Origin of the sequence: Streptomyces sp. NPDC102462 (assembly GCF_044765425.1) — a bacterium.
Lineage (GTDB): Bacteria > Actinomycetota > Actinomycetes > Streptomycetales > Streptomycetaceae > Streptomyces.
Genome location: NZ_JBIWKB010000008.1, coordinates 171479 through 227337 on the forward strand (window position 1 = coordinate 171479; position 55859 = coordinate 227337).

The window sequence follows — 55859 nt, forward strand, 5'->3', positions numbered from 1 at the left end:
TCGCCTCGGTGTTCTTCAGCAGGAACCCGGCGGCCCCGGCCCGCAGCGCCCCGAACACATACTCGTCGAGGTCGAACGTGGTCAGCACCAGCACATCGGCCAGCCGCTCCCCGACGACCTCGCGGGTCGCCGATACCCCGTCCTTGCGGGGCATCTGAACGTCCATCAGTACCAGGTCCGGCCGCAGCTCCCGGGCCAGCTCCACCGCCCGCTCGCCGTCCGCCGCCTCGCCCACCACCTCGATGTCGGGCGCGCTGCGCAGGATGAGCACCAGCCCGGCGCGGACGGCGGACTGGTCCTCGGCGACCAGAACACGGATCATTCGGGGTCTCCTTCGGTCACGGGAAGGGTGGCGCGCACGGTCCACACGGCGCCCTCGGGGCCGGCCTCGAAGCCGCCGCCCAGCAGCACGGCCCGTTCCCGCATCCCGATCAGGCCGGCGCCGGAGCCGGGCGCCCGCGGGCCCTGCGGACGGCCGTACGGGCTGCTCACCCGCACGTCCAGGACGCCGCCCTGCTGGACGAGGCGGACGGTGACCCGGCCGGGACCCGCGTGCTTGAGCGCGTTGGTCAGGGACTCCTGCACGATCCGGTAGGCGGCCAGCTCCACGGGGGCCGGGACCCGGCCGTGGCCGCTGTCGAGCGTGACGTCGAGGCCGTTGGCGCGGGCCCCGTCGACCAGGGTGCCCAGGCCGTCCAGTGTGGGGGTGGCGAACGGCTCGCCGTCGTCGTGGTCCCGCAGGATCCGGATCAGCCGGCGCATCTCGGCCAGCCCCTCGACGCTGTTCTCCCGGATCACCCCCAGCGCCTCCCGGGAGGTGCCGGGATCGTCGATCGACAGCGCGGCGGTGGAGTGGATGGCGATGGCGGACAGATGGTTGGCCACCAGGTCGTGCAACTCGCGTGCCATCCGCGCCCGTTCCGCGGTGACGGCCTGGGCGCGGTCCATCTCGGCGAGCAGCGCGGTCTGTTCCGCGCGCAGCCGCGCCGCCTCGGCCGCGTCCCGGTGGTTGCGCACCACCCAGCCGGTCGCGGCCGGCGCGAAGGCGACGACGCCCACGCCGACTCCGATGAGCATCCCCTGCGGATCGCGCCAGAGCGCCGCCGGCACCACCCCGCCGAGCACCGTGAGCAGCCCGGTGATCCAGGGGATGCGGCGGGCGGCGGCGGGCGTGCCGTACAGGACCGCCGCGTACACCAGGTCCGTGTAGAGCACGATCGTGGCGATGCTGCCCCGGGTCAGCAGGTCCGCGACCACCGCGGCCGTGCCGATCAGCAGGCCCAGGCTGGGCCGGGTGCGGCGCAGCGGCTCGCAGGCCGCCGTCACGGCCAGCGGCACCAGGGGCGCCCAGTACCCGGGCCACACCACCAGGTCGTCCGAGACGGTCCTGGGGAAGATGCCGACCGCCCACAGCAGCAGCCCGCCCAGCCAACCGCCCACCGCGATGCGCAGGTCGTCGCGGTGCGGCAGGGGCGGGGTCGGGGCCATGGCTCCATCCAACACGGCCCGCGGGCGGCCCGCCTGCCTCCGGGGGAGGGTCCGTGACTGCATCTTTCGATGTACCGCGAGTTCGTCGCCGGCGACGAGGAAACGGGCGGTCCCGGAGGAGAGCCTGGAGGGGTGAGCGAGGGGAGCGAACCATGATCGTCGGGTTGATCATCGCCTGTGAGGTGGCGTTCTGGGTGCTGCTGGCGGCCGGGCTGGCCTTCCGGTACCTGCTGCGGATGCCGCGCACCGGCCTGGCACTGCTGCTGTGCGAGCCGCTGCTGGAGGTCGTGCTGTTCACCGTCACGGCGATCGACCTCAAGAACGGGGCGGAACCGGACTGGCGGCACGGTCTCGCGGCCGTCTACATCGGCTTCACGGTGGGCCTCGGGCACGCCACGATCAAGTGGGCCGACGCCCGGGTCGCCCATCGCTTCGCGGGCGGGCCGCCGCCGGTGAAGCCGCCCAGGTACGGCATGGCCCGCGCCGTCCACGAGTGGCGGACCGCGGGCCGCTGGATCCTCGCCTCCGCGGTCGCCATCGCGCTGTTGCAGGCCGCGATCTGGTACGTCGGCTCCGACGGCGGGACGGGATCACTGCGGGACTGGCAGCTGAGGATGGTGTGGCTGATCGGCATCAACGTGGTGATCGCCGCCAGCTACACCCTGTTCCCCAAGCGGGCACCCGCCGAGCCGCGCTGAATCAGCGCCCCGAAGGGGCGCGGGGAACTGCGCGACCAGCCACAACGGCGCCGCAGACGACCGACGGCGTATCGCGGCATGCCCAGCGGAGCGCTCAGCGTTCCCCGCCCGGCACCCACAGCACGTCGCCGGTCTCCTGGTTCGCCGTGCGGGCCAGGATGAACAGCAGGTCGGACAGCCGGTTGAGATAGGTCGCGGTGAGCGGGTTCATGGTGTCGCCGTGCACCTCAAGGGCCGCCCAGGTCGAGCGTTCCGCGCGGCGGACGACCGTGCAGGCGTGGTGGAGCAGGGCGGCGCCGGGGGTGCCGCCCGGCAGGATGAAGGAGCGCAGTTTCGTCAGCCGCTCGTTGAAGCGGTCGCAGTCGGCCTCCAGCCGGTCGACGTAGAACTGCTCGATCCGCAGCGGCGGGAACTCGGGGTTCTCCACCACCGGGGTCGACAGGTCGGCGCCCACGTCGAACAGGTCGTTCTGCACCCGGGTCAGGACCTCGACGACCTCAGCGTCGAGACCGCCCAGCGCGATCGCCGTGCCCAGCACCGCGTTCGCCTCGTTGGCGTCGGCGTACGCGGCGATCCTCAGGTCGGTCTTGGCGACCCGGCTCATGTCACCGAGGTTCGTGGTGCCCTGGTCGCCGGTCCTGGTGTAGATGCGCGTCAGATTGACCATGTGGCCAATCTAGACGCTGCCTCCCCGCGTGCCGAGGGCGTGGCCGGCGCGCGGCGGCCGGCCCCGGGCCCGCCGGCATCGCTCCGGCACGGAGGTGCGGGAGGCGCGGGGAGCCGGAATCGTCCCGTTCCGGACTGTGAGGAGGATCGCCGATCACCGGCCGCACAGCCCCGTACGGGCACTGCTAGGGTCCGCCGAAGAGGCAATCCGAACAGTGCGTAAGGGGAGTCGGAGTGGCACGGAAGCTCGCCGTCATCGGGGCCGGTCTCATGGGGTCCGGCATCGCCCAGGTCTCCGCGCAGGCGGGCTGGGACGTGGTCCTGCGCGACGTCACCGACGAGGCGGTGCGGCGTGGCACCGACGCGATCAGGGCCTCGTACGACAAGTTCGTGGGCAAGGGCAGGATGGAGGCGCACGACGCCGACGCCGCACTCGCCCGCATCACCGCCACCACCGATCTGGACGCCGCGGCCGACGCCGACGTCGTCGTCGAGGCCGTCTTCGAGAAGCTGGATGTCAAGCACGAGATCTTCCGTGCGCTCGACAAACTGGTGCGCCCGGAGACCGTGCTCGCCTCCAACACCTCCGCCATCCCCATCACCAAGATCGCGGCGGTGACCGAGCGCCCGGAACGGGTCGTCGGCGTGCACTTCTTCTCGCCGGTGCCGATGATGCAGCTGGTCGAACTCGTCCGCGGCTACAAGACCAGCGACGAAACCCTCGCCACCGCACGGGAGTTCGCCGAGTCCGTGGGCAAGACCTGCATCGTCGTCAACCGGGACGTGGCCGGCTTTGTCACCACCCGGCTGATCTCGGCGCTCGTCGTCGAGGCGACCAAGCTCTACGAGTCGGGCGTCGCCACCGCCGAAGACATCGACCTGGCCTGCAAACTGGGCTTCGGGCACGCCATGGGCCCGCTCGCCACGGCGGACCTCACCGGCGTCGACATCCTGCTGCACGCCACCAGCAACATCTACACCGAGTCGCAGGACGAGAAGTTCGCGCCGCCGGAGCTGATGCGCCGGATGGTTGACGCCGGTGACATCGGACGCAAGAGCGGGCAGGGCTTCTACACCTACTGACCTTCCGGCCGACCTCGGATCGGGCAGCCCCGCCGAGACCGCACCGACCCCCGAGGTATCACCCTCAGGGGTGAATTCGGTCTCGGTTCGCTGACAGACGGCAACCTGGTCGCCGCTGAAGCAGTCAGACGGTGCACAGCACCGTCACGGAGTACGCCGCCGCACTCACGGGGAGCGCATTATGCACATCAGGGGCGACCACGCCGAGCTGGTCGTCGGGGGCCGCCTCGACGTCCGCAGCGCGGCGGACGCCCGTACGGTCCTGCACTCGGCCGTCGACGACGGCGTCGGCGACCTGGTCCTCGACCTGTCCGAACTCGACTCCTGGGACGCCACCGGGCTCGGCGTGATCATGGGGGTGCACCGGCGGGCCGGCCGCTGCGGTCGCCGCCTGGTGCTGCGCGGCGTACCGCCCCAGATGCAGCGGCTGCTCGTCGCCACCCGGCTGCACCGGATCCTGGCCATCGAGGGCGGCCTCGGCGTCGAGTCCCCGCCCCGGGTGTGACACCGCGACGGGGCATGCACCGGGCGGGGGGAAAGACCCGGGCGCAGCCCCTGGAACCGCACGTCGTGCGCAATCCTCACTGGACCGTGACGTCTCGGGCCCACCGGTACCCCGGCCTGTCGTAGATACTGTGCCAAGGTTTAAGGTTCGGTCGCCCGCTGCCATACGACCCTCAAGCGGGCCCGGACCAGAGGCGACAGCGCGGTGTGCAGCAGGCCGGCAGGGGCCGGACAGGGGCACACGACGCTTTTGGGGGGCTTGAACCCATGGACCCGATCAACCCGGGACCCGAGGACCACGGCCACGAAGGCACCGGCCACCCGCCGCGCCCGCGTCCGCCCCGGGAATCCCTCACACCGGACTTCGGCCAGAGCACACCCGCACTCGCCCGCACGGTGCGGCTCGTCTGCGGTGACCTGATGCTCACGGTCAATCCCGTCGACGGCAGCGAGATAGAGCCCTGCCCGCCCGGGGAGCGGCCCGGCCGGCCCGTGAAGTTCACCGCGGCCGAGCGCGCCGAGTCCGAGCGCGCCGCACGGCCGCCCGTGCCGCCGGGACCCGCCGGGCCCGCGCTGCCGCTGCTGGAACGGCAGGACGAGCGCGACCGCCTGGTGCGGCTGCTCGCCCGCGGCCGCTCCGTACGCCTCACCGGGCCCTCCGGGTCCGGCCGCACCGCTCTGCTCGATCTCGTCGCCGAGGACTGCGCGGACCTCGCCCCCGACGGCGTGGTCCGGCTGAGCGGCTTCCACCGCACGGCGGGCGAGGTGCTGCACGACCTCTTCCACGCCGTGTACGACGCGCCCGGGTACCGGCCCGAGCGGGACGAACTGCTCGGCCTGGTCGCCGAGATCGGCGCCGTCGTCGTCCTCGACGACATCGAGTTCGGCGGTGCCGCCCTCGACGAGCTGATCGGCGCCACCCCCGAGTGCGCGTTCCTGATCGGCGCCACCCCCGAGGTGCCCGCACCGTCCGCCGACTCCACCGTCGAGGAGGTCTTCCTCGGCGGCCTCGACCGGGCCGGCGGCGTCCAGTTGCTGGAGCGCGCCGCGGGCCGGGTCCTCACCGAGGAGGAGGCCAACTGGGCGGGCGACCTCTGGTTCGAGTCCGAAGGGCTGCCCCTGCGCTTCGTCCAGGCCGGCGCCCTGCTGCGCCAGCGCGACCGGCTGCGGGCCAGCGCGGGCGCCGTGGACGAGTTCGGGGTCTTCGAGGACGTACGGCCCGCCTCCTCGCTGCCGGCGTCCGCCGAACCGGGCGGCGGCCCCGCGTCCTTCGACGCGGACGCCGAGGACGGCGAGGAAGTGCCCCTGCCGTCGCTCGGCGAGGCGGCGGCGCCCGCGCCGCTGCTCGCCTCCCGGCTGAGCGCATCGGCACGCGCCACCCTGAGGCTCGCCGTCGCCCTCGGCGGCGAGGTGCCGCACCAGGCGCATCTGCCCGCCCTGGTCGGCGACACCCACGCGGACGCCGCGCTCGGCGAACTCGCGACCTGCGGACTGGTCTCCCCGGTCGGCTCCCGCTACCGCCTCGCGGCGGGCGTACAGACCCAGTTGGAGGCCGCCGGGTACGCCGACGACCTGGCCGCCGAGGCCCTGACGGCCGCCCGGCACTACACGTGGTGGGCCGGTCACCCCTCCGTCACGCCCGAGCGGGTGTGCGCCGAGGCCGACGCCGTGCTCGCCGCGCTGGCCGTTCTCGTGCCGCGGACCCCGCCGGGCGCCGAGGACGAGGAGAGCCCGGCCGTCGGGCTCGCCCGCACGGCCGCGCCCGCCTTCGCCTCGGGGCTGCACTGGGGCGCCTGGGAACGGGCGCTGCGATCCGGTGCCGAGGCCGCCAGGATCGCCGGGGACGTGGCCGAACAGGCGTACTTCCACCATGAGTTGGGGGTCCTCGCGCTGTGCGGCGGTCAACTGGACCGGGCCCGCGCCGAACTGGAGGCGTCCATCGGTCTGCACGGCGCCCTCGCCGACAAGCGGGGCGCCGTGGCCGGCCGGCGCGCCCTCGCCCTGGTCGCCGACCGCGCCGGCGATGCGCCCGGGGGCGGTGCCGGCACGGGCGAGGAAGCATCTGCCGCCCGGCGTGAGGAGCCCGCCCCGCCGCCCGGCGCGGGCGTCCCCGCCGGCTTCGCCGCCGCTCTCCCACCGACCGGCGACACGGTCGTCACCCGCCGGATCGCTGCCCCGGGCCCGGCGTCCGCGCCGGGGCCGCGGGGCGGGCTGCGCCGGCTGGCCCGGCGCAACCTGGTGGCCGCCGGTTCCGGCGCGCTGCTCGCGGCCGTGCTCGGCACGGTGGTGACGCTCGGCATGACGTCCCACGACAGCGCCGACGACCCGTCAGGCAAGGCCGACGTCAACCCGTCGGCCGGGCAGGGCGCCGACGACGGCGCTCCGGGCGCGGACACGCCCAAGAGCGACACCGGCGACATCGGCGACACCGGCACGGCGACCAGCAGGCCCACCGACCCGGGCCCCGACGGCACGTTCGGCACCTCCGACGACCCGACACCGCCCTCGTCCGCGGCCACGACCGGGCCGTCGGACGACCCGACCGGGACGCGGCCGCCGGGCGATGACGGCTCGTCGGGTTCCCCGTCCAAGCCGCCCGCCGGTGAGCCGTCGACATCGAAACCGCCGACGTCCAGGCCGCCGACGTCCACACCGCCCACGACTCCGTCGGCCTCGCAGCCGCCGCCCTCCGAGTCGCCGACCTCGCAGCCGCCGGAGTCCTCGCCGTCCACGTCCGACTCGGCCAGCGGCCCCGCCTCCAGCGCGCCGGCCTCGGCGAGCAGTTCGGCGAGCGCACCGGACGGCACGGGCTCGCCGGGCGGCCCGGAGTCCGTCATCTGACGCGCCGCGGGCCGGATCCGCCGCCCCGGACCCGGCCCGCCGCGCGCTCTCGCGTGCCCGTCAGAACAGCCGCAGCTTGTCGTCCTCGATGCCCCGCAGCGCGTCGTAGTCCAGCACCTGGCAGCCGATGCCGCGGTCGGTGGCGAGGACCCGGGCCTGGGGCTTGATCTCCTGGGCGGCGAAGATGCCGCGGACCGGGGCGAGATGCGGATCGCGGTTCAACAGCTCCAGATAGCGGGTCAGTTGCTCCACGCCGTCGATCTCGCCGCGCCGCTTGATCTCGACGGCGACGGTCTGTCCCGCCGCGTCCCGGCACAGGATGTCGACCGGGCCGATGGCGGTCATGTATTCGCGGCGGATCAGCGTGTAGCCCTCGCCGAGCGTCTCGATGCGGTCGGCGAGCAGTTCCTGGAGGTGTGCCTCCACGCCGTCCTTGATCAGGCCGGGGTCCACGCCGAGTTCGTGCGAGGAGTCGTGCAGCACCTCCTCCATCGTGATGATCAGCTTCTCGCCCGCCTTGTTGATGACGGTCCAGACGCCCGCGGAGCCGTCCGAGTCCCCCGTCTCCTCCTTGAGCGTGCAGGGCGGAGACATCCAGTTGAGGGGCTTGTAGGCCCGGTCGTCCGCGTGGATCGAGACGCTGCCGTCCGCCTTGACCAGGATCAGACGGGGAGCGGAGGGAAGGTGGGCGGTGAGCCGTCCGGCGTAGTCGACGGAGCACCGGGCAATGACGAGACGCATGGTCGGCAACGCTACTCGACGCGCCCCGGTGCCCGCGATCCGCCCGTCGGCCCCGCCTCGCCCCCGCCGGCCGCCTTCGGGACGGCTCGTCCCGCTTGCCGTGTAAAGAGTTGTTCATCCCTGGCCGATTGTGTGCTCAATCCGATCGGCCCATGTACGCATTCTGCTGGTGCCGTCACCGACCGTTGCCTACGGTAGTGAACGGGAGGTCGCGGCATGTGTACTCAGCGTGTCCGTCATCGCGAACTCCCTGACCTGTCCGGCAACCCCCGCACAGCAGGGGTGCGAGAGGAGAACCCATGTCGCTCGACGTCTCACCGGCCCTACTGGAACAGGCCGAGCGAGGCGAGGTCGACGAAGCCGATTTCGTCGACTGCGTCCGGACCTCCCTGCCCTACGCATGGGAGATGATCAGCTCCCTGGTGGCCCAGCTGAAGGTGGACGGCGGAGAGTTCGCCGACAACCAGACGCCCCCGCCGGACGAGCAGGCACGCGGTCAGCTGCTGCGTGCGCTCGCGAGTGACGCGATACGCGGCGCGCTGCAGCGGCACTTCGGTGTGCGGCTGGCCTTCCAGAACTGCCATCGGGTGGCGGTGTTCCCTCTGGACGCCGCGGTCGACGAGACGTTGGCCCGTTTCACCTCGGTGCGCAGCCAGTTGCTCAACCAGTCGCCCGAACTCCGGGACTGCTGACGGTGTGAGCCGCCTGCTTGCCGCCCCGTCCGCGGGAGGTGCCATCAGTACTGGGGCGGCAAGCTCCCCGCTCGGCGGGCTCCCCGCTCCACGCGGAGTCCGCCCGGCACGAAGTGCACGGCGCGTCAGCGCAGTTGCGGCAGTACCTCGGTACCCAGCCGGCGTACGTTCTCCTCGGTCGTCGCGAGGTCGCCCGAGCCCTCGACGAGCAGGGCGAAGCGGGAGATGCCCGTCCGCTCCGCCGTCGCCGCGAGCCGGTCCGCGCACAGCCGCGGGGTGCCCACCGGGTGCAGCCCGCAGAGCAGTTCGGTGTAGGCGAGGGGATCGCGCATCGCACGCACCCGGCCGTCCACCGTCACATGCGCTTCCAGCCCCTGTTTCAGCCAACCGGGCATCGCCTTCAGCAGCGTCTCCACCGCCTCGGTGCGCCGGTCGGCGATCTGGCAGACGCCCGCCGACACATGGGCGGCACCGGCGATCTCGTCGGCGGACCGCCCCGCCGCGCGCGCGTGCCGCCGCCACAGGGCGACCATCTCGGCCTTCTCCTCGTCCCCGACGTGCATCCCCAGCAGCATGGACAGCCCGCGCTCGGCCGCCAGCCGGACGCTCGCCGGGGAGGTGCAGGCCACCACGACCTCGGGGCCCGGCACGTCCGTCAGCGCCTCCGCGGGGCGCGGCACGACCGGGACCTCACGGAAGGCGAACCGCTCGCCCGAGGCCGCGACCGCCGGTTCGCGCAGCCAGCGCACCAGCAGATCGAGTGACTCCGGGAAACCGTGCTCGTACGCGGCGAGCCCCGAGCCGAACACCTCGAGGTCCACCCAGGGGCCGCCGCGGCCGACGCCCAGCGTGAAGCGCCCGCCGCTCGTCACGTGCAGCAGCGCGGCCTGTTCGCCGAGGGCGACCGGATGGACCGTGGGCAGCACGCTGACCGCCGTGCCGACCCTGAGGCGGCTGGTGCGGCCCAGCAGCAGCGCCGCCAGGGTGATCGCGGACGGGCAGGTGCCGTACGGCACGAAGTGGTGCTCGGCCAGCCAGACCGCGTCGAGCCCCGCTTCCTCGGCGACCTGCGTCGAGCGAACAGCCCGGTGCAGCGCCTCCCCCTGGCCCTGCCCAGGGAACTGGGCGGCCAGCACAAAACTTCCAACCTGCATTGCGTTTCCTGCTTTCCTGGCTCCGACGCGGAGCTCCCCCACCCGGCATAACCCGCTGACACGTGCCGAGGACACGGCCTGGCGACGGGATTTGCCGATTGTCTGCAGAATGCAGGGCTGTGGTGGGCGACTTGTGTGCTTTGGCAACCCTTCGCGTACCCCCGTGCGGGCCGCGTAGGCTGGACACAGTCCCTGCATCCTGTATAGCCCCGTGAGGTGTCCCGTGTCCCCGCGTCGCAACCGGCCCAAGGACCCCAAGGGCGCGACCTCCTCCGGCCGGAGCGCCGAGGACGACCGCGCCGGCCGCTACGGCGGCTGGCAGTCCACGGAGCAGTGGCAGGGCGAGGGCTGGAGCGTGCGCCATGTCGCCGGGGCCAGCGCCGAGGGCAAGACCTACCGCTGCCCCGGCTGCGACCAGGTCATCCCCTCCGGCCTCCCGCACGTGGTGGCCTGGCCGGAGCACGCGGGCGTCGACGACCGCCGCCACTGGCACAAGGCCTGCTGGAACGCGAAGGACCGCCGCACCACTCGGGCGCAGCGGTCCCGTAACGCACCGCGGTTCTAGGCCACGTCGCCCCCGGGGTCAGACGTCGCGCTTCTCCAGGAGCAGGCAGGCCGCGCCGAACGCGACCGCCGTCACGCCCAGGGCGATCCACAGCGGGTCCCAGCCCGAGGGGCCCGAATTGCTCAGCGAGTTGGCGTAGAAGACGCTCAGCTGGTTCGGGATCGAGTACTCGAACAGCGCCTCGCGCACCTTGTCCAGCGACGACGAGAACATGAACAGGGCGATCACCAGCGGCGCGAGCAGGGCACCGATCATGATGGTGATCGCGCCCGCCGAATGCCGGATCATCGAGCCGACGAGCAGCGAGAGCAGCCCGAGCAGCGCGATGTACAGGCTGACGCCCACCGTGCCCTTCAGCCACTCCCCGCCGGACGGGGTCCGGGCACCGGGGACGCTGTCCAGCATGGACGTCTGCGCCAGGGCGACGACCAAGGTGGCCACCAGCGTGACGACGAAGGCGACGACGAAGAACACGAGCGACTTCGCCGCCAGCACCCGCACCCGCGAGGGGCAGGCCGTCGTCGTCGTACGGATCATGCCGGTGCCGTACTCCGAGGCGGTGGTCAGCACGCCCAGCGTGATGATGCACATGCTGCCGAGCAGCAGCCCGAAGAAGCCGAGCGCCAGCGGGTTCTCGCCGGACATGCTCGAGGACGTGCCGCTGACCAGCGCCCCGGCCAGCAGCCCGACGCCGATCACGAGCAGGACGAACACACCGAGCGTCCACATCGTCGAACGCACCGACTTGATCTTCGTCCACTCGGAGGCGACCGCATGCCCGAGGTGGGTGCGCACCACCGGGATCGGCGAGGTGTAGCCGGGGAACGAGCCGCCCGGAGCCGGCCGCCAGTCGGTCGCGTCCATGGCCGCCTGCGGCGCCTGGGGCATCGGGGGCTGGTGGGTGCTCATCGGGCGTCCTCGGGCTTGGTCGGGTCGGCGGAGACGGGAGCGGCGGCGGGCGCCGCGGACTGCACCGGCTCGGCGGCCGGCGCCGCGGGCTGTGCGGGTGCCCCGGCCGCCGGGGCGGGCGCGGCCGCGGGCTGGGCGGGCGTCCCGGCCGGCCGGGCCGGTGTGCCCGCGGCGGGCGGCGCCTGGGGCGGCTGCGGGGCCGACTGCGCGTACGGGTTGGGCTGCCCCGGGCCGGGCGCCGCCGCGGCCGGGGCGCCGTACGGGTTCGGCGCGCCCGCCGGAGCGCCGTACGCCCCCGCCTGCTGCCCGCCGTAGGGCCCCGCGGGCGCACCGCCCGGCGCCTGCTGCCCCGGCGGCACCGCGAACGGCTGACCGCCCTGCTGGGGCGGCGGCGGGGCGTACCAGCCCGGCTGGCCCTGGCCCGGCACCGGCATCGGCGGCTGCGCGCCCGGCGGCAGCGGCTGCTGCAGCCCGGCCTTCTGGTCGATGGTGGAGCGGTAGTCCACGGCGCCCTGCGTCATCCGCATGTACGCCTCCTCCAGCGACGCCTGGTGCGGCGACAGCTCCCACAGCCGCACATCGGTCTCGTGCGCCAGCTCGCTGATACGGGGCAGCGGCAGCCCCGTCACGCGCAGCGCGCCGTCCTGCTCCGGCAGCACGTGCCCGCCCGCCTCGGTGAGCGCGGAGGTCAGCTTCTCGCGCAGCTGCGGTTCGGTGTCCGGGGTCCGCACGCGCGCGAAGTCGGCCGAGTTGGCCGAGATGAAGTCCGTCACACTCATGTCGGCGAGCAACTGTCCCCGCCCGATGACGATCAGATGGTCGGCGGTCAGCGCCATCTCGCTCATGAGGTGGCTGGAGACGAACACCGTCCGCCCCTCCGCGGCGAGCGCCTTCATCAGATTGCGCACCCACAGGATGCCCTCGGGGTCGAGCCCGTTGACCGGCTCGTCGAACAGCAGCACCTGCGGGTCGCCGAGCAGCGCCGCCGCGATGCCGAGCCGCTGCCCCATGCCGAGCGAGAAGCCCTTGGAGCGCTTTTTGGCCACGTCCTGGAGACCGACGACACCGAGCACCTCGTCCACGCGGCGGGCCGGGATACCGGACAGCTGGGCCAGGCACAGCAGGTGGTTGCGGGCGTGCCGGCCGCCGTGCACCGCCTTGGCGTCGAGCAGCGCGCCCACCTGACGGGCGGCGTTGGGCAGCTTGCGGTAGGGGAAGCCGCCGATCGTCACCGAGCCCGCGGTGGGGTTGTCCAGACCCAGGATCATCCGCATGGTCGTCGACTTGCCCGAGCCGTTCGGCCCGAGGAAGCCGGTGACGGCTCCCGGCCGCACCTGGAAGGAAAGATTGTGGACGGCGGTCTTGTCGCCGTAGCGCTTGGTCAGGCCGACAGCCTCGATCATGCTCCGGTCCTCATCGGAAGGTCCTCGATAACTTCAGGACGGCGGGGCACACGCCCCCGTAAGGGTTAGGAGCTTATCCGGGCGCTGACGGTTCCGCCCAAGACACAGCAAAGGCCCGATGTCACTAGGCCCTGTCGTCAAACCCCCGCCTGCCCTGCGACGCCATGCACGCACTCTCGCCGCACCGGTCACAGGCCCAAGTACGTCCAGTACGAGGACCTGTGCCCGGCACACCGAGAGCACGCTCCCCCAAGCTCTCGGCTCCGCTCGACCAGGGGGGACCCCCACGACGCCGCAGGGCCCGCCCTCCGGGCGAACGACGGGAGTTTGACGACAGGACCTAGGCGTCCCGCCGCTTCAGCAGGACATAACCGCCGATCACGGCCGCGAGCACCCACAGCACCATGATGCCGAGACCGCCCCAGGGCCCGTACGGGGTGTCGTCGTCGACCCCGGGGACCACCTGCATGATCCGGTTGCCGGCCTGGTCGGGCAGGAACTGGCCGACCTTCTTCGTCGCGTTGACACTGCCGAGGATGTTCGAGATCAGGAAGAAGAACGGCATCAGGATGCCGAGCGACAGCATCGGCGAGCGCAGCATCGCGGTGACGCCCATCGAGAACACCGCGATCAGGGTCATGTAGAGCCCGCCGCCGATCACGGCCCGCAGCACTCCGGGTTCGCCGAGCTGCGTCCGGTGGGAGCCGAGCATCGCCTGCCCGAGGAAGAACGCGGCGAAGCTGGTCGCCAGGCCCACCGCGAGCGCAAGACCTGCGGCCACCGCGATCTTGCTGAACAGGAACGTGCCGCGCCGCGGCACCGCGGCCAGCGAGACCCGGATCATCCCGGTGCTGTACTCGTTCGACACCACCAGCACCCCGAACACGATCATCGCGAGCTGACCGAGGCTCATGCCGGCGAAGCTCACATAGGTCGGGTCGAACGACAGCCGGTCCCGGGCGGACATGTCGTCGAACTGGCTGCGCGACAGCGCGGAGATCAGCATGCCGAGGGCGAGCGTGACGACCACGGCGAGGGACAGCGTCCACACCGTCGACGCCACGGACCGGATCTTCGTCCACTCGGACCGGATGACCTGTGCGGTCGTCATGGCTCAGGCTCCCTTCCAGTCGGCACCCCAGTCCCGCGGGACCGGGGTGGTGTCGGAGTGCGCGTGGTACTCCACCGACTCCGCCGTCAACTGCATGAACGCCTCCTCGAGGGAGGCCTGCTGCGGGCTCAGCTCGTGCAGCACGACCCCGTGCTGGGCGGCCAGCTCGCCGATCCGCTCGGCCTTGCCGCCCTCCACCTCCAGCACCCCGCCACCGGCCTGCACGACCGCGATCCCGGCCTCGTGCAGCACGTCCAGCAGCCGTTCGCGCTGCGGGGTGCGGATCCGGACGTAGGAGCGCGAGTTCTCCTGGATGAAACCCGCCATGGAGGTGTCGGCGAGCAGCCGCCCCTGTCCGATGACCACGAGGTGATCGGCCGTCAGCGCCATCTCGCTCATCAGATGGCTGGAGACGAACACCGTCCTGCCCTGGGCGGCCAGGGACTTCATCAGGTTCCGGATCCAGTGGATGCCCTCGGGGTCGAGCCCGTTGACCGGCTCGTCGAACATCAGGATCCGCGGATCGCCGAGCAGCGCCCCCGCGATCCCGAGCCGCTGCCCCATGCCGAGCGAGAACCCCTTGGCCTTCTTCCGGGCCACCGCCGTGAGCCCCACCGTGTCCAGCACCTCGGTCACCCGGCGCGTGGGGACCCCGTTGCTCTGCGCCAGACACAGCAGATGGTGGTAGGCGCTCCGCCCGCCGTGCACGGCCTTCGCGTCCAGCAGCGCCCCTATGTACGTCAGCGGGTCCTTCAGCTGGTCGTAGTGCTTGCCGTCGATCCTGACGTCGCCCGCGGTGGGGTGGTCGAGCCCCAGGATCATCCGCATCGTCGTGGACTTGCCCGCGCCGTTGGGCCCGAGGAAACCCGTGACGATCCCCGGCCGCACGGTGAAGGTGAGGTCCTGCACCGCGGCCTTGTCGCCGTACCGTTTGGTCAACCCCTCCAGCTCGATCATGCGGACACGCTAAGACGGGACGAAGCCCTCCGCCACCGCAGTGACAGAGGGCTTCGCGTTGTTCAGCCGGCGTACGCCGAGCGTTACCGGGACTGCTGGGCCGGCACACCGCGGGAGATCGGCTCGTCCTCGGTGGGGGAGCCGGCCGCGGCCACCGCGGCGCCCGTGAGCGTGGCCAGCATCTCGCGGACGTTCGTCAGCTGGGCGTTGATGCTGTCGCGGCGGTTGGTGAGCGCCGCCAGCTCGCGCTCGGATTCCGAGCGGATGCGGTCGGCCTTGGCGTTGGCGTCGGCCACGATGTCCTCGGCCTGGCGCTGGGCCGTCTCCACCGTCTGGCGGGCGCGGCGCTCGGCGTCCGTGCGCAGCTTCTCCGCCTCCAGACGCAGCTGCTCCGCCCGGTGCTCGATCTCGGCGAGACGCTTCTCGGCCTTCTGCTGACGCGACGCCAGGTCCCGCTCGGACTGCTCGCGGCGCTTGGCGAGGTTCGTCTCGAAATCGGCGGCGGCCTGTGCGGCCTTCGCGCGGGTCTCCTCGAAGAGGGCGTCCGCCTCCTCGCGCTTGGACTGCGCGTCCTTCTGCGCCTCGGCACGCAGCTGCGAGGCGTCACTCTTGGCCTTCTCGACGATCCGGACGCCCTCGTCCTCGGCCTTGGCCTTGCGCTCGGACGCGAACGACTCCGCGTCGTTGCGCACCTGCTGGGCCGCCGACTCGGCCAGCTCGCGGTGCTGCTCGGCCGCCCGGCGGGCCTCCTCGCGCAGATCCTTGGCCTCTTCCTCGGCGAGGCGGAGGATCTTCTCGACCCGCGCGCCGAGACCTGCGTACGACGGCTCGGCGTCGCTGACCTGTGCCTGGGCGTTCTGCGTTTCGAGGTGAAGTTCCTCGATGCGCTTTTCCAGAGCGGTGATGCGGGTGAGCGCGCTGTCACGGTCGGAGACGAGTTTGGAGATCCGTTCGTCCACCTGAGCGCGGTCGTACCCACGCCGCACAAGCTCGAAGCCGTAGGGGGAAGTGTCGCTCATGGGGTTCCTGTCGAAAGAGACCGGTGAGGTGATAGGGGGAATCCTAGGGGCCGAAGCGGTGTGTCATCGAGCGGATGCGTGTTTGATCTGGAGAATGACACCCCTTTTGAGTGGCGAACCGGCAGACGGCTTGCCAAAGACCTGGGCAAAGAGCCCACAACATACCGGAACGCTCCTGGCCCGCTAGCCTTCTGACGACTTGCCACCCGATCGGGGAGCGCCGACCGTGGCGCCCGCCTTGACCCCTGAGTCCTTGCCGGACGACGGGGCCTCGAAGGACTCCAACGCCTCCAGGACGTCCTGGACACGGGAGATCTCCGCATTGATGTCCTCGCGGCGGCGCACCAGGATCTCCAGTTCGCGCTTGCCCTCCTCGACCGTGCGCCGGGCCTCGCGGATCGCCTCGGCCTTCAGCTCCTCGGCCTCCTTGACGAGCGTGGCCTTCTTCTGCTCGGCCTCCTTGAGCAGCCCCTCGGCCTTCTTGACGGCGGCGATACGGACCTTGCCCGCCTCGGAGTTGGCCTCCGAGACGATCTCCTTGGCCTTCGCCTGGGCCTTGGCCAGCTGCTCCTCGGCGGCCTTGATGAGCGCGTCGCAGCGGTCACCGGTCGACTTCATCGTCTCGGCGGCCTCGCGGCGGGCCCGCTCGTGCAACTCCTCGATCTCGTTGGTCAGGCGCACGCGCAGCTCCTCCGCGCGCTCCCGGATCGCGGTGGCGTCCCGGCGGGCGCCGACCAGCAGCTCGTCCGCGTCCGTACGGGCCTTCTCCACCATCGAGTTGCCCTCGACCGTCGCCTCCGACACCAGCCGGTCGGCCTCCTGACGGGCCGCGCCCACCATCGTGTCGGCCTGCGCCTCGGCGTCCGCGGTGGTCTTGTGGGCCTGCTGCTGCGCCTCGGTGAGCAGCTTGTCGGCCTCCGCCGTGGTCTCCGTGATGAGCGTGTCGACCTGCTCGGCCGCCTCGGACCGCCGCTTGTTGGCGTCCTTGCGGGCCTCGTCCAGCGTCCGGTCGGCCTCCTCGCGCGCCGTGGACACCAGCCGCTCGGCCTCCGCCTCCGCCCGCGCCCTGACCTGCTCCGACTCGGAGCGGATCCGCTCGGCGTGCTGCTGCGCGGAGCCGACGGTCTCGGCGGCCTCGGCACGCAGCCGCTCCGCGTCCCCGCTCGCGTCCGCGATCAGCTTCTCCGCCTTGGCGACGGACTCGGCCCGCACCCGCTCGGCCTCCGCGGCCGTGTCCGCGCGCAGCCGGTCGGCCTCGGCGATGGTCTCCGTCTGAAGCCGCTCGGCCTCGCTGCGCGCCTCGGTGATCAGCGTGTCCGCCTGCGTCGCCGCGTCCGACCGGATGCGGTTGGCGTCCTCGCGGGCCTCCGCACGGGTGCGCGCGGCGGCCTGCTCGGCCTCGGCGATGGTGTCCGACGCCTCGGTGCGCACCCGCTGGGCGTGCGCCGACGCCTCCGTACGCAGCCGCTCCGCCTCGGTGATCGCCTCCGTCGTCGTCCGCTCGGCGAGCGTCCGGGCCGCCTCCGTCTCCTCCTGGGCCGCCTGCCGCATCCGGCTCGCGTCCTCGCCGGCCCGCTCACGCTCGGCGTAGGCGTCGGCGCGTACCCGGTCCGCCTCCTCCTCGGCCTCCCGCCGCGTCCGCTCCGCCGCGTGCTCGGCCGCCGAGCGCAGGCCGGTGATCTCCTCCTGCGCCTGCTCGTGCAGCCCCGCGACGGAGTCCCGGACCTGCTGGGCGTGCTGCTCGGCCGCGGAGACCATCTCGGTGGCGCGCCGGTCGGCCTCCTCGACCAGCCGGACCGCCTCGGCCTGCGCGTCCTCGACCCGCTTGCGGGCCGACGCCAGCAGCTCCTCGCTCTGCTCGCGGGCCCGCTCCCGCTCCTGGTCGGCCTCCTGGCGGGCGGCGCCGAGGAGTTCATCGGCCTCACGGCGGCGCCGGGCGGCCTCCTCCTGCGCGGCGGCCAGCGTCTCCGACGCCTCCGTGCCCAGCCGCTCGGCGGCGGCCTGCGCCTCGGCCCGTACCCGGTCGGCGGTGTCCTGCGCCTCCGCCTTGAGCCGCTCGGCCTCGGCGGCGGCCTCCGAGCGCAGCCGCACCGCGACGGCCTCGCCCTCCGCGCGGGACGCGGAGGCGTCGGCGGCGGCCTCGGTGCGCAGCCGCTCGGCCTCCGTCTCCGCCTGCTGCTGGAGCGTGCGGATCCGCTCGGCGGCCTCGGTGCGCAGCCGCTCCGTCTCCTCGGCGGCCTCGCGGCGCAGCCGGGCCGCCTCCTCACGGGCGTCGTCCAGCGCCTGCTCGGCGGCGGCGAGCCGTTCCTCGGCCTCCGTGTGCAGCCGGGTCAGCTCCTCGGCCGCCTCTTCGCGCCGCGCCTCGACGGCCCGTTCGGTCTCCTCGCGCAGCTCGCGCGCGGCCTGCTCGGCGTCCGCCGTGACCGCCTCGGCCCGCTCGGCGGCCTCCGCGCGGTGCCGCTCGGCCTCCTTGCGGGTGCGCTCCAGGGTCTCCTCGGCCTGCCGGCGCAGCGTCGTGGCCCGCTCGATGGCCTCCGTACGGACCTTCTCGCTGTCCGTCGTGGCCGTCTGGCGCAGCTCGTCCGCGTCCGCCTTGGCCTTGGCCAGCAGCTCCTCGGCGGACCTGGCCGCCTCCTCGATCTGCTGGACCGCCTCGCGCCGCGCCTCGGCGCGGATGCTCTCGCCCTCGGCGACCGCGTCGGCCCGCAGCTGCTCGGCCTCGCCGCGCAGCCGGCGCGCCTCCTCCTGCAGCTCGACCGTCTTGGCCCGGTACTCCTTGGTGTCGTCCTTCGCCGCGCCCTTCAGCTGCTCGGCGATGTCGTGCGCCTCGGCGCGCAGCCGGTCCGCCTCGCTCTCCGCCTCGGTGCGGATCCGCTCGGCCTCCTCGGCCGCGGCCTTGGTGGTCCGCTTGGCCTCCTCGGCGGCCTTGTCAAGGACGTCCTCGGCGGTCTTCGCCGCCTTCGACAGCTGGGAGGCCGCCTCCTCGGCGGTGACGGTACGGGCCTTCTCGCCGGCCTCGGCGACGATCTTCTCGGCCTCGGTGCGGGCGTCCGCGACGATCTGCTCGGCCTCGGCCCGGGTGTGCTCCGCGTCCTTCGTGGCCTCGCTGACCAGCCGCGCGACCTGCTCCTTGGCCGTACGCGTGCGCTGCTCGTTGGTCGCCTCAGCGCCGGCGAGGGCCTTGGCGGCGGCCTCCTTCGCCTCGGCGAGCAGCTTCTCCGCCTCGCTGCGCGCCTCGCGCAGCGAGGTCTCGGCCTCCGCCATGCGCTGCTCGGCGGCCCGGCTCAGCTCGCTCGCCTGCCGGCGCGCCGCGTCCGACTCGGAGGCGGTGGCGGAGCGCAGCTGCTCGGCGTGGTCGGTGGCCTCCTGGGCCTGCGTGGACGCGGCGTTCAGCAGCCGCTCGGCGTCGGTGCGGGCCCGGCGCAGCAGCTGGTCCGCCTCCGCGCGCGCGGCCTCGGCCTCGGCCTGGAGCCGCTGCCTGGCCTGGGCGGTCAGCCGCTCGGCCTCGGCGCGGGCCGCGGCCATGGCCTGCTCCGCCTCGGCGCGGGACTCGTCGAGCAGGCGGCGGGCCTGCGCCTCGGAACGGGCGCGCAGCTGCTCCGCCCACGCCACGTTCTCGTTGACGTGCGATTCGACGGTCTGCCGCCGCTCGGCCAGCTCCTGGTCGAGTTGCTGGCGCCGGGTGACCGCCTCCTGGTGCAGCTCCGCCTGGAGCCGGGCTGCCTGCTCGGCGTGCTCCTGGAGGATGCGCTGGGTCTGGGCCCGGGCCTGGCTCAGCTCCCGCTCGGCGTCCTGGCGCAGCTGGTCGGCCTGCATCTGGGCGTTGCGCAGCAGCTGCTCGGCCTGGTAGCCGAGGTCACCGCCGTCGAACGCCGGCCGGGACATGATGGTGCGCCGCGCCTCGTGCAGCTTGGCGCGCAGCACCTCGACCTGGTAGCCGAGGTCCTCGGCGTGCTGGATCGCCTTTTCCCGCTCGGTCTTCAGCCGCTTCATCTCGGCCTCGAACCGAGAGAGGTGGTCGACGTCAGCCGCCGGCTCTCGCTCCTGGCTCTCGTAGCCCCGCACTGCGCGGTCCCATCCGTCCCCTGGTCGCAAGTTTCTCCGAACGAGCACCGTCCGTCCGCCGAACGGGGCCCCCGGGGAATGGTGTCAGATCAACGGCGGAGCACGGGCTGCTGCCCCGATGCTCGTCCCCCGAAACCCGGACCCCGGCATGCGGCCGCCGCCCGGCCTTCGAGGGCGACCGCCCCCAACCCTACCGGCCCCTATGTACGCGGGTCAGTGCTCAGGTGACTCAACAGGCGCCGAAGTGACCAGTTCTGTGAGGACGCCATGGCAGTCCTTCGGATGCAGGAAGGTGATCCGGGACCCCATGGAGCCGCGCCGGGGCTCGTCGTACAGGACGCGTACGCCCTTGCCGCGGATGGCGGCGGCGTCCCCGTCCACGTCCGGTGTGCCGAAGGCGATGTGGTGGACGCCCTCGCCGTTCTTCGCCAGCCACTTCGCGACCGTGGAGTCCTCCCGGACCGGTTCCAGGAGCTGGAGGTACGAAGCGCCGCCGTCGGACGTATCGTTGATCTTGAGCATGGCCTCGCGTACGCCCTGCTCCTCGTTGATCTCGGTGTGGAAGACCTCGAAGCCGTAGGTCGCCCGGTAGAACTCGACGGTCGCGTCGAGGTCGTGGCAGGCGATCCCGATGTGGTCGATTCGCGTCAGCATGAGTTCAGTGCAGCGCTCCGGAGGTGGTTACGCAACGTGCGCGCGATCACACGGAAAGGCCGATGACGGCCGCGACCACCCCTCAGTACATTCGAAGTAAACCCTCGTTCACTCCTCAGCTTCTGTGCAGCTGGAAGGGGATCGCACCTCATGTCAGCAACGAACAGCACGACCTCCGTCATCGTCGCGGGTGCCCGTACGCCGATGGGGCGGTTGCTCGGCTCGCTCAAGTCCTTCTCGGGAGCCGACCTCGGCGGCTTCGCGATCAAGGCCGCCCTCGACCGTGCGGGGATCGGCGGCGACCAGGTGCAGTACGTGATCATGGGCCAGGTGCTCCAGGCCGGGGCCGGCCAGATCCCGGCCCGCCAGGCCGCGGTCAAGGCCGGCATCCCGATGAGCGTGCCGGCGCTCACCGTCAACAAGGTGTGCCTGTCCGGGCTCGACGCCATCGCCCTCGCCGACCAGCTGATCCGCGCGGGTGAGTTCGACATCGTGGTGGCCGGCGGCCAGGAGTCCATGTCCAACGCCCCCCACCTGCTCCCGAAGTCCCGCGAGGGCTACAAGTACGGCGCGGTCGAACTGCTCGACGCGATGGCGTACGACGGCCTGACCGACCCGTGGGAGAACGTCCCCATGGGCGAGTCCACCGAGAAGCACAACACCCGCCTGGGCATCGGCCGTCCGGAGCAGGACGAGATCGCCGCCCTCTCCCACCAGCGCGCCGCCGCGGCCCGCAAGAACGGCGTCTTCGAGGCCGAGATCACCCCGGTGGAGATCCCGCAGCGCAAGGGCGACCCGGTGCTGTTCAGCCAGGACGAGGGCATCCGCGGCGACACCACCGTGGAGTCGCTGGCCCGGCTGCGCCCGGCGTTCGCCAAGGACGGCACCATCACCGCGGGCAGCGCCTCGCAGATCTCGGACGGCGCCGCGGCCGTCGTGGTGATGAGCAAGGCCAAGGCGCAGGAGCTGGGCCTGGAGTGGATCGCGGAGATCGGTGCGCACGGGAACGTGGCGGGTCCGGACAACAGCCTCCAGTCGCAGCCGTCGAACGCGATCCGGCACGCCCTGAAGAAGGAGGGCCTGGAGGTCGCCGACCTCGATCTGATCGAGATCAACGAGGCGTTCGCGGCCGTCGCGGTGCAGTCAATGAAGGATCTTGGAGTATCCACCGAAAAGGTGAACGTCAACGGCGGCGCCATCGCGCTGGGTCACCCGATCGGTATGTCCGGTGCGCGGCTCGTGCTGCACCTGGCGCTGGAGCTGAAGCGGCGCGGCGGCGGGACCGGCGCGGCGGCGCTGTGCGGGGGCGGCGGCCAGGGTGACGCGCTGATCGTGCGGGTACCGAAGGCATGACGGGGCCCGTACGGCGGAGGGCCGCGGGCATGCCGAGCACGTCGTAGCGAGCGAACGGAGCAGTGATGCAGGACGTCTCCTCTCTGGTGGCCCAGGCCAGGGACGGCCGGCCGCGGGCCGTGGCCCGGCTGATCTCCCTGGTGGAGGGGGCGTCCCCGCAGCTGAGGGAGGTGATGGCGGCGCTCGCGCCGCTGACCGGCGGCGCCTACGTCGTCGGGCTCACCGGCTCCCCGGGCGTCGGCAAGTCGACATCGGCCTCGGCGCTGGTGACGGCGTACCGCAAGCTGGGCCGGCGGGTCGGCGTCCTGGCCGTCGACCCCTCGTCGCCCTTCTCCGGCGGGGCCCTGCTCGGCGACCGGGTGCGGATGTCGGAGCACGCCTCCGACCCCGGCGTCTACATCCGCTCCATGGCGACCCGCGGGCATCTGGGCGGGCTCGCCTGGGCCGCGCCGCAGGCGATCCGGGTGCTGGACGCCGCGGGCTGCGACGTGATCCTCGTCGAGACGGTCGGGGTCGGCCAGTCGGAGGTGGAGATCGCCTCCCAGGCCGACACGTCCGTCGTTCTGCTGGCCCCGGGGATGGGCGACGGCATCCAGGCGGCCAAGGCGGGCATCCTGGAGATCGGTGACGTGTACGTCGTCAACAAGGCCGACCGGGACGGCGCCGACGCCACGGCCCGCGAGCTGAATCACATGCTCGGCCTGGGCGAGGCGCGCGGGCCCGGCGACTGGCGGCCGCCCATCGTGAAGACGGTCGCGTCCCGCGCGGAGGGCGTCGACGAGGTCGTGGAGGCGCTGGAGAAGCACCGCGCGTGGATGGAGGAGCGGGGAGTGCTGGCGGAGCGCCGGCTGGCCCGCGCGGCCCGCGAGGTGGAGACGATCGCGGTCACGGCCCTGCGGGAACGCATCGGCGACCTGCACGGCGACCGCCACCTGAGCACCCTCGCGGAACGAGTCACCTCCGGTGACCTGGACCCCTACAGCGCCGCGGACGAACTCGTAGCGGGCCTCACCCGAACCTGAGCGTCCCGCTCCACGCCGGCCCTGGGCTCTTCTCCCGGCGCCCCGCACGCGCGCCTGGCGCACGGCACGGTGGGGCTACCGGCCGTGTCGTCCGTCCCCTGGCTTGGCGCCACGCCCGCGGAGCGGGGCTGACGGCGCCGGCCCGGGCCGGCGGGCTCGCGAGCGCCGTGGAGCTGCCCGTGGTGGTCCGCTCGTACGACGGCCGCCGGTGCCGCGCGGTGTGCTGCTGCGGGGGCATGGTGGACCGGCGGGTATCGGCCGCGGTGGCCCCGCTGTGGTGTGCTGCGGGGCGGACGGCCCGGGCCGTCGGTGGGGCTGTCCGTGCTGGTCCGTTGGTGTGACGAGCCGCGGCCCTGTGCGGGGTGCGCCCGCCGTGGTGCGGTGTGTGTGGCCTTGCCCGGTGGCCGGGCGGTGCTCCGTTTGCCCCGCCGCGCGGCGGTCGGTTGCCGCTCGGCATGGGCCGTCTGCCGGGCTTGCTCTCAGCCGGCGCGGCGCCCTGCCGGTCAGGGGCGGGCTCGTTGGCTTCTGAGGTGTTGTGCGATCGGCTTCAGGCCCTTTTCCAGTTCCGTCAGGGCCTCCGGGGCCAGCAGGTCGATGAAGTGCCTGCGGACGGACGCCACATGATGCGGCGCGACCTTCCGCATGGTCTCCATGCCGTGCTCGGTCAGCACCGCGTACAGCCCCCGGCGGTCGGACTCGCAGTTCTCGCGCCGCACCAGGTTCGCGTTCTCCATGCGGGTGATCTGGTGCGAGAGGCGGCTCTTGGACTGGAGGGTGGCGGCCGCGAGGTCGCTCATCCGCATCCGTACGTCCTCCGACTCGGACAGATGCACCAGGATCTCGTAATCGTTCATCGTCAGTCCGAACGGCTGCAGATCCTTTTCGAGCTGGTACGTCAGCAGCCTGTTGACCTCCAGGTGGGTGCGCCAGGCGCACTGCTCCGCTTCGGTCAGCCAGCGCGTGGCCGTCTCGGTCTCCATGAATGAAGTCTACCTAAGAAGTTGAAAGGTGAACTAGCGAGGGCGGTGTGACCGTGCGCACGCGTTCGACGTCACACTCCGCAGACTACCGCTCACAGACCGAAGCGACGCTGGAGGTCTCCCAGCTGTCCGGGAAGGCGCGGTCCGCCCTGGCCCGCTCCGTGACCTCCGGACATCCCGCCGCCGGGCACCCCGGGCTCGCCCGGAACGGCCCCCGTCGCCTGCTCCTCCATCAGCTTCTCGGTCGACTGGAGCAGCACCGTCCCGGCCCCCACGAACTCGAACTGGTGCTCCTCCCCGGAGACCCCGCCGAGGCCCGTCATCCCACGTAGACCGCCCAGAACGCCGGTCAGATACCCGTGGTCGTAGTGGTGGCACGGGGAGGGGCAGTCGGCCCAGCCGACCAGCGCCTGCGGGTCCACCCGGATCGGGGGTTCCATGAACACCACGGGGCCGTTGGACGCGGCCACGAACTTCCCGGTTCCGATGAGTGTGAGAAAACCCGGCACGATCGACTGTTTGAGCGCAAGACTTGGCTGAAATGCGAGCAGGTTGCCCGAGCGAATGGTCAGATTGCCCTCGTCCAGGTCGTACGAGTTCACATCGAAGGCCCGGTCGGCGAGGAGCATCTTGCCCGAGCCCTCCGCCACCACCCAGTCGCTCGCGTGCAGAGGCGAATGGAAGGACGTACGCACGAGACGGTCGAGCCGCCCGTGCCCGATCCCGTTGAACTCGATCGCCCCGTAGTAGGCGATCATCTTCCCCTTCTGCAGGAACCACTGCCCGCCCTTCAGCTCCACGCAGAAGGTGTAGCTGTTCACGTTGTCGTCGGCGGGCAGGGTCATCGGGTCGTACACCACGGGCCCGGCGCCCGGACCTGCGTACCTGCTCACAGCTTCTCCTCCGAGGCCTGGACGTACACCGTGCCGCTCCCGCTCAGCTCCAGCTGGAACGCCTCGCCGGAGCCACGCCCCACCATGTCGCGCCAGCCGAGCGCGGTGGAGAGCTTGTTGCGGACGTCACCGTGGTGGGCGACATATGCCTGCGGGTCGACGTGCACGGGACGCTGCGGTGTGATCGGCAGCTCGAACACCCCGCCGTGCGCCATCACGGCGACCGCCCCGTGTCCCTTGAGTGTGGTGGTGAACAGCCCCTGCCCGGTGACCTGCCCGCGCACCATCCCCATGACCCCGCCCTGCGAGCCCATGAACATCGTCCCCTGCTGGAGCGTGCCCTCGAAGGCGAGGAGCCGGTCCGCCTCCACGTACAGGGTGTCGCCGGAGAGGCTGATCACCTGCACATGGTGGCCGCCGTGCCCGAAGAAGACGGTGCCGCTGCCCTCGACGGTCATCAGCGGGGTGGCCTCACCGGTGACCCGGCGGCCGATCATCGACAGCACGCCGCCCTGCCCGCCCTGGATGTTGGGGGTGAAGGAGACATCGCCCCGGTAGGCGAGCATGGCGCCGCGCTGGCTGAACAGCCGGGTGCCGGGGACCACGGTGGCCTCCACCATCTTCGAATTGACCTCCCGCAACGCCATGTCACACATCCCCCGCGATGGTGTTCCGCTCGCTCGGCTGCACGTAGACCAGCCCCTCGCCCTCGAACCGGATCTGGAACGCCTCGCCCCCGCCCTCACCGAGGAAGGTGCGGAAGGTCACACCGGCCTGGAAGGACTGGCGTACCTCGCCCTGATGGGCGATGTAGGCGCCGGGATCGACGATCAGCGGGTACTGCCGGCTGACCCGCAGCACGACGGCCGGCCCGTCCGACATGATCGCGGCCTGCCCGCGGCCCTCGACGGTGGTCGTGAACAGCCCGTTGCCCTGCGAGGCGCCGCGCAGTCCGGTGAACGTCGTCCCGGTGCGCAGCCCGGCGTCGGTCGCGAGCAGATTGCTCGACTCCACGTACAGCTTGTCCCCCTGGAGATCGACGAGGTTGATTTCCGAGGCGCGGTCCGCGAACCAGCATGTGCCGTGCCCCTTCACCTCCATCACGGTCATCTGCTCACCGGTGAGCCGGCGGGTCACCATGCCGCGCAGCCCCTCACCGCCACCGGTCAGCTTCTTGAAGCTCATCTGCCCGTCGTACGCGACCATCGAGCCGTTCTTCGCCTTCACGGCGTCCCCGGTCATCTCGACGGCGAGCACCCTGCTGCCTTGAAGTCGAAACATCGCCACCCGGCGACGGTAGCGGGCCCGCCGTGCCGAGGGGAGGGGGTCCTCCCGAGCGGCCCTCGGCGGTTTGCCACAATGGGCGGAAGTTTGTGCTCGCGTTCACAAACCGCCCGCCATGCGAACTGCCACCCCGCTCCCACCGAAGGTGACCCGTGGACATCAAGACCGCCAGCGCCCTACGCCGTCTCCGCCTGGTCTCCGCCCCGGAGGCCGTGTCCTTCCTCATCCTGCTCGTCTGCTCCGTGCTGAAGCGGACCACGGACTTCAACGCGGTGCCCGTGATGGGCGGCATCCACGGTCTGCTGTTCGTCCTGTACGTGATCTTCTGGGCCGACGCCTGGAACCGCGCCAAGTGGGGCCTGAAGACCGCGGCCCTCTACTTCGTCCTCTCGGTCCTGCCCACCGGCGGCTTCTTCGCCGAGCGCAAGCTGCGCCGGGAGGCCGAGGACGCGGTCATCGCCGCCCGCGCCCGCCGGGAAGGGGTCGTCAACGCATGATCGTCGCCTTCTCCGTGACGCCCCTGGGTGTCGGCGAGGACGTGGGGGAGTACGTCGCCGAGGCCGTCCGCGTGGTCCGCGCGTCGGGCCTGCCGCACCGCACCGACGCCATGTTCACCTCCGTCGAGGGGGAGTGGGACGAGGTCATGGACGTCGTCAGGCGTGCCGTCGCCGCCGTGGAGGAGCGCGCCCCGCGCGTCTCCCTGGTGCTCAAGGCCGACATCCGGCCCGGAGTCACCGACGGCCTCACCTCCAAGGTGGAGACCGTCGAGCGTCACCTGGCGGGCTGAGGCCCCCGCGCACCGCCCGCCGTGCGAAACCCCGGCCCCGCAGGTCCCAGGGCCGGGGTTCTCCCATGTCCCGCCGCACGCCCGCCCGTTCGGGGGTTTGAGCGGTCGCTCAAACGGGTGTACGTTGCCTGCCGGGCGGTTGAGCGGTCGCTCAAACACCGGTCGGCTTGGGGGAATTCACCGTGGAGCTCTATGTGGAGGCACGCGTGCGTGCCGATCTCGACGCGCTCTGGGACCGCACACAGGACCCCGCCCAGCGTCCGCGCTGGGACCTCAGATTCACCGAGATCGCCCGTCTGCCGGGCGCGGAGGGCGAGCCGCGGCGGTTCCGGTACGCCACCCGCGTGCTGCCCTTCCTCAAGGTCTACGGCACCGGGATCTCGGCCGGCGAGAAGGAGCGCCCCGACGGCACCCGCGCCTCCGCGCTGCGCTTCGCGTCCCCGCACCCGCTCTCCCCGATCGCCGCCGGCGGCGGCTACTTCCGCTACGTACCCGACGGCGACGGCGTCCGCTTCCTCACCGGCTACGACTACCGCCCCCGCGGCGGCGCCCTCGGCGCGCTCGCCGACCGGCTGCTGCTGCGCCCGCTGATGGGCTGGGCGACCGCCTGGTCCTTCGACCGGCTGCGGCTGTGGCTGGAGCGCGGGATCACACCGGAGCGCGCGCTGCTGAACTGGCTGGCCGAACTGCTGGTCCGGGCGCTGGTGCTCGCCGCGGGCTGCGCCGGCCTCGGTGCCGGCTCCTTCGTCCCGCACTTCGGCTCGTTCGCCCCCGCCGTGGCGTTCCTGTGCCCGCTGCTCCTCCTCGTCGCCATGGCCCTCGCCCTGTTCAAGGCGCCGCTGCCCGGCACCCCGGCCGCCCGGCGGTGCCTGCGCACCGCGCCCGCACGCGCGCGTGCCCCGCATCTGCTGTGCTCCCTGGCGAACCCGTCATGACCGCGGAGACGAGGGCCACGGAGACGAAGACCAAGTTGCTGGAGGGCGCGCTGCGCACGCTCACCGAGCAGGGCATCGCGAAGACGTCGGCCCGTACGGTCGCGGCGGCGGCCGGGGTCAACCAGGCGCTCGTCTTCTACCACTTCGGCTCGGTGGACGAACTCCTCGCCGCCGCCTGCCGCTACGGCGCGGAACAAGCGGTCTCCCGGTACCGCGCCCGGCTCGCCGCCGTCACCTCGCTCGGCGAACTGCTGGCCGTCGGGCGCGAGATCCACGAACAGGAGCGGGCCGGCGGGCAGGTCGCGCTGCTCGGCCAACTGCTGGCCGGCGCCCAGACCCACGCGTCCCTCGGCCCGGCCACGGCGGCCGGGCTCGACCTGTGGATCACCGAGATCGAGCGGGTCCTCAGGCGGGTCCTCACGGCCACCCCGTTCGCCGAGTTCACCGACCCGGCGGGGCTGGCCCGTGCGGTGGCCGCGGCCTTCGTCGGGATCGAGCTGTACGAGGGCGTGGACGAGCGGGGCGCCCAGGCGGCCCTGGACGCACTGGAACAACTCGGCGCCCTGGTGGCAGCCCTGGACGAACTGGGCCCGACGGCCCACCGAGCAATCCGCCACCACCTGCGCCGCAGGAACCACCGCTGACCCGGTGCGGCTGCGTCGTGGCTGGTCGCGCAGTTCCCCGCGCCCCTGTTGGGTGCGTCCGCTGTTGGTCGTGTGCGGCTGGGTTGTGGCTGGTCGCGCAGTTCCCCGCGCCCCTGTTGGGTGCGTCCGCTGTTGGTCGTGTGCGGCGCCGTTGTGGCTGGTCGCGCAGTTCCCCGCGCCCCTTCGGGGCGCTTCACTGGGCCTGGTCAGATGGGGTCGGTTGTTGTCAGGGCGATGCCGAGGGGGGTGCGTTCGTACAGGACCTCGTGGCCGTAGCGGCGGGCCGTCAGCAGGCCGCTGTCGCGCAGGGCCGTCAGATGCGCGGACACGGAGGAGGGGGCCAGCGAGAGGCGGCGGGCCAGTGCGGTGGTGGTCGCGGGTTCGTCGAGCGCGCCGAGTACCGCCGCGCGCCCCCGCCCCAGCAGCCGTACCAACCGGTCCGGGGCAGGGTCGGCGGACCGCGACCACAGGCCGCCGATGCCGCGGGCCGGGTAGACCAGGGCGGGCTGCCACGGCGGGTCGAAGGAGCTGATGACGTCCGGCCAGACGAACACGCTCGGCATCAGCACCAGACCCTGCCCGCCCAGCCGCCGCTCGTGCCGGTCGTGCGACGCCACCACCAGCGTCCCGCCCTGCCAGCTGCACCGCTCGCTGATCTCCGGCAGCAGCCCGCCGAGACCGACCTGCGCGAACCGGCGGGAGTGGAAGGCGATGTCCGCCTCGAGCAGCGTGCGCAGCCGCGGCCAGTCCGGCGCGACGAGCACCCGCCACGCCTCCTCCAGGAGATCCGCCAGCTCGCGGACCATCCGCTCCGGGTCGGCCAGCCAGGCCCGGCCGTACGGCGACCCCAGCGCACCCCGGGTCGCCCGCAGCGAGCGGGCGGTGTCCTCGCGGGCCGCCGCCGGATCGGCCGCGCGCACGGCCGCGATCTCCTCCTCGAAGGTGGTCGTCGGGCCGACCGGGGCCGGGCCGAGCCAGTCGGGCGAGTGGCCGCGGCGCGGCATCAGCAGCCACAGCGGGGCCAGGTCGAGGCCCGCCGCGGCCGTGCGGATGCGGCGCAGCCAGGGCGCGTGGTAGCCGCGCCGGTCCGCGTGCCTCAGCGTGCGCACCGCCTGCTGCGTCTCCCACAGCGGGGACAGCGCGAACCGGCAGCGCAGGAAGTCGATCTCCTCGAAGTGCAGCAGCGACGGCATGACGGACCTCCCGGGCGCGACGGCGTGCGGCCGGGCGGCCCCGGCCGGATTCGGCACACACCGAATCTTTACGCCGACGGCACGCGCGCGTGCACGCTGCCGTGCGTGACATCAGATCAGCAGGTGCCGGCGCCGCCGGCCACCGGGTACGCCCGGGTCTTCGCCGTGCCCGAGTTCCGGGCCGTCTTCGCCGCCCACACGCTGTCCATGCTGGGCGTGATCGTCAGCGAGATCGCGCTGTCCGTGCTCGTCTACGACCTCACCGGCTCGCCCCTGCTGAGCGCGCTGACCTTCGCGCTCGGCTTCCTGCCGTACGTGCTCGGCGGCACCCTGCTCGCCGGGGTCGCCGACCGCTTCCCGGCCCGCCGGGTGCTGGTGGTGTGCGACCTGGTGTGCGCCGGGTGCGTCGCGCTCATGGTGGTGCCCGGGACCGGCATCGGCGGACTGCTCGCGCTGCGCTGCTGCGTCGCCGTCGTCGCGCCGGTGTTCGCCGGTACCCGCATGGCGACCCTCGCCGACGTCCTCGGCGGCGGCGATCTGTTCGTGCTGGGCCGCTCGCTGCTGCGGATCGTGGCGCAGAGCGCCCTGCTCGTCGGGTACGGGCTCGGCGGGCTGCTGCTCGCCGTGGTCGCGCCGCGGCACGCGCTGCTGATCACCGTGAGCACCTTCCTGGGTTCGGCCGCGCTGCTGCGCCTCGGCACCCGCAGGCGGCCGGCCAGGTCCAGGGGCACCGGCGCCGTGCCCGGCGACTCCGCGTCCGGCGCCCGGCTGCTCCTCGCCGACCGGCGGATACGCCTCCAGCTGCTGCTGTTCTGGGTGCCCGCGATGTTCTGCGTCGTCCCGGAGGCGCTGGCCGCCCCGTACGCGGACGCGCTCGGTGCCGGGTCCGCCGGGCTCGGCCTGCTGATGTGCGCGCTGCCGGTCGGCACGGTCCTCGGCGAGCTGTACGCGGGTGCGCGGCTTCGTCCGGCCGTCCGGGAGCGGATCGCGCTGCCGCTGGTCTGCCTCACCCTGCTGCCCTACCTCGGCTACGTCCTGCGCCCCGGGCTCGCGGTCTCGCTGCTGCTCCTGCTGCTCGCGGGCGCCGGGTCCGCGTACACGCTCGGTCTCGACCAGCGGTTCGTCCGGGCGGTGCCCGAGGAGCTGCGCGGGCGGGCCATGACGGTGCTGAGCGCGGGGCTGATGACCGTCCAGGGCGCGGGCATGGCTCTGGCGGGCGTGGCGGCCGAGGCGTTCGGGGTGCGGGCGACCGTCGCCGGGGCCGGTGCGCTGGGAGCGGTGTGCTGCTGCGCGCTGGCCGTGGCGTACCGGGCGACCGAAAGCCGGGACGGGGCTGACCGGCATATGACCGGCCGGTAAGGTCAAGGGCGTGCCGAAGCCACTCAGCCTCCCCTTCGACCCCATCGCCCGCGCCGACGACCTGTGGAAGCAGCGGTGGGGGAACGTGCCGTCGATGTCCGCGATCACCTCGATCATGCGGGCGCACCAGATCCTGCTCGGCGAGGTCGACGCGGTGGTGAAGCCGTACGGGCTGACGTTCGCGCGCTACGAGGCGCTGGTGCTGCTCACCTTCTCCAAGGCGGGCGAGCTGCCGATGTCCAAGATCGGCGAGCGGCTGATGGTGCACCCCACGTCGGTGACGAACACCGTCGACCGGCTGGTGCGGTCGGGTCTCGTGGACAAGCGGCCCAATCCGAACGACGGGCGCGGCACGCTCGCCGTGATCACCGACAAGGGCCGGGAGGTCGTCGAGGCCGCCACCCGGGACCTGATGGCCATGGACTTCGGGCTCGGCGTGTACGACGCGGAGGAGTGCGCGGAGATCTTCGCGATGCTGCGTCCACTGCGGGTCGCCGCGCAGGATTTCGAGGAGTGACCCGGGGCAAGGCCGCCCGGAACGGGTCGTTACGCTCGTATCCATGAAACCAAGCGTGCTGACCCGCTACCGCGTCATGGCCTATGTCACGGGTGTGCTCCTGGTCCTGCTGTGTCTCGGCATGATCGCGAAGTACCTCCTGAGCATCGACGGCGCCGCGGACTTCACCCGGGTGATCGCCATCGCGCACGGCTGGCTGTACGTGGTCTACCTCGTCTTCGCCTTCGACCTGGGCTCCAAGGCGAAGATGCCGGTCGGCCGGCAGCTGTGGGTGCTACTCGCGGGGACGATCCCGACGGCCGCCTTCTTCGTCGAGCGGAAGATCAGTCACGAGCTGGAGGCCAAGGTCGCCGACCCGGCCCCCGCCGCCGCCAAGGCGTAGGTCACACCGCCGTGCGGGCGACGCGCGGCGGTCTGCCATCGACATTTACTTGGACGTCCTAGTAAATTCGAGGGTATGGACGCTCACGCCATCGAGGAGGGCCGCAGCCGCTGGCAGGCCCGCTATGACGCCGCGCGCAAGCGCGACGCTGACTTCACCACGCTCTCCGGCGATCCCGTGGAGCCGGTGTACGGGCCGCGACCCGGGGACACGTACGAGGGATTCGAGCGGATCGGCTGGCCGGGGGAGTACCCCTTCACCCGCGGTCTGTACCCGACCGGCTACCGGGGGCGCACCTGGACGATCCGCCAGTTCGCCGGGTTCGGCAACGCGGAGCAGACCAACGAGCGCTACAAGATGATCCTCGCCGCGGGCGGCGGCGGGCTCTCGGTCGCCTTCGACATGCCCACGCTGATGGGGCGCGACTCCGACGATCCGCGTTCGCTGGGCGAGGTCGGTCACTGCGGGGTGGCCATCGACTCGGCCGCCGACATGGAGGTCCTGTTCAAGGACATCCCGCTCGGTGACGTCACGACCTCGATGACGATCAGCGGACCCGCCGTCCCCGTCTTCTGCATGTACCTGGTCGCGGCCGAGCGGCAGGGCCTGGACCCGGGCGTCCTCAACGGCACGCTGCAGACCGACATCTTCAAGGAGTACATCGCGCAGAAGGAGTGGCTGTTCCAGCCGGAGCCCCATCTGCGGCTGATCGGCGACCTGATGGAGTACTGCGCGGCCGGCGTCCCCGCCTACAAGCCGCTGTCCGTCTCCGGCTACCACATCCGCGAGGCCGGGGCGACGGCCGCCCAGGAGCTGGCGTACACGCTGGCGGACGGGTTCGGGTACGTGGAGCTGGGGCTGTCGCGTGGGCTCGACGTGGACGTGTTCGCGCCCGGCCTGTCCTTCTTCTTCGACGCGCACGTCGACTTCTTCGAGGAGATCGCCAAGTTCCGTGCGGCGCGCCGGATCTGGGCCAGGTGGCTGCGCGACGTGTACGGGGCGAAGAGCGAGAAGGCGCAGTGGCTGCGGTTCCACACGCAGACCGCCGGGGTGTCGCTGACCGCCCAGCAGCCCTACAACAACGTGGTGCGCACAGCCGTGGAGGCGCTGGCCGCCGTGCTCGGCGGGACCAACTCGCTGCACACCAACGCGCTGGACGAGACGCTGGCGCTGCCGAGCGAGCAGGCCGCCGAGATCGCGCTGCGCACCCAGCAGGTGCTCATGGAGGAGACCGGCGTCGCCAACGTGGCCGACCCGCTGGGCGGTTCGTGGTACGTGGAGCAGCTGACGGACCGGATCGAGGCGGACGCGGAGAAGATCTTCGACCGGATCAGGGAGCGGGGTCTTCGGGCGCACCCCGACGGGCGCCACCCGATCGGTCCGGTCACCTCCGGGATCCTGCGCGGGATCGAGGACGGCTGGTTCACCGGCGAGATCGCGGAGTCCGCGTTCCGCTACCAGCAGTCCCTGGAGAAGGGCGACAAGAAGGTCGTGGGCGTCAACGTCCACACCGGCTCGGTGACCGGGGACCTGGAGATCCTGCGGGTCAGCCATGAGGTGGAGCGGGAGCAGGTCCGGCTGCTGGGCGCCCGCAGGGCCGCCCGGGACGAGACGGCGGTGCGCTCGGCGCTGGACACCATGCTCGGTGCCGCACGGTCCGGGGCCAACATGATCGAACCGATGCTGGACGCGGTGCGCGCGGAGGCGACCCTCGGCGAGATCTGCGGAGCGCTGCGCGACGAGTGGGGGATCTATACGGAGCCGGCCGGGTTCTAGGCCCTGTCGTCAGACCCCCGCCTGCCCCGCGACGCCATGACCTAGGAAGTCCGGGCTGATCAGGGAGGCGGCTGCGGCCGGGGCGTCTCGGCCGCCGACAGGCCGTGCAGCAGGACGCGGGTGAAGTCGCGTACCCAGTCGGGATCGGCGGGTTCCGCGCTGACCAGGGTGCGGTGCACGACGGCGCCCGCGACCACGTCGAAGATCAGGTCCACCGTGCGGGCGGCCTCCGCGGGGTCCGGCTGCGGGGGCAGTTCGCCGCGTCCCTGTGCCCGGGCCCGGCCCTGGAGCACCAGCCGTTTCTGCCGGTCGACGATCGAGGCGCGGATGCGCTCGCGCAGCGCCTCGTCCCGGGTCGACTCCGCCAGCACCGCCATCAGGCCGCTGCGCGCCTCGGGGCGGGCCAGGATCGCCGCGAACTGGAGGACGACGCCCTCGATGTCGGCGGCGAGGCTGCCCCGGTCGGGCAGCTCCAGTTCGTCGAAGAGTTCCGCCACCGCGTCCACGACGAGTTCGTTCTTGCCCGCCCAGCGTCGGTAGAGCGTCGTCTTGGCGACCCCGGCCCGTGTCGCCACGTCCGACAGTGTGAGCTTCGACCAGCCCAGGTCGACCAGCGCCTGCCGGGTCGCGGCCAGGATCGCGGTGTCCGCGGCGGCACTGCGCGGCCGGCCCGTGCGCGGGGCGGGGGTGCGACTCTGCATCCCCCGACCATAACCGGCCGATCCCGCGCGGCCGTGAGGGAGATCACCGGGATGCGGTGTCGCCCGGACCCCGTTTGGTATTACGCTACGAGTCGTAGCGAAAGCCCGTGCTGGACGTGCGCGGGCGAACGCACACGCGAGGTGTGCCCTGGTGCGCGGGTGGGGACCCGGCGCGCTTTCACACCGCTTTTCACACAGGCGCCGGTACGGGGGAGGATAGACGCATGCAGCCACGGAACATGTCCATGAGCGGCGTCGTCGACCTCGCCGCGGTGAAGGCGGCCCAGGAGGCCAAGGCCAAGGCGGAGCAGGCGCGCGCCGAAGCCGCCCGGCAGGGCGGAACGGGGGCCGTCTCCCCGGCCGATCTCGTCATCGACGTCGATGAGGCGGGCTTCGAACGCGATGTCCTGCAACGCTCCGCCGAGGTGCCGGTCGTCATCGACTTCTGGGCCGAGTGGTGTCAGCCCTGCAAGCAGCTGAGCCCGGTCCTGGAGCGGCTGGCCGTCGAGTACAACGGGCGCTTCCTGCTCGCCAAGATCGATGTCGACGCGAACCAGATGCTGATGCAGCAGTTCGGGATCCAGGGGATCCCGGCCGTCTTCGCCGTCGTCGCGGGGCAGGCGCTGCCCCTCTTCCAGGGGGCCGCCGGTGAACAGCAGATCCGGCAGACCCTCGACCAGTTGGTGCAGGTCGCCGAGGAGCGCTTCGGGCTGACCGGTCTGACCGTCGACCCGGACGCCGAACCGGCCGGTGCCGGCGCCGCCGCGGCCCCGGCACCGGCCGGCCCGTACGACGCGCTGCTGGAGGCCGCCGTGCAGGCGCTGGACGCCGGCGACCTCGGCGGGGCGATCCGCGCGTACCAGAACGTGCTGAGCGACGACCCGGGCAACAGCGAGGCGAAACTGGGGCTCGCCCAGGCCGAGTTGCTTCAGCGGGTGCAGGGCGCCGATGCACAGCAGGTGCGCAAGGAGGCCGCCGAGAAGCCGGGTGACGCACAGGCGCAGATCGCCGCGGCCGACCTGGACCTGGTCGGCGGGCATGTCGAGGACGCCTTCGGGCGGCTCATCGAGACCGTACGGCGCACGGCGGGTGACGACCGGGACGCCGTACGGCGCCGGCTGCTGGAGCTGTTCGAGGTGGTCGGGGCCGACGACCCGCGGGTGGTCGGGGCGCGCAGGGCGCTCGCCCGGGCGCTGTTCTGAGCGGGACCACCAGCGGGGCGAGGGCCCCGTTCTGACCAGTCGCTAAACGCACGGGCATGTGATGCCCGAGTGAAAGATTTGCCGACGAGACGTCAGGGCGGCTGCGCTTTACCAAATCTTGGTAATCGCGGCCGCTGTTACTGGCAGTAAATCAAGGCCGTTGATCTGTCTGGTTCCGCCCGGAGATCAACGGCTTTGTTCTGCCCTTCGATGCCACCGAGCGTCGCGCTCCGGGACCGCTGGGTCGTGCTTCGGTTATCCGGCCGTTACTAGCCAGTAACGAACCCCCTTGTGCGGGCGGCGAGAATGCACCACGATCGGCGACGCTCGGTCCATTCCCGTACCCCGACAGCCAATCGGGCGCGCGGGTCCATCTGGGTCCCCACCGAGCAGAGCCGGCGGCAGTGGGGCCGGCTCTCGGACAGGGGGGTCTTCGCCAGACCGGCGAAGCCTGTCCGGCAAGGTTGTGCGTGATGCGTGTCAGGCGCGACCAGAGGTTGTCGCTCGGGGGTGATCGCCGGTGATTTCGGGCGCGGTTCGTGTCCCCGGGCGCGGGCGTTCTCCTTCCCGAGGACGTAGCACTTCTCCCATCCCTGCCCGGCCGAGCCGCCGACTGGTGCGAGTCCGGGCCAGGAGATGTACGTCCGAGAAGGAGGAAATATGGAGTCCCAGGTGCGTGGCGGGACCAGATGGAAGCGGTTCGCTGTGGTCATGGTGCCCAGCGTCGCCGCCACGGCTTGTATAGGCGTCGCACTCGCGCAGGGCGCCCTGGCGGCGTCGTTCAGCGTCTCCGGCCAGTCGTTCAAGGTGACGGCCGACAAACTGGTGGGCACCGGCTTCGAGCAGTACGGGGCCATCGACGAGGGCTACACGCTCGACGGCAAGAAGACGGTTCACCCCGTCGCCGTCTCGGCGTTCAGGACCGCGAAGATCACGAACCTGTGCCAGTCCGTGGTCACCCCGAACGTCCCGGTGTTCGGTTCGGTCAGCCTGATCCTGAAGGCGGGCGGCGGTGACACCCCCGTCAGGGCCGACAACATCTACATCGACATTGCCGACCTCCAGGCCGACGCGACGTTCAAGAACATCGACATCGGTGTGGCGGCCAAGGACGCCAACAAGGGTCCGGGCATCAAGCAGGGTGACGCCACGAACCCCTTCGGGTTCTCACAGCAGTCGGACAAGGCCACGCTGGTCGGCGTGAAGCAGACGGCGTGGGCCACCACCGCCGGAACCTTCAAGCTCAGCGGCCTGAAGATGTCGCTGTCGACGGATGCCAAGGAGTGCTACTAAGCACTCGACGACGGGCGGGGGAGCCGAAGGGCGCCCCCGCCCGTCCCCTTCCGGCCGCGTCTTCACGCGCGGCACACATCTCCACCACAGCAATGCCGTACCAGGGAGCTGTATTCCATGAGCGCCGAGACTCCTGCCGCACCGGGTCAGTTCACCCGCCGGAGGCTGCAGTTCCGCGCCTGGCGGGGTACCCGTCCGTTCTGGGCCGGCCTGTTCGTCCTGCTCGCCGGCTTTCCGATCATGTACTTCCCGTACGCGCATCTCCAGTTCGGCCATCTGACGATCGCGATGGCCACCACCGCGGGAGCCGGGTCCCTGATCATCGGTGTGCTGCTCGTCGTCCTCGGTATCAGCCTCTGGTTCCAGCAGCACGTGCGGACCTTCGCGGGAGTCGCCGCGATCCTGCTGGCGCTGGTGTCCATCCCCGTGTCCAACTTCGGCGGCTTCATCATCGGCTTCCTGTTCGCGCTGATCGGCGGGGCGATGGCCGTGGCCTGGGCGCCGGGCGTACCGCCTGCGCCGCAGCCGGCCGAGGCGGGCGGCGCGGGCGTGGGTGACTCCCCCAAGGACGCGCCGGGCGGTGCGACGGGCCCGGGGTACGAGGCGAACGACCTGTCAGGAACGAGCCCGGGCAACGGGGCGAACGGGAGGCACAGTGCCGGCTGACGAGGTGACCCACGGGACTCATGTGGACGCGTCCCGTGGGAGAACCGGGCCGCGTCACGCGGCACCCAAGAAGCCGCTGTTCACCAGGTTCCACATGCCGGCGGGCAAGGCGATCGCGACCGTGGCGATGCCCACGGCGGTCCTCATGGGCATGGGGTTCACGTCCACGCTCGCCCTCGCCGACAACAACGACACACCGCCGTCGTCGAAGAGCCTGACGGCCGACGAGTACAAGGACTGTGTCACCGCGCTGGACGACTCGAAGGGCGCCTCGGCCTCGCCGTCGCCCTCCGGTTCGCCGAGCGCGAGCGAGTCCGCGGACCAAGCGACGCCGACCCCGTCGGCGACGGACGGCACCGCCGACAGCGCCGGCGGCGCCAAGGACAGCTCGGGCAGCGCCTCTTCGTCGGATTCAGGTTCCGACGACAAGGCCGCGCCGAGCCCGTCCGCGTCCAAGCCGGCGTCCTCGTCGGGCGGTTCGGACGCCTCGGCCTCCGACTCCGCCTCCGACGGCAAGGCCACGCCGAGCCCGTCGGCGTCCACCGGCGGCGGGAACCTGCTCGGCACCATCGGCGACGCGATCACCGGCATCCTCACCGGCGGTGCGGGCTCCGGCTCCTCGGCGAGCGCGAGCCCCACGCCCTCCGCGTCGGCGTCCACGGCGGACTCCGGCGGCAAGGACTCCGGCAGCACGGACTCCGGAGCCGGCGAGGACGCGGGTGGCAGCGCCGCCGACACCGTCAAGGACACGGCAGGCAAGGTCACCAAGACGGTGGAGGACACCGTCAAGGGCACCACCGACAAGGTGTCCGAGGCGGCCGGGGACACCACCGACGCGGTACGGGAGGCGGCCGGGTCGGCCACCTCCTCGCCCAGCCCCTCGGCCTCCGCGTCCGCCTCCGCCGACGACTGCCCGGTCGCCACGGACGACACCGGCGGTGTCGACAACGCGGTGCCGGTGGCGGACGACCCCTGGTACCTGGACGCCAGCTCGCTGCTGCTCAAGAGCGCCGACTACCAGGGCATCGTCGAGGTGAAGCGCGCCAACGGCACTACCAAGAAGGTGCTGAAGTACGTCATCTCCGGCGGCACCGACATCGGTGATCTGCACCAGACGGTCAAGGACAAGCAGGCGGGCAAGACCTACCACGTGCAGGCCGCGGCCGGCTCGACGTCCACGATCCGCGAGGGCGACACGGTGATGTACACGGAGAGCATCTCCGGGAACCTCTTCGGCCTGATCCCCGTGACGTTCAGCCCCGACAGCCCGCCGCCGCTGAACATCCCGCTGATCTACTTCACCCACGTGAAGGTCACCCAGGCCGCCCAGTTCGGAGGCACCCTGCACATACCGGGCATGCACGTATACACCACAGACTGACACCCCCCACAAGCCCCTCCGGGAGCCGCAGAACACCGAGGGCGCCCCCTGTTCGCAGGGGGCGCCCTCGGTGGTTTGGGGAACTGCGCGACCGGCCACGTCGGTGCCGCAGACGGCCGACGGCACATCGCGGCGCATCCAGCGGAGCGCTCAGTCCTTTTCGCCGCCGCCCAAGTGGTGGACGCGGACCATGTTGGTGGTGCCGGCGACGCCGGGGGGTGAGCCGGCCGTGATGATCACGGTGTCGCCCGCGTCGAAGCGGCCCAGCTTGGTGACCTCCTGGTCGACCAGGTCGACCATCTCGTCGGTGCTGTTCACGAACGGCACGATGTGGGATTCCACGCCCCAGCTGAGCGCCAGCTGGTTGCGGGTGGACTCGTCCGTGGTGAAGGCGATGATCGGCTGGGCGGCGCGGTAGCGGCACAGCCGGCGGGCGGTGTCACCGGACTGGGTGAAGGCGATCAGGCCCTTGCCGCCGAGGAAGTCCGCGATCTCGCACGCGGCCCGGGCGACCGAACCGCCCTGCGTGCGCGGCTTCTTGCCCGGCACCAGCGGTTGCAGGCCCTTGGAGAGCAGTTCCTGCTCGGCCGCCCGGACGATCTTCGACATCGTCTTGACGGTCTCGACCGGATAGGCGCCCACGCTCGACTCGGCGGACAGCATGACCGCGTCGGCACCGTCCAGGATCGCGTTGGCCACGTCGGACGCCTCGGCGCGGGTCGGACGGGAGTTGGTGATCATCGACTCCATCATCTGGGTCGCCACGATCACCGGCTTGGCGTTGCGCCGGCACAGTTCGATCAGGCGCTTCTGCACCATGGGGACCTTCTCCAGCGGGTATTCGACGGCCAGGTCGCCGCGGGCGACCATCACGCCGTCGAACGCCATCACGACGTCCTCCATGTTCTCGACCGCCTGCGGCTTCTCCACCTTGGCGATCACCGGGACGCGGCGGCCCTCCTCGTCCATCACCTTGTGGACGTCGGCCACGTCCCGGGCGTCCCGGACGAAGGACAGCGCGACCAGGTCGCAGCCCATGCGCAGCGCGAACCGCAGGTCCTCGATGTCCTTGTCGCTGAGCGCGGGCACGTTGACGGCCGCGCCGGGCAGGTTGATGCCCTTGTGGTCGGAGACGACGCCGCCCTCGATGACGATCGTCCGCACCCGCGGACCCTCGACGTCCACGACCTTCAGTTCGACGTTGCCGTCGTTGATCAGGATCTGGTCGCCGCGTGAGACGTCGCCCGGCAGGCCCTTGTACGTCGTGCCGCAGATGCTCTTGTCGCCGGGGACGTCCTCGGTGGTGATGACGAACTCGTCGCCGCGCTCCAGTTCCACCGGACCCTCGGCGAAGGTCTCCAGGCGGATCTTCGGGCCCTGGAGGTCGGCGAGCACGCCGATGGCGCGGTTGGTCTCCTTGGACGCGGCACGGACGCGGTCGTACCGCGCCTGGTGCTCGGCGTGGGTGCCGTGGCTGAAGTTGAACCGGGCCACGTTCATGCCCGCCTCGATCATGGCGACGAGCATCTCGTGGGAGTCGACCGCGGGGCCGAGAGTACAGACGATTTTCGAACGGCGCATGGGGCGATCCTATCGGTTTGTTTCGCTACGGAATATTCCGTCTGATGGAAGACACAAATGGGCGGGTTCACGCTCAGGCGAGTGCCAGGCGAGTGCCGGTCGAATTCCTCAGACGCCCTTTCCGACCAGTGCGTAGGTCTGTTCGGCGATCTCCAATTCCTCGTCCGTCGGGACCACGGCCACGGCGACCCGCGCGTCCGGCGGCGAGATCAGCCGGGCCCCGTCGCCCCGCGCGGCGTTCAGCTCCGGGTCGACGCCGAGGCCCAGCCCCGCCAGGCCCTCGATCGCCGCCGCCCGCACCGGGGCGGCGTTCTCGCCGACCCCGGCGGTGAAGACGACCGCGTCCACCGTGCCGAGTACCGCGTAGTAGGCGCCGATGTACTTCTTCAGCCGATGTACGTAAATGTCGAAGGCGAGCCGCGCCCCGGCGTCGCCCTCCTCGATCCTGCGCTGAATCTCCCGCATGTCATTGTCGCCGCACAGGCCGAACAGACCGCTCCTCTTGTTGAGGAGAGTGTCGATCTCGTCCATGGACATTCCGCCAACGCGCTGCAAATGGAAGATGACGGCCGGATCCAGGTCACCGGAGCGGGTTCCCATCACCAGCCCTTCCAAGGGCGTCAGTCCCATCGAGGTGTCCACGCACCGGCCGCCGCGGACCGCCGAGGCCGACGCCCCGTTGCCCAGGTGCAGCACGATCACGTTCACCTCCTGCGGCGCCCTGCCGAGCAGCCCGGCGGTCGCCCGGGACACATACGCGTGCGAGGTGCCGTGGAAGCCGTACCGCCGCACCCGGTAGCGGTCCGCCAGCTTCGTGTCGATCGCGTAGCGGGCCGCGTACTCCGGCATCGTCGTGTGGAACGCGGTGTCGAAGACCGCGACCTGCGGCAGGTCCGGGCGCAGCGCCCGGGCCGTGCGGATGCCGGTCAGGTTCGCCGGGTTGTGCAGCGGTGCGACGGGGATCAGCCGCTCGATCTCGGTGAGCACGGAGTCGTCGATGACGGTGGGCTCCGTGAAGAACATGCCGCCGTGCACCACGCGATGCCCGATCGCGGCCAGCTCCGGCGAGTCGAGGCCGATGCCGTCCCGGGACAGCTCCCCGGCCACGGCCTTCAGCGCGGCGTCGTGATCCGCGATCGGCCCGTTCTGCTCACGGGTCTCACCCGTGGTGCGGCAGGTGTGCCTGAGCCGGGAGGTCTGCTCGCCGATCCGCTCCACCAGACCGACGGCGAGCCGGCCGCCGTCGCGCATGTCCAGCAGCTGGTACTTCAGCGACGACGAGCCGGAGTTCAGGACGAGGACGCGGGACGCGCCCGCGGCCGGGAGCGGTGCGCCGGACGGCGTCGTGGCGGGCGACGGGCGGGAGGTCACTGGGCGGCTGCCTTCTCGTGCGGGGCCGTGGCGGGGCTCTGGGCCTGGACGGCCGTGATGGCGACGGTGTTGACGATGTCCTGCACGAGCGCGCCCCGTGACAGGTCGTTGACCGGCTTGCGCAGGCCCTGCAGCACCGGTCCGACGGCGATCGCGCCCGCCGAGCGCTGCACGGCCTTGTAGGTGTTGTTGCCGGTGTTCAGGTCGGGGAAGATCAGCACGCTGGCCTGCCCCGCCACCTCCGAGTCCGGCAGCTTGGTCGCGGCGACCGTGGGTTCCACCGCGGCGTCGTACTGGATCGGCCCCTCGATCTTCAGGTCGGGCCGCCGCGCGCGGGCCAGCTTCGTGGCCTCGCGCACCTTGTCCACGTCGGCGCCCGAACCGGAGGTGCCGGTGGAGTACGACAGCATCGCGATCCGCGGTTCCACGCCGAACTGCCGCGCGGTGGCCGCCGACTGGACGGCGATGTCGGCGAGCTGCGCGGCGTCCGGGTCCGGGTTGACCGCGCAGTCACCGTAGACCAGCACCTTGTCGGCGAGGCACATGAAGAAGACCGACGAGACGATCGAGGACTCCGGCCGGGTCTTGATGATCTCGAACGCGGGCCGGATGGTCGCCGCGGTGGAGTGCACGGAACCGGAGACCATGCCGTCCGCCAGGCCCTCCTCGACCATCAGGGTGCCGAAGTAGTTCACGTCCGCGACGACGTCGTGGGCCAGCTCCGCCGTGACGCCCTTGTGGGCGCGCAGCCGGGCGTACCGCTCGGCGAAGGCCTCGCGCAGCTCCGAGACGGCAGGGTCGATCAGCTGCGCCTCGCCGAGGTCGATGCCGAGGTCGGCGGCCTGCTTGCGGATCCGGTCGACCGGCCCGAGCAGGGTCAGATCGCACACGTCCCGGCGCAGCAGCACCTCGGCGGCCCGCAGCACGCGCTCCTCGGTGCCCTCCGGCAGGACCACCCGGCGCCGACCTGCGCGGGCCTGCTCCAGCAGCTTGTGCTCGAACATCATCGGGGTGACGCGGTCGCTGCTCGGCGCGGAGACCCGGCCCAGCAGGTCACCGGTGTCCACGTACCGCTCGAACAGGCCGAGCGCGGTCTCCGCCTTGCGCGGGGTGGCCGCGTTCAGCTTGCCCTCCAGGGAGAACAGCCGCTCGGCGGTGGGGAAGCTGTTGCCGGCCACGGACAGCACCGGGGTGCCGGGGGCGAGGCGGGCGGCCAGGGTGAGGACCCCGTCGCTGGGGCGCTCGTTCAGGGTGAGCAGGACGCCCGCTATCGGCGGGGTGCCGGCGCTGTGCGCGGCCAGCGAACCGACGACCAGGTCGGCGCGGTCGCCCGGGGTCACCACGAGACAGCCCGGGGTCAGCGCGGCCAGCAGGTTGGGCAGCATGGCGCCGCCGAAGACGAAGTCGAGCGCGTCCCGGGCGAGCCCCGAGTCGTCGCCGAGCAGCACCTCGGCGCCCAGGGCCTGGCCGATCTGGGCGACGGTCGGCGCCGCGAGGGCCGGATCGTCCGGCAGCACGTAACAGGGCACCGGCAGCCGGTCCGCGAGCTGCCCGGCCAGTTCCTCGCGGTCGTCGCGGGCCACCCGGTTGGCGACCATCGCCAGCACGTCACAGCCGAGGCCCTGGTAGGCGCGGAAGGCGTTGCGGGTCTCGGCGAGCACGGACTCGGTGCTCTGCCTGCGGCCGCCCACCACCGGGATGACGGAGGCGCCGAACTCGTTGGCGAGCCGGGCGTTGAGGGCGAGTTCGTCGGGGAGCTGGGTGTCGGCGAAGTCCGTGCCGAGCACCAGGACCACGTCGTAGTCGCGGGCCACCAGGTGGAAGCGGTCGACGAGCGTGGACACCAACTCGTCGGTGCCCTGCTCGGCCTGGAGCGTGGACGCCTCGTGGTAGTCCATGCCGTAGACGGTCGCCGGGTCCTGGGAGAGCCGGTAGCGGGCCCGCAGCAGTTCGAAGAGGCGGTCGGGGTGGTGGTGCACGAGCGGACGGAACACACCCACCCGGTCGACCTGCCGGGTCAGGAGCTCCATGACCCCCAACTCGACGACCTGGCGGCCGTCGCCGCGGTCGATCCCGGTGACGTACACACTGCGGGTCACGCGTGCTCTCCGTTTCGTCTCGTACAAAAAACTTCGTTTCGTACAAAAAACGCCCACCAGGGTGAGCGGAACCCTCTTGACAATACCTTCGCCCGCGGATAAAGCGCCCGTCAGGACGGGGTGCCGCGTCCGCCTCCGGGACATGAAACAATCGGACTGGCTCACCCGCGTCGACAGCGAGCAGGAGACACAGCAGGATGCGCATCGGAGTCCTCACCGCAGGCGGCGACTGCCCCGGTCTGAACGCCGTGATCCGGTCGGTCGTGCACCGGGCGGTCACGAACTACGGCGATGAGGTGATCGGCTTCGAGGACGGCTACCGCGGACTGCTCGACGGCCACTACCGCACCCTTGACCTCGACGCGGTCGGCGGCATCCTCTCCCTCGGCGGGACCATCCTCGGCTCCTCGCGCCTGGAGCGCGACCGGCTGCGCGAGGCATGCGAGCGGGCCACCGACATGGTCGACGAGTTCGGGATCGACGCGCTGATCCCCATCGGCGGCGAGGGCACGCTGACCGCGGCCCGGATGCTCTCCGACGCGGGCCTGCCGGTCGTGGGCGTCCCGAAGACGATCGACAACGACATCTCCTCCACGGACCGCACCTTCGGCTTCGACACCGCGGTCGGCGTCGCCACCGACGCGATGGACCGCCTCAAGACCACCGCGGAGTCCCACCAGCGCGTGATGGTCGTCGAGGTCATGGGCCGGCACGCAGGCTGGATCGCCCTGGAGTCCGGCATGGCCGGCGGCGCCCACGGCATCTGCCTGCCCGAGCGGCCGTTCGACCCGGGTGACCTGGTCAAGATGGTCGAGGAACGGTTCGACCGCGGCAAGAAGTTCGCCGTCATCTGCGTCGCCGAGGGCGCGCACCCCGCCGAGGGCACGATGGACTACGGCAAGGGCGCGATCGACCAGTACGGGCACGAGCGCTTCCAGGGCATCGGCACGGCCCTCGCGTACGAGCTGGAGCGGCGGCTCGGCAAGGAGGCCAAGCCGGTCATCCTGGGCCATGTCCAGCGCGGTGGCACGCCGACCGCGTACGACAGGGTGCTCGCCACCCGCTTCGGCTGGCACGCGGTGGAGGCCGCGCACCGGGGCGAGTTCGGCAGGATGACCGCGCTGCGCGGCACCGACATCGTGATGGTGCCGCTCGCGGAGGCGGTCACCGAGCTGAAGACGGTCCCCAAGGACCGCATGGACGAGGCCGAGTCGGTCTTCTGAGCCTTCGGACGCTGCCGGTGCGGCCTCCTCCAGAACGTGCACGATCCAGCCCGCCACCAGGGCGATGGCGAAGGCCGTGCCGGCCCCCTCGCGGGAGTGCCGCAGTCGATGGTGGGTGTCCGTGTGGCAGGTCGGTGTCGACGTGCGGCGAGGGGGCGGGTGGCCTGTGCCGCTGCCGCTGCCGTTGCGGATGTTCGTCGTTCTCTTCCGGAGCGCGTGCGATCCGGCCTGCCGCCGACGTGACGGAGCCCGCCGCCAGGGCGATCCAGCCCCCTGCGGGACCGGGGCGGTGGGGTCAGCCCTTGATTGCGCCGCCCAGTGCGAAACCGCCTCCCAGGCGGCGCGCGACCAGCACGTACAGCAGGATCACCGGCGTCGAGTAGACCACCGAGAACGCGGCCAGCTGCCCGTACGCCACCATGCCCCGGTTGCCGAAGAACTCGTTGATGCTCACCGAGGCGGGCATCTGGTCCGGGCTGAGCAGCAGCATGAACGGCACGAAGAAGTTGCCCCACATCATCACGAACGAGAAGACGGTGACCACGGCGACCCCGGGCCCCATCAGCGGCAGCACGATCCGGACGAGTGACTGCAGCGAGGACGCGCCGTCCGTCCACGCCGCCTCCTCCAGCTCCTTCGGCACGCCGTCCATGAAGTTCTTCATCAGCCAGATGCCGAACGGCAGTTGGGACGCGGCGAAGAACAGGATCGTGCCCTGCAGGGTGTCGATGAGGTTCACCTGGACGAACAGCGCGTACACCGGGACCATGATCGCGGTGATGGGCAGGCTGGTGGCGAACAGGATCGTCAGCAGGAACGGACGGTTCAGCCGGGAACGGAACCGGGACAGCGGATAGGCCGCGAGCGCCGCGCACACCACCGTGAGCAGGGTCGCGCCGCCGCACAGGATCAGGCTGTTGAGCAGCGGAGTGAAGGTGACGTCCGCGTTGAGGACGGCGTCGAAGTTGTCCAGGGTCAGCCCGTCGGGGACCTTCACCCTGAGATCGGCGTGCGGGTCCAGGGAGGACAGCACCACCCACAGCAGCGGCAGCGCGAACGCGACGGCCGCGACCAGCAGGCCCGCGTCGGCGGCCAGCCGGTGACGGGTGCGGCGGGAGCCGAGGGTACGGGGCATGGCGTCAGACCTCCGTCCGCAGCAGGCGCAGATAGACGACGGAGAACAGGGAGCCGACCAGGAGCAGCAGCAGCGCCACCGCGGTGCCGTAGCCGATCATGCTGTTCTGGAAGGCCTGTTCGTACATGAACAGGGGCAGGGTCTGGCTCCGGTCGCCCGGCCCGCCCCGGGTCATCACCCAGATCAGTCCGAACACCGACAGCGTCTGCAGGGTGTTGAGCATCAGGTTGGTACCGATGGAGCGGCGGATCATCGGCAGCGTGATGTGCCACATGCGGCGCCAGCCGCTCGCGCCGTCCACCTCGGCCGCCTCCGTGATCTCCTTCGGGATCTCGCCGAGCGCCGCCGAGTAGACCAGCATCGAGAAGGCGGTGCCCCGCCACACGTTCGCGAACGACACCGCCAGGATGGGCAGCGTGAACAGCCAGTTCTGGGACGGCAGATGCAGCCAGTCCAGGACGGCGTTCAGGGTGCCCTCGCGGCGGAAGAAGGCGTACAGGAGGAAGGCCGCCACGACCTCCGGCAGCACCCACGCCGTGATCACCACCGCCCCGGTCAGCGTGCGCACCGGCTTGGAGGCGCGCCGCATCAGCGCGGCGAGCGCCAGGCCCAGGGTGTTCTGGCCGACCAGCGACGACAGGACGGTGAACACCAGCGTCAGCCACACCGCGTTGAGGAACTGCTGGTCCCCGAACGCCCGGCGGAAGTTGGCGAACCCGACGAAGGACGCATGCGCCTGGCCGGTCAACTGGAGGTCGGTGAAGGCGATGTAGGCGCAGTAGGCGATGGGGCCCGCCAGGAACAGCAGCAGGACCACCAGGGCGGGGGTCAGGGGCAGCGCCCGGGTGAGCGCGCGGCGCAGCGACCCGGGGGCCGGCCGTGGCGCCGGTTCGGGGGGCGTGGGGTCCGGGGCGGCGGGCGCTACGCCCGGACCCGCGTGCGATGCGGTGGTCATGGCCGCTCGCCGGTCACTTCTCGATGACCTGGTTGTCGGTGGCGGTCTTCAGCGCGTCGTCGTACGCCTTCGCCGCCGCGTCGACCGATGTGTCACCCGTCGTCACGCCCTCCATCGCCTCCTGGATGGCGGTGGAGACCTTCGGGTACGCCGGGTAGGCGGGCCGGTAGTGCGTGCTCGCGACGAGGTCGGTGAAGAACTTGATGCCGGGCTGCGCCGCCACGTAGGAGGGATCGCTCGCCACGTCCTTGCGCACGGCGATGCCGGAGTTGGCGATGTACCACTTCTGCGCGTTCGGTTTCGTCTGCATCATCTTGACGAAGTCGAAGGCCAGGTCGGGGTTGCCCGCCTTGGCGGGGATCGCCCAGGTCCAGCCGCCGGACATGCTCACCTTGCCGGGGGCCTGGCCGTGCTGGGTGGGCATGGCGGCCAGTCCGAGCCGCTTGGACCACTCGGGCCACTCGTGGCCGCTGCCCGGCAGCCAGTCCTGCGGGAGCCACGAGCCGTCGAGGTCGATGCCGAGCTTGCCCTGGGGGAGGAGTTCGCCGCGCACCCGGGTGCCGAAGTTGGGGTCGAGGGCGTCGGCCACGTCCGGGCCGAGCTTTTCCTTGAAGACGGTCTCCACGAACGTGAGCGCGTCCTCGAAGCCCTGCCCCGCGGTGATCCACTTCTTGGACGCGGTGTCGTACAGCGGATCGGCGCTGCCGTCGCCGGTGCCGTACAGCAGCATCTCGAAGCACTGCATGGTGGCGGCCTCGCCGGCCGGCTTGCCCGTGTAGATGTTGAGCGGGGTGACGCCGGGCACCTTCCGCTTGATGGTGCGGGCGGCGTCGAGCACGTCGTCCCAGGTCTTCGGCTGCCAGTCGGCGGGCAGCCCGGCCTTCTCGAACACGCCCTTGTCGAACCAGAGTCCGCGGGTGTCGGTGCCGTCCGGGACGCCGTACGTCTTGCCGTCCTCGCCCCGGGCCGCGGACTTGGCGGTGTCGATGAACTGGTCCCAGTCGGGCCACGCGTCGAGATAGGGGTCGAGGGGCTTCAAGTACCCGCTGGTGATGTCCGAGTTGATGAGGAAGGTGTCCTCGTAGACCAGGTCGGGCGCGGTCTTGGGGGAGCGGAGCATCTGCTGGAGCTTGGTGTAGTACTCCGAGTCGGCGGCCTTGACGGGTACGAACTCGACCTTCTTGCCCGGGTACTTCTTCTCGAACTGCTTCTTGATGTCGGCGAGATAGGTGTCCATCACCTTGATCGAGTTGTCCGTCGACTGCTTGAAGCTGATCTTCACGGTGTCGGGGCTGCTGCCGGACCCGCTGCCGCACGCGGTGAGCGCGGTGGCGGCGAGGCCGGCGGCGAGGAGGGTGGTGAGGGCGGCGGTGGGGCGCACGGGCATGACCTCCTGCGGGCGCACGGCGGTGTGGCCTGGTGGTTCCGTGACGGTAGGAGCAGTGGTCTAGTCAGGTCAATGCATGTGCGGCGGATTGGCGGCGGTGCCTCGGGTGATCCGGGGGTGCCGTCAGCGGCGCTCGTCGGTGTGGCCGGTGCGGTCGGTGTGCACCGTCTTGCCGACGACGGGTGCGTGGAAGGTGCCGCCCCGGAAGTCGATGTGGTCGCCGCCGTAGGTGACTTGGGCGTCCGTCTCGGGGTCGGCCGGGGCGTCGCCGTCCCAGGCGGTGTCGCCGTCCGGGGCGTGCGTGCGCAGCACCGCCACGGCGACGGCCGCCGCCCGCGCCGCGGCCCGCTCCTGGGAACCGGTGGCGTCGGCCCGTTGCTTGTCCGCGTCGGCGCGGTCGCTGATGCCGCGGATCACCAACGCGTCGACCTGCCCGCTCAGATGGGCCGCGTGGACCGCTCCCGAACCCTCCATCTCGATCGCCGCCGCGTCGTTGTAGTGCTCCCGCAGCCGCCGGGCGAGAGCGGAGCCGGCGTCGGCCAGGACCACGTCACCGGTGGCGATCGGCTTGAAGTGCACCCGTACGCCCGGCATGTCCCGTACGGCCGAACGGGCCGCCTGCACCAGCGCGTTGGAGCCGAACCAGCCCTCCGGGCGGACCAGCAGGCCCTCGGGTGTCTGCTTGCCGCCGTGGACGGCGTACACCTTGGTGCCCACCACCACGTCACCGAGGGCGACATCGTCCTTGAGGGCGCCCGCGACGCCGACGAACAGCACCGCCCGCGGACGCAGCCAGTCGATGAGCGAACCGGTGAGCGCGGCGGCGGTCCGCGCGCCCTCACCCAGCTCGGCGGACGCCACCCGCCAGGAGCAACCGGGCAGCCGTCCCACCTCCACCCGCGTCCCGCCCGTGTGCACCCGCTCCCGGCGCTCCGTCACCTGGGCGCGCACCGCCGCGTACTCCAGCGCGAGCGCGGTCAGGACCAATGCGGTGGGCGGTGTCTGCGGCACACTCTTAAGGTAGCCGGGGGAAGGGGTGCCAGTGCCGGAACGAGACGTCAGCGTGGGCCAGTTGCTGCTCACCGAGTACCAGGCCGTCAAGGACGAGCAGAAGAGCCGGATCGGCTTCCGCGACAATCTGCTCTACGTCACCCTCACCGTGGTGGCCGCGGTCGTCGCCGCCGTCGCCCAGGCAGGCCGGCCCGCCATGCTGCTGGCCCTGCCCCCGGTGTGCGTGGTCCTCGGCTGGACGTACCTGGTCAACGACCAGAAGATATCGGCGATCGGCGCCTATGTGCGCGACGAACTGGCGCCGCGGCTGGCCGAACTGGCCGACGCGGAGGCGACGGAGGTCTTCCGCTGGGAGACGGCGCACCGGCAGGACGCCCGGCGCCTGTCCCGCAAGGCCGTGCAACTGGTGGTGGACCTGCTGGCGTTCTGCGTGGTGCCGGCGAGCGGGCTCGTCGTGTACTGGGTGGCGGGCGGGGTGTCGGCGGGGCTGGTGTCCCTGTCGTTGCTGGAGGCCCTTGCGGTGGGCGGACTCGGCCTGTACATCGTGCTCTACGCCGTGCCGCTCCGTCCGGCACCCGAGGCGGACTGAGCGCTCACCTCACTGCCCCGTCACCCACCGGTACTGCAGTTCCGGGCGGCCCACCGTGCCGTACTGCGGGCTGCGGGCCGCCCGGCCCGTGTCGACCAGGTGTTCCAGATAGCGGCGGGCGGTGATGCGGGAGATGCCGACCGCCTCGGCGACGCCGGTCGCGGTGAGCCCCCCGGTGTGGTCGCGCAGGGTCACCGTGACCCGCTCCAGGGTGGGCGCGCTCAGGCCCTTCGGCAGCGCCGCCGGGCTCGGCGCCCGCAGCACCGCGAGCGCCCGGTCCACCTCGTCCTGCCCGCTGGCCTCGCCGGCCGCCGCGTGGAACTCGGCGTAGCGCAGCAGCCGGTCCCGCAGGGTCGCGAAGGTGAAGGGCTTGAGGACGTACTGCACGACCCCGAGCGAGACCCCTTCGCGCACCACGGTCAGGTCCCGGGCGGACGTCACCGCTATCACGTCGGCGTGGTGGCCGGCCGCCCGCATCGAGCGGGCGAACTGCAGGCCGTGCACGTCCGGCAGGTGCAGGTCGAGCAGCAGCAGGTCCACCGGGGTGCGGTCCAGTACGCGCCGGGCCTCAGCGCCGGTGTGCGCCTTGCCCACGGCGACGAAGCCCGGCACCCGTCCGACGTACAGCACATGCGCGTCCGCGGCGACCGGGTCGTCCTCCACGACGAGGACCCGGATGGGCTGCCCCGCCGTCATGCCTCACCTCGCGCCGCGGCGCCGGCGCTCCTGCGGGCCGGCCCCGCCGTCCTGCCCAGCGGCAGCCGTACCTCGAACACCGCGCCGCCCGCAGCGTCCGTAGCGCCCTTTTGGTTTTCCGTCACCGTCAACGTGCCCTCCTGCCGGGTGACCGCCTGCCGCACCAGCGCGAGACCGAGCCCACGGCCCTGGGGCCCGGCCGGCTTGGTCGTGAATCCCCGCTGGAATACCAGCTCGGCATGGGCCGGATCCACCCCGCTGCCCGAGTCGGCGACCCGCAGCACCAGTTCGGCGCGGCCCCCTGCGGCCGTGTCTTCCGTGTCTTCCGTGTCGTCGGTGTCTTCTGTGTATGCCGTCACCGTGACCCGGGCCCCCACGCTGCCCTGGGCCGCGTCCACCGCGTTGTCGATCAGATTGCCGAGGATCGTCACCAGGTCGCGGGCCGGCAGGCCCGGCGGGAGCAGGCCGTCGTCCAGCCGGCTCTCCGGCGCCACCACCAGCTCCACGCCCCGCTCGTTGGCCTGGGCGGTCTTGCCGAGCAGCAGGGCGGCCAGCACTGGCTCGCTGACCGCGGCCACCACCTGGTCGGTCAGCGCCTGGGCCAGCTCCAGCTCGGCGGTCGCGAACTCCACCGCCTCCTCCGCACGGCCCAGCTCGATCAGGGAGACCACCGTGTGCAGCCGGTTCGCCGCCTCGTGGGCCTGCGAGCGCAACGCCTGGGTGAAACCACGCTCGGAGTCCAACTCGCCCATGAGCGACTGGAGTTCGGTGACATCCCGGAGGGTGGCGACGGTGCCGCGGCGCTCACCGCCGGACACCGGCGAGGTGTTGACGACCAGCACCCGGTCCGCCGTCAGATGCACCTCGTCGACGCGCGGCTCCGAGGCCAGCAGCGCCCCGGTGAGCGGTGCGGGCAGCCCGAGGTCGGCCACCGAGCGGCCCACCACCTCCTCCTTCGGGCCGACGCCGAGCAGTTCCCGCCCGCCGTCGTTGATGAGGGCCACGCGGAACTGGCCGTCCAGCATCAGCAGCCCCTCGCGCACCGCGTGCAGCGCGGCCTGGTGGTAGTCGTGCATATGGCTCAGCTCGGCCGCGTTCATGCCATGGGTGTGCCGGCGCAGCCGGGCGTTGATGACGTACGTGCCGACGCCGCCCAGCGCCAGGGCGCCGGCCGCGACCCCGGCCATGGCCGTGACCTGCTCCTGCACCCGCTCGCTGATGGCCTCGACGCGGATGCCCGCGCTCACCAGGCCGATGACCCGGTTGCCGTCCCAGACGGGTGTGACGGCGCGCACGGAGGGGCCGAGGGTGCCGGTGTACGTCTCGGTGAAGGAGTGGCCCCGCAGGGCGGGCCCGATGTGCCCGAGGAACTTCCCGCCGATCTGCGTGGTGTCCGGGTGGGTCCAGCGGATGCCCCGCGGATTCATGATCGTCACGAAGTCCACGCCGGTGTCCCGCTGGACCTGGAGCGCGTACGGCTGGAGCCGGGCCGTCGGGTCCGCGGTGTCGATCGCCTCCCGCACCGAGGGGGCGTCGGCTATCGAGCGGGCCACGGCCGTGGCCTGCCGGCCCGCCGCGTCCTCGGCCTGGCCGCGGTCGCTGAGATAGGTGAACAGCGCGTACCCGGCGACCACGACCGCGATCAGCACGGCCTGCATGGCGAACAGCTGGCCGGCCAGGCTGCGGGGTCGGGGCAGGGCGGAGAAGCGCATGTCGTCAGTGTGCCTCTCCGGTTAAGCGCGAACTAAATGAACGTAAGGGTGACCGCCCTCACAGACCGGGAGATAGTCACGGCATCCCCCATATCCCCCGGACGTGAGCCGCACGCCGGTGATGCCGACGAAGACGTCAAGGAGGGCAGCCGTGGCCGCCAGCACATCCGAAACGGCACCTGCCGCACCCGCCGCCAAGCGGGACCGCACCCACTATCTGTACATCGCCGTGATCGCCGCGGTCGCGCTCGGCATCGCCGTGGGCCTCATCTGGCCCGACTTCGGGGTCGAGCTGAAACCGCTCGGCACGGGCTTCGTGAACCTGATCAAGATGATGATCTCGCCGGTCATCTTCTGCACGATCGTGCTGGGCATCGGCTCGGTCCGCAAGGCGGCCAAGGTCGGCGCGGTCGGCGGTATCGCGCTCGGCTACTTCCTCGTGATGTCCCTCGTCGCGCTCACCATAGGTCTCGTCGTCGGCAACGTGCTGCACCCCGGTGACGGGCTGCACCTGACCGACGCGATCAAGCAGACCGGGCACGCCCAGGTGTCCAGCGACGCGCTGCCGCCGGTGGACTTCGTGCTGTCGATCATCCCGACCACGTTCGTCTCCGCCTTCACCGAGGGCCAGGTTCTCCAGACGCTCCTGATCGCGCTCCTCGCCGGGTTCGCGCTGCAGGCGATGGGCTCGGCCGGCCAGCCGGTGCTGCGTGGCATCGAGCACATCCAGCGGCTCGTCTTCCGCATCCTCGCCATGGTGATGTGGGCCGCACCCATCGGTGCCTTCGGCGCCATCGCCGCGGTGGTCGGCTCCTCTGGCCTGGAGGCCCTGAAGAGCCTCGCGGTGCTGATGCTCGGCTTCTACGTCACGTGCGTCCTGTTCGTCTTCGTGGTGCTCGGCGCGCTGCTGCGGGCCATCGCGGGGCTGAACGTCTTCGCGCTGTTCAAGTACCTGGCCCGGGAGTTCCTGCTGATCCTGTCCACCTCCTCCTCCGAGTCCGCGCTGCCGCGGCTCATCGCGAAGATGGAGCACCTGGGCGTCAGCAAGCCCGTGGTCGGCATCACCGTGCCGACCGGCTACTCCTTCAACCTCGACGGCACCATGATCTACATGACCATGGCGTCGCTGTACATCGCCGACGCCCTGGGTACGCCGATGTCGGTCGGCGAGCAGATCCCGCTGCTGCTGTTCCTGCTGCTCGCCTCCAAGGGCGCCGCCGGCGTCAGCGGCGCCGGGCTCGCCACGCTGGCGGGCGGTCTGCAGTCGCACAAGCCCGCGCTGGTCGACGGCGTCGGTCTGATCGTCGGCATCGACCGCTTCATGAGCGAGGCCCGCGCCCTGACGAACTTCGCGGGCAACGCCGTCGCCACCGTGCTGATCGGCACCTGGACGAAGGAGATCGACACGGACCGCGTCCGGCGGGTGCTCGCCGGTGAGCTGCCGTTCGACGAGAAGACCCTGCTGGACGAGGGCGAACAGGCACCGACGTCCGAGCTGCCGGAGCGGCCGGGCAACGGCGACAACGAGAAAGAACTGGCCAAGGCGTAACGCCTCCGCCGGGCGTCGCCCCGGTCCTGACTCCGGGCGTGCGGCCCGGCCTGAACTCGGGCCGGACGTCCGGCGACCGCCCCGGGCGGCCGAGCATCCCCCGTTGCCCGGCCGCCCGGTTCCGTTGTGCATCAGCCCCCTGCCTTCGGGTTCCGTCGCACGCCCGCCCTCGGCTCCAGCCGCCGGTGCGTCGGCAGCCGGAGGCAGGGGGCGGAGCCTGTGCGCGGGGCCCGTGTGTTTGAGGCCCATGTGTCGGTCGCCTGTGTGTTGGCGGCCTTGTGTGTGGGCCGCCCCCGCGCGTCTGCGGCTCGCGGGCCGGGGCTCATGTGGTGGCGACCTGTGCGTCGGTGGGCCTCTTTGTGTGTTGGCGGCTCGTGCGGCGGGGGCCTGCGCGCGGAGCCTGTGTGTTGGCGGCCCATGTGTCGGCTGCCCGTGTGGTGGCGGCCAGTGCGGTGTGCGGGGCCTGTGTGGCGGCGACCCATCTGCCGGCGGCCCGCGCGTAGCCGCGCATGCGTCCGGGGCCCGTGTGCCGGCGGCCTGTGTGGTGGCCGTGTTGAGGCCGGGTGTGCCGTTCCTCGTTGAGTGCGTAGTTCCCCGCGCCCCCGGGGTGGGCTGTGGCGGGCGTGTGGCCGGGGCCGGTGGGTCAGCTGTTCAGGCCGGTCACCAGGGCGGTGGCTTCGTCGGGGGGCATGCCTGCTGCCGTCAGGACGCTGATCGCGGCGGAGCCGCCCGCCTCCGCGGGGGGCAGGAGACCGTCGTTCACCGCCTCCATCACCGCGAACAGCATCTGCTCGTGGACGTACGCCAGCGCTGCCGCCGGCAGCGGTGAACAAAACACGCCACGGTCCAGGCCGCGTTGGAGCAGTTCAGCGCACGCCTCGCGGACCGGGGTCAGGCGTTCCCTGATGCCCTGCACGGTGACCGTGCGCTGGGCCAGCGCCACCAGCAGCCGGTAGCGGTCGGCGATCTCCCACACCGCGAGCACCGAACGTGCCACGGCCTCGGCCGGGTCCGCGACGCCCGCGCGGCCCGCCGCGTGCGTGGCGGCCAGCGACTCCACCGCGCCGTCGGTGATCACCTGGGTGCACTACGGTGCCGTGCCGGACGGACCGGCGCGGCACCGCCGCGGGCAGCTACGGAGGACACGGGGGATGGGGATCGACTGGAACCGGCGCACGTGCGCGCGCAAGGGCCATGTGACCTACGCCCCGGACGATCCCCGGCTGCGGGTACGGCTGCACGCCCGGACCGCGCTCGGCGAGGTCTGGCGGTGCCTGCGCTGCGGCGACTTCGTGCTCGGCGAGCCGCACGGCTCGGGGCCCGCCGCCGACGCCCCGCTGGTGCCGCGCGGCAAGGTGCTGCGGGACCTGTTCATCCTGCGCTGCCTGGCCGTCGAGCGGGCCGTGCGCGGGGTGTTCGTCGTGCTGGTCGCGGTGGCCGTGTGGCGGTTCAGCAACAGCGAGAACGCGGTACGGCGGCTGTTCGACGAGTACCTGGACGTCTTCCGCCCGGTCTTCCGGCACTTCCACTACGACCTCGACCACTCCCCGGTGGTGGGCTCCGTCCAGCGGGCCTTCGGCTACCGGCACTCCACGCTGCTGCTGCTGGTGGCGGCGCTGCTGCTGGCGTACGC

Annotated in this window: 51 protein-coding genes and 1 pseudogene (2 of these 52 running past the window's edge); 24 read left to right on the plus strand and 28 right to left on the minus strand. The window is 71.8% G+C overall.

Features of this window, described 5'->3' with window-relative positions; translation table 11 throughout:
* Together ACIRFL_RS10070 and ACIRFL_RS10075 are read right to left on the minus strand one after the other, a co-directional pair.
* Positions 1–322: the 5' portion of a response regulator gene (locus ACIRFL_RS10070; RefSeq protein ID WP_404026038.1), read on the minus strand. Its footprint begins 320 nt before the window's first position; only the first 322 of its 642 coding nucleotides appear in the window; its start codon is at positions 320–322; its stop codon lies beyond the left edge, outside the window.
* Positions 319–1488, minus strand: a complete 1170-nt coding sequence (locus tag ACIRFL_RS10075) for a sensor histidine kinase (protein ID WP_404026039.1) — start codon at positions 1486–1488, stop codon at positions 319–321. The genes ACIRFL_RS10070 and ACIRFL_RS10075 overlap by 4 nt, the downstream gene beginning before the upstream one ends.
* Before the next feature lie 152 nt (positions 1489–1640).
* Here ACIRFL_RS10075 and ACIRFL_RS10080 point away from each other — a divergent pair, with 152 nt between their 5' ends.
* The gene (locus ACIRFL_RS10080; RefSeq protein WP_404026040.1) at positions 1641–2186 is read left to right on the plus strand and encodes a hypothetical protein; all 546 of its coding nucleotides are present in this window, start codon (positions 1641–1643) and stop codon (positions 2184–2186) included.
* A 94-nt stretch (positions 2187–2280) separates the two neighbouring features.
* On the opposite strand, the gene ACIRFL_RS10085 is transcribed toward ACIRFL_RS10080, so the two are convergent.
* A complete protein-coding gene (locus tag ACIRFL_RS10085; protein WP_404026041.1) occupies positions 2281–2853 on the minus strand; it encodes a cob(I)yrinic acid a,c-diamide adenosyltransferase in 573 nt (190 codons plus the stop codon).
* A 233-nt stretch (positions 2854–3086) separates the two neighbouring features.
* Here ACIRFL_RS10085 and ACIRFL_RS10090 point away from each other — a divergent pair, with 233 nt between their 5' ends.
* From ACIRFL_RS10090 to ACIRFL_RS10100, 3 genes are all read left to right on the plus strand, one after another.
* Positions 3087–3935 (plus strand): 3-hydroxyacyl-CoA dehydrogenase family protein, encoded by an 849-nt coding sequence (locus ACIRFL_RS10090; protein WP_404026043.1) that lies wholly within the window; start codon positions 3087–3089, stop codon positions 3933–3935.
* Between the two features lie 181 nt (positions 3936–4116).
* Positions 4117–4440, plus strand: coding sequence for an STAS domain-containing protein (locus ACIRFL_RS10095; protein WP_404026045.1), 324 nt, complete (start codon positions 4117–4119; stop codon positions 4438–4440).
* 266 nt (positions 4441–4706) lie between these two features.
* Positions 4707–7280 (plus strand): ATP-binding protein, encoded by a 2574-nt coding sequence (locus ACIRFL_RS10100; protein WP_404026048.1) that lies wholly within the window; start codon positions 4707–4709, stop codon positions 7278–7280.
* A 60-nt stretch (positions 7281–7340) separates the two neighbouring features.
* Here ACIRFL_RS10100 and nucS read toward each other — a convergent pair whose 3' ends face one another.
* A complete protein-coding gene (nucS, locus tag ACIRFL_RS10105; RefSeq protein ID WP_404026049.1) occupies positions 7341–8021 on the minus strand; it encodes an endonuclease NucS in 681 nt (226 codons plus the stop codon).
* Positions 8022–8320: 299 nt separating this feature from the next.
* Between nucS and ACIRFL_RS10110 the strand changes: the two genes are divergently transcribed.
* Entirely contained in the window at positions 8321–8713 is a 393-nt protein-coding gene (locus ACIRFL_RS10110; protein ID WP_404026052.1) for an SCO5389 family protein, read from the plus strand.
* Between the two features lie 125 nt (positions 8714–8838).
* Here the strand turns inward: ACIRFL_RS10110 and ACIRFL_RS10115 are convergent, their stop codons facing one another.
* Complete coding sequence (locus ACIRFL_RS10115; protein ID WP_404026054.1) at positions 8839–9867, minus strand: LLM class flavin-dependent oxidoreductase; 1029 nt, start codon at positions 9865–9867, stop codon at positions 8839–8841.
* A gap of 223 nt (positions 9868–10090) precedes the next feature.
* Here ACIRFL_RS10115 and ACIRFL_RS10120 point away from each other — a divergent pair, with 223 nt between their 5' ends.
* Positions 10091–10432: an ATP/GTP-binding protein gene (locus tag ACIRFL_RS10120; RefSeq protein WP_404026057.1), complete on the plus strand. Its 342-nt coding sequence runs from the start codon at positions 10091–10093 to the stop codon at positions 10430–10432.
* Between the two features lie 18 nt (positions 10433–10450).
* Here ACIRFL_RS10120 and ACIRFL_RS10125 read toward each other — a convergent pair whose 3' ends face one another.
* The 7 genes from ACIRFL_RS10125 to mce form a co-directional block, all read right to left on the minus strand.
* Positions 10451–11341 (minus strand): ABC transporter permease, encoded by an 891-nt coding sequence (locus ACIRFL_RS10125; RefSeq protein WP_404026059.1) that lies wholly within the window; start codon positions 11339–11341, stop codon positions 10451–10453.
* Positions 11338–12744 carry an ABC transporter ATP-binding protein gene (locus ACIRFL_RS10130; protein WP_404026062.1) on the minus strand — a complete coding sequence of 469 codons (1407 nt, stop codon included), beginning with the start codon at positions 12742–12744 and terminating at the stop codon, positions 11338–11340. Before ACIRFL_RS10130 ends, ACIRFL_RS10125 begins: the two co-directional genes overlap by 4 nt.
* Positions 12745–13084: 340 nt before the next feature.
* The gene (locus tag ACIRFL_RS10135; protein WP_404026063.1) at positions 13085–13855 is read right to left on the minus strand and encodes an ABC transporter permease; all 771 of its coding nucleotides are present in this window, start codon (positions 13853–13855) and stop codon (positions 13085–13087) included.
* 3 nt (positions 13856–13858) lie between these two features.
* A complete protein-coding gene (locus ACIRFL_RS10140) occupies positions 13859–14812 on the minus strand; it encodes an ABC transporter ATP-binding protein (protein WP_404026066.1) in 954 nt (317 codons plus the stop codon).
* Positions 14813–14895: 83 nt separating this feature from the next.
* Entirely contained in the window at positions 14896–15831 is a 936-nt protein-coding gene (locus ACIRFL_RS10145; protein WP_404026068.1) for a cellulose-binding protein, read from the minus strand.
* 183 nt (positions 15832–16014) lie between these two features.
* Complete coding sequence (gene scy / locus ACIRFL_RS10150) at positions 16015–19896, minus strand: polarized growth protein Scy (RefSeq protein WP_404026071.1); 3882 nt, start codon at positions 19894–19896, stop codon at positions 16015–16017.
* A gap of 213 nt (positions 19897–20109) precedes the next feature.
* Positions 20110–20550, minus strand: coding sequence for a methylmalonyl-CoA epimerase (mce, locus tag ACIRFL_RS10155; protein ID WP_404026073.1), 441 nt, complete (start codon positions 20548–20550; stop codon positions 20110–20112).
* A gap of 150 nt (positions 20551–20700) precedes the next feature.
* On the opposite strand from mce, the gene ACIRFL_RS10160 reads away from it, so the two are divergent.
* Both ACIRFL_RS10160 and meaB read left to right on the plus strand, forming a co-directional pair.
* On the plus strand, positions 20701–21903 hold the full coding sequence (locus ACIRFL_RS10160) for an acetyl-CoA C-acetyltransferase (protein ID WP_404026074.1): 1203 nt from the start codon (positions 20701–20703) through the stop codon (positions 21901–21903).
* A 65-nt stretch (positions 21904–21968) separates the two neighbouring features.
* Positions 21969–22925: a methylmalonyl Co-A mutase-associated GTPase MeaB gene (meaB, locus tag ACIRFL_RS10165; RefSeq protein WP_404026076.1), complete on the plus strand. Its 957-nt coding sequence runs from the start codon at positions 21969–21971 to the stop codon at positions 22923–22925.
* Positions 22926–23428: 503 nt separating this feature from the next.
* Here the strand turns inward: meaB and ACIRFL_RS10170 are convergent.
* From ACIRFL_RS10170 to ACIRFL_RS10185, 4 genes are all read right to left on the minus strand, one after another.
* Complete coding sequence (locus tag ACIRFL_RS10170; RefSeq protein ID WP_404026078.1) at positions 23429–23905, minus strand: MarR family winged helix-turn-helix transcriptional regulator; 477 nt, start codon at positions 23903–23905, stop codon at positions 23429–23431.
* A gap of 92 nt (positions 23906–23997) precedes the next feature.
* Positions 23998–24798 (minus strand): AIM24 family protein, encoded by an 801-nt coding sequence (locus ACIRFL_RS10175; RefSeq protein WP_404026079.1) that lies wholly within the window; start codon positions 24796–24798, stop codon positions 23998–24000.
* On the minus strand, positions 24795–25445 hold the full coding sequence (locus ACIRFL_RS10180; RefSeq protein WP_404026081.1) for an AIM24 family protein: 651 nt from the start codon (positions 25443–25445) through the stop codon (positions 24795–24797). Before ACIRFL_RS10180 ends, ACIRFL_RS10175 begins: the two co-directional genes overlap by 4 nt.
* 1 nt (position 25446) lies before the next feature.
* Entirely contained in the window at positions 25447–26079 is a 633-nt protein-coding gene (locus ACIRFL_RS10185; RefSeq protein ID WP_404026170.1) for an AIM24 family protein, read from the minus strand.
* Positions 26080–26234: 155 nt separating this feature from the next.
* Between ACIRFL_RS10185 and ACIRFL_RS10190 the strand changes: the two genes are divergently transcribed.
* From ACIRFL_RS10190 to ACIRFL_RS10205, 4 genes are all read left to right on the plus strand, one after another.
* On the plus strand, positions 26235–26579 hold the full coding sequence (locus ACIRFL_RS10190; RefSeq protein ID WP_404026083.1) for a DUF3817 domain-containing protein: 345 nt from the start codon (positions 26235–26237) through the stop codon (positions 26577–26579).
* Positions 26576–26869 (plus strand): MTH1187 family thiamine-binding protein, encoded by a 294-nt coding sequence (locus ACIRFL_RS10195; protein WP_404026086.1) that lies wholly within the window; start codon positions 26576–26578, stop codon positions 26867–26869. The genes ACIRFL_RS10190 and ACIRFL_RS10195 overlap by 4 nt, the downstream gene beginning before the upstream one ends.
* Before the next feature lie 182 nt (positions 26870–27051).
* Positions 27052–27804 (plus strand): hypothetical protein, encoded by a 753-nt coding sequence (locus ACIRFL_RS10200; protein ID WP_404026088.1) that lies wholly within the window; start codon positions 27052–27054, stop codon positions 27802–27804.
* Positions 27801–28448: a TetR/AcrR family transcriptional regulator gene (locus ACIRFL_RS10205; RefSeq protein ID WP_404026090.1), complete on the plus strand. Its 648-nt coding sequence runs from the start codon at positions 27801–27803 to the stop codon at positions 28446–28448. Before ACIRFL_RS10200 ends, ACIRFL_RS10205 begins: the two co-directional genes overlap by 4 nt.
* Before the next feature lie 206 nt (positions 28449–28654).
* Here ACIRFL_RS10205 and ACIRFL_RS10210 read toward each other — a convergent pair whose 3' ends face one another.
* Positions 28655–29641 carry a DUF5937 family protein gene (locus tag ACIRFL_RS10210; RefSeq protein WP_404026093.1) on the minus strand — a complete coding sequence of 329 codons (987 nt, stop codon included), beginning with the start codon at positions 29639–29641 and terminating at the stop codon, positions 28655–28657.
* A 207-nt stretch (positions 29642–29848) separates the two neighbouring features.
* Between ACIRFL_RS10210 and ACIRFL_RS10215 the strand changes: the two genes are divergently transcribed.
* From ACIRFL_RS10215 to ACIRFL_RS10230, 4 genes are all read left to right on the plus strand, one after another.
* Positions 29849–31000, plus strand: a complete 1152-nt coding sequence (locus ACIRFL_RS10215; protein WP_404026171.1) for an MFS transporter — start codon at positions 29849–29851, stop codon at positions 30998–31000.
* A 10-nt stretch (positions 31001–31010) separates the two neighbouring features.
* Positions 31011–31517, plus strand: coding sequence for a MarR family winged helix-turn-helix transcriptional regulator (locus ACIRFL_RS10220; protein WP_404026096.1), 507 nt, complete (start codon positions 31011–31013; stop codon positions 31515–31517).
* A 43-nt stretch (positions 31518–31560) separates the two neighbouring features.
* A complete protein-coding gene (locus ACIRFL_RS10225) occupies positions 31561–31899 on the plus strand; it encodes a DUF3817 domain-containing protein (protein ID WP_404026099.1) in 339 nt (112 codons plus the stop codon).
* A gap of 75 nt (positions 31900–31974) precedes the next feature.
* Positions 31975–33675, plus strand: coding sequence for a methylmalonyl-CoA mutase (locus tag ACIRFL_RS10230; RefSeq protein WP_404026101.1), 1701 nt, complete (start codon positions 31975–31977; stop codon positions 33673–33675).
* A 59-nt stretch (positions 33676–33734) separates the two neighbouring features.
* Here ACIRFL_RS10230 and ACIRFL_RS10235 read toward each other — a convergent pair whose 3' ends face one another.
* Complete coding sequence (locus ACIRFL_RS10235; RefSeq protein ID WP_404026104.1) at positions 33735–34376, minus strand: TetR/AcrR family transcriptional regulator; 642 nt, start codon at positions 34374–34376, stop codon at positions 33735–33737.
* Between the two features lie 224 nt (positions 34377–34600).
* Between ACIRFL_RS10235 and ACIRFL_RS10240 the strand changes: the two genes are divergently transcribed.
* The 4 genes from ACIRFL_RS10240 (at position 34601) to ACIRFL_RS10255 (ending at position 38918) form a co-directional block, all read left to right on the plus strand.
* On the plus strand, positions 34601–35578 hold the full coding sequence (locus tag ACIRFL_RS10240; protein ID WP_404026105.1) for a tetratricopeptide repeat protein: 978 nt from the start codon (positions 34601–34603) through the stop codon (positions 35576–35578).
* Between the two features lie 660 nt (positions 35579–36238).
* A complete protein-coding gene (locus ACIRFL_RS10245; RefSeq protein WP_404026107.1) occupies positions 36239–36871 on the plus strand; it encodes a DUF6230 family protein in 633 nt (210 codons plus the stop codon).
* A 117-nt stretch (positions 36872–36988) separates the two neighbouring features.
* Complete coding sequence (locus ACIRFL_RS10250) at positions 36989–37537, plus strand: DUF6114 domain-containing protein (RefSeq protein ID WP_404026110.1); 549 nt, start codon at positions 36989–36991, stop codon at positions 37535–37537.
* On the plus strand, positions 37527–38918 hold the full coding sequence (locus tag ACIRFL_RS10255; protein WP_404026113.1) for a hypothetical protein: 1392 nt from the start codon (positions 37527–37529) through the stop codon (positions 38916–38918). Before ACIRFL_RS10250 ends, ACIRFL_RS10255 begins: the two co-directional genes overlap by 11 nt.
* A gap of 150 nt (positions 38919–39068) precedes the next feature.
* On the opposite strand, the gene pyk is transcribed toward ACIRFL_RS10255, so the two are convergent.
* The 3 genes from pyk to pta all read right to left on the minus strand — a co-directional run bounded on the left by pyk (position 39069) and on the right by pta (position 43969).
* Complete coding sequence (gene pyk / locus ACIRFL_RS10260) at positions 39069–40499, minus strand: pyruvate kinase (RefSeq protein WP_404026114.1); 1431 nt, start codon at positions 40497–40499, stop codon at positions 39069–39071.
* A 108-nt stretch (positions 40500–40607) separates the two neighbouring features.
* Positions 40608–41870, minus strand: coding sequence for an acetate kinase (locus tag ACIRFL_RS10265; protein WP_404026116.1), 1263 nt, complete (start codon positions 41868–41870; stop codon positions 40608–40610).
* On the minus strand, positions 41867–43969 hold the full coding sequence (pta, locus tag ACIRFL_RS10270) for a phosphate acetyltransferase (protein WP_404026118.1): 2103 nt from the start codon (positions 43967–43969) through the stop codon (positions 41867–41869). The genes ACIRFL_RS10265 and pta overlap by 4 nt, the downstream gene beginning before the upstream one ends.
* Before the next feature lie 197 nt (positions 43970–44166).
* Here pta and ACIRFL_RS10275 point away from each other — a divergent pair, with 197 nt between their 5' ends.
* Positions 44167–45192: an ATP-dependent 6-phosphofructokinase gene (locus ACIRFL_RS10275; RefSeq protein WP_388718384.1), complete on the plus strand. Its 1026-nt coding sequence runs from the start codon at positions 44167–44169 to the stop codon at positions 45190–45192.
* Between the two features lie 295 nt (positions 45193–45487).
* Here ACIRFL_RS10275 and ACIRFL_RS10280 read toward each other — a convergent pair whose 3' ends face one another.
* From ACIRFL_RS10280 to ACIRFL_RS10295, 4 genes are all read right to left on the minus strand, one after another.
* A complete protein-coding gene (locus ACIRFL_RS10280) occupies positions 45488–46327 on the minus strand; it encodes a carbohydrate ABC transporter permease (protein WP_404026121.1) in 840 nt (279 codons plus the stop codon).
* A gap of 4 nt (positions 46328–46331) precedes the next feature.
* Positions 46332–47282: a carbohydrate ABC transporter permease gene (locus tag ACIRFL_RS10285; RefSeq protein ID WP_404026122.1), complete on the minus strand. Its 951-nt coding sequence runs from the start codon at positions 47280–47282 to the stop codon at positions 46332–46334.
* A 13-nt stretch (positions 47283–47295) separates the two neighbouring features.
* A complete protein-coding gene (locus ACIRFL_RS10290) occupies positions 47296–48669 on the minus strand; it encodes an extracellular solute-binding protein (protein WP_404026125.1) in 1374 nt (457 codons plus the stop codon).
* Between the two features lie 123 nt (positions 48670–48792).
* Entirely contained in the window at positions 48793–49680 is an 888-nt protein-coding gene (locus ACIRFL_RS10295; protein WP_404026127.1) for a 5'-methylthioadenosine/S-adenosylhomocysteine nucleosidase, read from the minus strand.
* 31 nt (positions 49681–49711) lie between these two features.
* Between ACIRFL_RS10295 and ACIRFL_RS10300 the strand changes: the two genes are divergently transcribed.
* The gene (locus ACIRFL_RS10300) at positions 49712–50269 is read left to right on the plus strand and encodes a hypothetical protein (protein ID WP_404026128.1); all 558 of its coding nucleotides are present in this window, start codon (positions 49712–49714) and stop codon (positions 50267–50269) included.
* Positions 50270–50278: 9 nt separating this feature from the next.
* Here ACIRFL_RS10300 and ACIRFL_RS10305 read toward each other — a convergent pair whose 3' ends face one another.
* Both ACIRFL_RS10305 and ACIRFL_RS10310 read right to left on the minus strand, forming a co-directional pair.
* On the minus strand, positions 50279–50965 hold the full coding sequence (locus tag ACIRFL_RS10305) for a response regulator (protein ID WP_404026131.1): 687 nt from the start codon (positions 50963–50965) through the stop codon (positions 50279–50281).
* On the minus strand, positions 50962–52677 hold the full coding sequence (locus ACIRFL_RS10310; RefSeq protein WP_404026134.1) for an ATP-binding protein: 1716 nt from the start codon (positions 52675–52677) through the stop codon (positions 50962–50964). Before ACIRFL_RS10310 ends, ACIRFL_RS10305 begins: the two co-directional genes overlap by 4 nt.
* A 121-nt stretch (positions 52678–52798) precedes the next feature.
* On the opposite strand from ACIRFL_RS10310, the gene ACIRFL_RS10315 reads away from it, so the two are divergent.
* Positions 52799–54226 (plus strand): cation:dicarboxylate symporter family transporter, encoded by a 1428-nt coding sequence (locus tag ACIRFL_RS10315; RefSeq protein WP_404026174.1) that lies wholly within the window; start codon positions 52799–52801, stop codon positions 54224–54226.
* A 643-nt stretch (positions 54227–54869) separates the two neighbouring features.
* On the opposite strand, the pseudogene ACIRFL_RS10320 reads toward ACIRFL_RS10315, so the two are convergent.
* A pseudogene (locus ACIRFL_RS10320) lies at positions 54870–55301 on the minus strand (TetR/AcrR family transcriptional regulator); the annotation flags it as partial.
* A gap of 76 nt (positions 55302–55377) precedes the next feature.
* On the opposite strand from ACIRFL_RS10320, the gene ACIRFL_RS10325 reads away from it, so the two are divergent.
* Positions 55378–55859 carry the 5' portion of a DUF2127 domain-containing protein gene (locus tag ACIRFL_RS10325; RefSeq protein WP_404026135.1) on the plus strand. It continues 286 nt past the right edge of the window, so 482 of the gene's 768 nt are visible here — the first part of the coding sequence; the start codon lies at positions 55378–55380; its stop codon lies off the right edge, out of view.

Coding starts and splice junctions, on each gene's coding strand:
- ACIRFL_RS10315 (WP_404026174.1), top strand. CDS start 52,799: ATGCCGACGAAGACGTCAAGGAGGGCAGCCGTGGCCGCCAGCACATCC.
- ACIRFL_RS10115 (WP_404026054.1), bottom strand. CDS start 9,867: ATGCAGGTTGGAAGTTTTGTGCTGGCCGCCCAGTTCCCTGGGCAGGGC.
- ACIRFL_RS10125 (WP_404026059.1), bottom strand. CDS start 11,341: ATGAGCACCCACCAGCCCCCGATGCCCCAGGCGCCGCAGGCGGCCATG.
- ACIRFL_RS10085 (WP_404026041.1), bottom strand. CDS start 2,853: ATGGTCAATCTGACGCGCATCTACACCAGGACCGGCGACCAGGGCACC.
- ACIRFL_RS10210 (WP_404026093.1), bottom strand. CDS start 29,641: ATGCCGTCGCTGCTGCACTTCGAGGAGATCGACTTCCTGCGCTGCCGG.
- ACIRFL_RS10100 (WP_404026048.1), top strand. CDS start 4,707: ATGGACCCGATCAACCCGGGACCCGAGGACCACGGCCACGAAGGCACC.
- ACIRFL_RS10250 (WP_404026110.1), top strand. CDS start 36,989: ATGAGCGCCGAGACTCCTGCCGCACCGGGTCAGTTCACCCGCCGGAGG.
- ACIRFL_RS10135 (WP_404026063.1), bottom strand. CDS start 13,855: ATGACGACCGCACAGGTCATCCGGTCCGAGTGGACGAAGATCCGGTCC.
- ACIRFL_RS10205 (WP_404026090.1), top strand. CDS start 27,801: ATGACCGCGGAGACGAGGGCCACGGAGACGAAGACCAAGTTGCTGGAG.
- ACIRFL_RS10225 (WP_404026099.1), top strand. CDS start 31,561: ATGAAACCAAGCGTGCTGACCCGCTACCGCGTCATGGCCTATGTCACG.
- nucS (WP_404026049.1), bottom strand. CDS start 8,021: ATGCGTCTCGTCATTGCCCGGTGCTCCGTCGACTACGCCGGACGGCTC.
- ACIRFL_RS10235 (WP_404026104.1), bottom strand. CDS start 34,376: ATGCAGAGTCGCACCCCCGCCCCGCGCACGGGCCGGCCGCGCAGTGCC.
- ACIRFL_RS10305 (WP_404026131.1), bottom strand. CDS start 50,965: ATGACGGCGGGGCAGCCCATCCGGGTCCTCGTCGTGGAGGACGACCCG.
- ACIRFL_RS10110 (WP_404026052.1), top strand. CDS start 8,321: ATGTCGCTCGACGTCTCACCGGCCCTACTGGAACAGGCCGAGCGAGGC.
- meaB (WP_404026076.1), top strand. CDS start 21,969: ATGCAGGACGTCTCCTCTCTGGTGGCCCAGGCCAGGGACGGCCGGCCG.
- pyk (WP_404026114.1), bottom strand. CDS start 40,499: ATGCGCCGTTCGAAAATCGTCTGTACTCTCGGCCCCGCGGTCGACTCC.
- ACIRFL_RS10185 (WP_404026170.1), bottom strand. CDS start 26,079: ATGTTTCGACTTCAAGGCAGCAGGGTGCTCGCCGTCGAGATGACCGGG.
- ACIRFL_RS10160 (WP_404026074.1), top strand. CDS start 20,701: ATGTCAGCAACGAACAGCACGACCTCCGTCATCGTCGCGGGTGCCCGT.
- ACIRFL_RS10145 (WP_404026068.1), bottom strand. CDS start 15,831: ATGAGCGACACTTCCCCCTACGGCTTCGAGCTTGTGCGGCGTGGGTAC.
- ACIRFL_RS10140 (WP_404026066.1), bottom strand. CDS start 14,812: ATGATCGAGCTGGAGGGGTTGACCAAACGGTACGGCGACAAGGCCGCG.
- ACIRFL_RS10280 (WP_404026121.1), bottom strand. CDS start 46,327: ATGCCCCGTACCCTCGGCTCCCGCCGCACCCGTCACCGGCTGGCCGCC.
- ACIRFL_RS10080 (WP_404026040.1), top strand. CDS start 1,641: ATGATCGTCGGGTTGATCATCGCCTGTGAGGTGGCGTTCTGGGTGCTG.
- ACIRFL_RS10130 (WP_404026062.1), bottom strand. CDS start 12,744: ATGATCGAGGCTGTCGGCCTGACCAAGCGCTACGGCGACAAGACCGCC.
- ACIRFL_RS10095 (WP_404026045.1), top strand. CDS start 4,117: ATGCACATCAGGGGCGACCACGCCGAGCTGGTCGTCGGGGGCCGCCTC.
- ACIRFL_RS10275 (WP_388718384.1), top strand. CDS start 44,167: ATGCGCATCGGAGTCCTCACCGCAGGCGGCGACTGCCCCGGTCTGAAC.
- mce (WP_404026073.1), bottom strand. CDS start 20,550: ATGCTGACGCGAATCGACCACATCGGGATCGCCTGCCACGACCTCGAC.
- ACIRFL_RS10290 (WP_404026125.1), bottom strand. CDS start 48,669: ATGCCCGTGCGCCCCACCGCCGCCCTCACCACCCTCCTCGCCGCCGGC.
- ACIRFL_RS10215 (WP_404026171.1), top strand. CDS start 29,849: ATGCTGGGCGTGATCGTCAGCGAGATCGCGCTGTCCGTGCTCGTCTAC.
- ACIRFL_RS10230 (WP_404026101.1), top strand. CDS start 31,975: ATGGACGCTCACGCCATCGAGGAGGGCCGCAGCCGCTGGCAGGCCCGC.
- ACIRFL_RS10310 (WP_404026134.1), bottom strand. CDS start 52,677: ATGCGCTTCTCCGCCCTGCCCCGACCCCGCAGCCTGGCCGGCCAGCTG.
- ACIRFL_RS10075 (WP_404026039.1), bottom strand. CDS start 1,488: ATGGCCCCGACCCCGCCCCTGCCGCACCGCGACGACCTGCGCATCGCG.
- ACIRFL_RS10285 (WP_404026122.1), bottom strand. CDS start 47,282: ATGACCACCGCATCGCACGCGGGTCCGGGCGTAGCGCCCGCCGCCCCG.
- ACIRFL_RS10195 (WP_404026086.1), top strand. CDS start 26,576: ATGATCGTCGCCTTCTCCGTGACGCCCCTGGGTGTCGGCGAGGACGTG.
- ACIRFL_RS10170 (WP_404026078.1), bottom strand. CDS start 23,905: ATGGAGACCGAGACGGCCACGCGCTGGCTGACCGAAGCGGAGCAGTGC.
- ACIRFL_RS10245 (WP_404026107.1), top strand. CDS start 36,239: ATGGAGTCCCAGGTGCGTGGCGGGACCAGATGGAAGCGGTTCGCTGTG.
- ACIRFL_RS10240 (WP_404026105.1), top strand. CDS start 34,601: ATGCAGCCACGGAACATGTCCATGAGCGGCGTCGTCGACCTCGCCGCG.
- ACIRFL_RS10180 (WP_404026081.1), bottom strand. CDS start 25,445: ATGGCGTTGCGGGAGGTCAATTCGAAGATGGTGGAGGCCACCGTGGTC.